This is a genomic window from Amycolatopsis iheyensis (genome assembly GCF_024703995.1).
GTDB lineage: Bacteria > Actinomycetota > Actinomycetes > Mycobacteriales > Pseudonocardiaceae > Amycolatopsis > Amycolatopsis iheyensis.
Map to the genome: position 1 here is coordinate 112,780 of NZ_JAMXQV010000020.1, position 56,428 is coordinate 169,207.

At 71.0% G+C, this 56,428-nt stretch carries 52 protein-coding genes and 1 other RNA gene (2 of these 53 running past the window's edge); 23 read left to right on the forward strand and 30 right to left on the reverse strand.

Features of this window, described 5'->3' with window-relative positions; all coding sequences use genetic code 11:
• On the reverse strand, nucleotides 1-971 hold the 5' portion of the coding sequence (locus tag M8542_RS33030) for an LLM class flavin-dependent oxidoreductase (RefSeq protein ID WP_257924221.1). It extends 115 nt beyond the left edge of the window; 971 of the gene's 1,086 nt are visible here — the first part of the coding sequence; it begins with the start codon at nucleotides 969-971; its stop codon lies off the left edge, out of view.
• Between the two features lie 108 nt (nucleotides 972-1,079).
• On the opposite strand from M8542_RS33030, the gene M8542_RS33035 reads away from it, so the two are divergent.
• From M8542_RS33035 to M8542_RS50675, 3 genes are all read left to right on the forward strand, one after another.
• A complete protein-coding gene (locus M8542_RS33035) occupies nucleotides 1,080-2,417 on the forward strand; it encodes a phospholipase D-like domain-containing protein (protein WP_257924222.1) in 1,338 nt (445 codons plus the stop codon).
• Nucleotides 2,418-2,552: 135 nt separating this feature from the next.
• Entirely contained in the window at nucleotides 2,553-4,604 is a 2,052-nt protein-coding gene (locus M8542_RS33040; RefSeq protein ID WP_257924223.1) for a DNA gyrase/topoisomerase IV subunit B, read from the forward strand.
• 29 nt (nucleotides 4,605-4,633) lie between these two features.
• A complete protein-coding gene (locus tag M8542_RS50675) occupies nucleotides 4,634-8,404 on the forward strand; it encodes a DNA gyrase subunit A (protein WP_257924224.1) in 3,771 nt (1,256 codons plus the stop codon).
• 39 nt (nucleotides 8,405-8,443) lie between these two features.
• Here the strand turns inward: M8542_RS50675 and M8542_RS33050 are convergent, their stop codons facing one another.
• From M8542_RS33050 to M8542_RS33075, 6 genes are all read right to left on the reverse strand, one after another.
• Nucleotides 8,444-9,622 carry an acyl-CoA dehydrogenase family protein gene (locus M8542_RS33050; RefSeq protein WP_257924225.1) on the reverse strand — a complete coding sequence of 393 codons (1,179 nt, stop codon included), beginning with the start codon at nucleotides 9,620-9,622 and terminating at the stop codon, nucleotides 8,444-8,446.
• Nucleotides 9,619-10,455 carry an SDR family oxidoreductase gene (locus M8542_RS33055; RefSeq protein WP_257924226.1) on the reverse strand — a complete coding sequence of 279 codons (837 nt, stop codon included), beginning with the start codon at nucleotides 10,453-10,455 and terminating at the stop codon, nucleotides 9,619-9,621. Before M8542_RS33055 ends, M8542_RS33050 begins: the two co-directional genes overlap by 4 nt.
• Nucleotides 10,455-11,279, reverse strand: a complete 825-nt coding sequence (locus tag M8542_RS33060; RefSeq protein ID WP_257924227.1) for a MaoC/PaaZ C-terminal domain-containing protein — start codon at nucleotides 11,277-11,279, stop codon at nucleotides 10,455-10,457. Before M8542_RS33060 ends, M8542_RS33055 begins: the two co-directional genes overlap by 1 nt.
• Entirely contained in the window at nucleotides 11,276-11,707 is a 432-nt protein-coding gene (locus tag M8542_RS33065; RefSeq protein WP_257924228.1) for a type II toxin-antitoxin system Rv0910 family toxin, read from the reverse strand. The genes M8542_RS33060 and M8542_RS33065 overlap by 4 nt, the downstream gene beginning before the upstream one ends.
• An 8-nt stretch (nucleotides 11,708-11,715) precedes the next feature.
• Nucleotides 11,716-12,900, reverse strand: coding sequence for a lipid-transfer protein (locus M8542_RS33070; RefSeq protein ID WP_257924229.1), 1,185 nt, complete (start codon nucleotides 12,898-12,900; stop codon nucleotides 11,716-11,718).
• Between the two features lie 123 nt (nucleotides 12,901-13,023).
• Entirely contained in the window at nucleotides 13,024-14,322 is a 1,299-nt protein-coding gene (locus M8542_RS33075) for a family 1 glycosylhydrolase (RefSeq protein ID WP_257924230.1), read from the reverse strand.
• 109 nt (nucleotides 14,323-14,431) lie between these two features.
• Here M8542_RS33075 and M8542_RS33080 point away from each other — a divergent pair, with 109 nt between their 5' ends.
• Complete coding sequence (locus M8542_RS33080) at nucleotides 14,432-15,700, forward strand: PepSY-associated TM helix domain-containing protein (protein ID WP_257924231.1); 1,269 nt, start codon at nucleotides 14,432-14,434, stop codon at nucleotides 15,698-15,700.
• Nucleotides 15,697-16,038: a hypothetical protein gene (locus M8542_RS33085; RefSeq protein WP_257924232.1), complete on the forward strand. Its 342-nt coding sequence runs from the start codon at nucleotides 15,697-15,699 to the stop codon at nucleotides 16,036-16,038. The genes M8542_RS33080 and M8542_RS33085 overlap by 4 nt, the downstream gene beginning before the upstream one ends.
• Here the strand turns inward: M8542_RS33085 and M8542_RS33090 are convergent.
• Nucleotides 16,035-17,306 (reverse strand): RICIN domain-containing protein, encoded by a 1,272-nt coding sequence (locus tag M8542_RS33090; protein ID WP_257924233.1) that lies wholly within the window; start codon nucleotides 17,304-17,306, stop codon nucleotides 16,035-16,037. The genes M8542_RS33085 and M8542_RS33090 overlap by 4 nt on opposite strands.
• A gap of 32 nt (nucleotides 17,307-17,338) precedes the next feature.
• Complete coding sequence (locus tag M8542_RS33095; RefSeq protein ID WP_257924234.1) at nucleotides 17,339-19,165, reverse strand: glycoside hydrolase family 3 protein; 1,827 nt, start codon at nucleotides 19,163-19,165, stop codon at nucleotides 17,339-17,341.
• A gap of 155 nt (nucleotides 19,166-19,320) precedes the next feature.
• On the opposite strand from M8542_RS33095, the gene M8542_RS33100 reads away from it, so the two are divergent.
• From M8542_RS33100 to M8542_RS33110, 3 genes are all read left to right on the forward strand, one after another.
• Nucleotides 19,321-19,812 carry a mycothiol transferase gene (locus tag M8542_RS33100; RefSeq protein ID WP_257924235.1) on the forward strand — a complete coding sequence of 164 codons (492 nt, stop codon included), beginning with the start codon at nucleotides 19,321-19,323 and terminating at the stop codon, nucleotides 19,810-19,812.
• A gap of 25 nt (nucleotides 19,813-19,837) precedes the next feature.
• The gene (locus M8542_RS33105; RefSeq protein WP_257924236.1) at nucleotides 19,838-20,605 is read left to right on the forward strand and encodes an AraC family transcriptional regulator; all 768 of its coding nucleotides are present in this window, start codon (nucleotides 19,838-19,840) and stop codon (nucleotides 20,603-20,605) included.
• A 72-nt stretch (nucleotides 20,606-20,677) separates the two neighbouring features.
• The gene (locus tag M8542_RS33110) at nucleotides 20,678-21,814 is read left to right on the forward strand and encodes a 4-hydroxybenzoate 3-monooxygenase (RefSeq protein WP_257924237.1); all 1,137 of its coding nucleotides are present in this window, start codon (nucleotides 20,678-20,680) and stop codon (nucleotides 21,812-21,814) included.
• On the opposite strand, the gene M8542_RS33115 is transcribed toward M8542_RS33110, so the two are convergent.
• The 6 genes from M8542_RS33115 to M8542_RS33140 all read right to left on the reverse strand — a co-directional run bounded on the left by M8542_RS33115 (nucleotide 21,811) and on the right by M8542_RS33140 (nucleotide 25,607).
• Nucleotides 21,811-22,305, reverse strand: coding sequence for a YbaB/EbfC family nucleoid-associated protein (locus M8542_RS33115; protein WP_257924238.1), 495 nt, complete (start codon nucleotides 22,303-22,305; stop codon nucleotides 21,811-21,813). The two genes, M8542_RS33110 and M8542_RS33115, sit on opposite strands and share 4 nt — an antisense overlap.
• A gap of 6 nt (nucleotides 22,306-22,311) precedes the next feature.
• Complete coding sequence (locus tag M8542_RS33120) at nucleotides 22,312-22,692, reverse strand: YbaB/EbfC family DNA-binding protein (RefSeq protein ID WP_257924239.1); 381 nt, start codon at nucleotides 22,690-22,692, stop codon at nucleotides 22,312-22,314.
• Nucleotides 22,693-22,702: 10 nt separating this feature from the next.
• Complete coding sequence (locus M8542_RS33125) at nucleotides 22,703-23,842, reverse strand: C40 family peptidase (protein ID WP_372508673.1); 1,140 nt, start codon at nucleotides 23,840-23,842, stop codon at nucleotides 22,703-22,705.
• The gene (locus tag M8542_RS33130) at nucleotides 23,839-24,177 is read right to left on the reverse strand and encodes a hypothetical protein (protein ID WP_257924240.1); all 339 of its coding nucleotides are present in this window, start codon (nucleotides 24,175-24,177) and stop codon (nucleotides 23,839-23,841) included. Before M8542_RS33130 ends, M8542_RS33125 begins: the two co-directional genes overlap by 4 nt.
• A 110-nt stretch (nucleotides 24,178-24,287) precedes the next feature.
• Nucleotides 24,288-25,028: a DsbA family protein gene (locus M8542_RS33135; RefSeq protein WP_257924241.1), complete on the reverse strand. Its 741-nt coding sequence runs from the start codon at nucleotides 25,026-25,028 to the stop codon at nucleotides 24,288-24,290.
• Nucleotides 25,029-25,100: 72 nt separating this feature from the next.
• A complete protein-coding gene (locus tag M8542_RS33140) occupies nucleotides 25,101-25,607 on the reverse strand; it encodes a MauE/DoxX family redox-associated membrane protein (RefSeq protein WP_257924302.1) in 507 nt (168 codons plus the stop codon).
• Nucleotides 25,608-25,695: 88 nt separating this feature from the next.
• Between M8542_RS33140 and M8542_RS33145 the strand changes: the two genes are divergently transcribed.
• The 4 genes from M8542_RS33145 (at nucleotide 25,696) to M8542_RS33160 (ending at nucleotide 30,656) form a co-directional block, all read left to right on the forward strand.
• Entirely contained in the window at nucleotides 25,696-26,526 is an 831-nt protein-coding gene (locus tag M8542_RS33145; protein ID WP_257924242.1) for a glutamate ABC transporter substrate-binding protein, read from the forward strand.
• Entirely contained in the window at nucleotides 26,523-28,898 is a 2,376-nt protein-coding gene (gene hrpB / locus M8542_RS33150; RefSeq protein WP_257924243.1) for an ATP-dependent helicase HrpB, read from the forward strand. The genes M8542_RS33145 and hrpB overlap by 4 nt, the downstream gene beginning before the upstream one ends.
• Before the next feature lie 70 nt (nucleotides 28,899-28,968).
• Nucleotides 28,969-29,883, forward strand: coding sequence for an ABC transporter ATP-binding protein (locus tag M8542_RS33155; RefSeq protein ID WP_257924244.1), 915 nt, complete (start codon nucleotides 28,969-28,971; stop codon nucleotides 29,881-29,883).
• Entirely contained in the window at nucleotides 29,880-30,656 is a 777-nt protein-coding gene (locus tag M8542_RS33160; protein WP_257924245.1) for an ABC transporter permease, read from the forward strand. Before M8542_RS33155 ends, M8542_RS33160 begins: the two co-directional genes overlap by 4 nt.
• A gap of 114 nt (nucleotides 30,657-30,770) precedes the next feature.
• Here M8542_RS33160 and M8542_RS33165 read toward each other — a convergent pair whose 3' ends face one another.
• The gene (locus M8542_RS33165; protein WP_257924246.1) at nucleotides 30,771-31,304 is read right to left on the reverse strand and encodes a TetR/AcrR family transcriptional regulator; all 534 of its coding nucleotides are present in this window, start codon (nucleotides 31,302-31,304) and stop codon (nucleotides 30,771-30,773) included.
• 51 nt (nucleotides 31,305-31,355) lie between these two features.
• Between M8542_RS33165 and M8542_RS33170 the strand changes: the two genes are divergently transcribed.
• A complete protein-coding gene (locus M8542_RS33170) occupies nucleotides 31,356-32,495 on the forward strand; it encodes an FAD-dependent monooxygenase (RefSeq protein WP_257924247.1) in 1,140 nt (379 codons plus the stop codon).
• On the opposite strand, the gene M8542_RS33175 is transcribed toward M8542_RS33170, so the two are convergent.
• From M8542_RS33175 to M8542_RS33185, 3 genes are read right to left on the reverse strand one after another with little or no spacing between them, the layout of a single operon-like run.
• Entirely contained in the window at nucleotides 32,440-33,114 is a 675-nt protein-coding gene (locus tag M8542_RS33175; RefSeq protein ID WP_257924248.1) for a response regulator, read from the reverse strand. The genes M8542_RS33170 and M8542_RS33175 overlap by 56 nt on opposite strands.
• Entirely contained in the window at nucleotides 33,111-34,661 is a 1,551-nt protein-coding gene (locus tag M8542_RS33180) for a sensor histidine kinase (RefSeq protein ID WP_257924249.1), read from the reverse strand. The genes M8542_RS33175 and M8542_RS33180 overlap by 4 nt, the downstream gene beginning before the upstream one ends.
• A gap of 21 nt (nucleotides 34,662-34,682) precedes the next feature.
• Entirely contained in the window at nucleotides 34,683-35,408 is a 726-nt protein-coding gene (locus M8542_RS33185; protein ID WP_257924250.1) for a dienelactone hydrolase family protein, read from the reverse strand.
• Nucleotides 35,409-35,434: 26 nt separating this feature from the next.
• On the opposite strand from M8542_RS33185, the gene M8542_RS33190 reads away from it, so the two are divergent.
• Together M8542_RS33190 and M8542_RS33195 are read left to right on the forward strand one after the other, a co-directional pair.
• Nucleotides 35,435-35,644 (forward strand): hypothetical protein, encoded by a 210-nt coding sequence (locus tag M8542_RS33190; RefSeq protein ID WP_257924251.1) that lies wholly within the window; start codon nucleotides 35,435-35,437, stop codon nucleotides 35,642-35,644.
• A complete protein-coding gene (locus tag M8542_RS33195) occupies nucleotides 35,641-36,384 on the forward strand; it encodes a hypothetical protein (RefSeq protein ID WP_257924252.1) in 744 nt (247 codons plus the stop codon). Before M8542_RS33190 ends, M8542_RS33195 begins: the two co-directional genes overlap by 4 nt.
• Here the strand turns inward: M8542_RS33195 and M8542_RS33200 are convergent.
• Both M8542_RS33200 and M8542_RS33205 read right to left on the reverse strand, forming a co-directional pair.
• Nucleotides 36,366-36,587 (reverse strand): hypothetical protein, encoded by a 222-nt coding sequence (locus M8542_RS33200; RefSeq protein ID WP_257924253.1) that lies wholly within the window; start codon nucleotides 36,585-36,587, stop codon nucleotides 36,366-36,368. The genes M8542_RS33195 and M8542_RS33200 overlap by 19 nt on opposite strands.
• Nucleotides 36,588-36,595: 8 nt before the next feature.
• Complete coding sequence (locus M8542_RS33205) at nucleotides 36,596-37,720, reverse strand: inorganic phosphate transporter (RefSeq protein ID WP_257924254.1); 1,125 nt, start codon at nucleotides 37,718-37,720, stop codon at nucleotides 36,596-36,598.
• 237 nt (nucleotides 37,721-37,957) lie between these two features.
• Between M8542_RS33205 and M8542_RS33210 the strand changes: the two genes are divergently transcribed.
• Nucleotides 37,958-39,367, forward strand: a complete 1,410-nt coding sequence (locus M8542_RS33210; RefSeq protein ID WP_257924255.1) for a carbon-nitrogen hydrolase family protein — start codon at nucleotides 37,958-37,960, stop codon at nucleotides 39,365-39,367.
• 150 nt (nucleotides 39,368-39,517) lie between these two features.
• Here the strand turns inward: M8542_RS33210 and M8542_RS33215 are convergent, their stop codons facing one another.
• Nucleotides 39,518-40,318, reverse strand: coding sequence for a poly(ethylene terephthalate) hydrolase family protein (locus M8542_RS33215; protein WP_257924256.1), 801 nt, complete (start codon nucleotides 40,316-40,318; stop codon nucleotides 39,518-39,520).
• A gap of 183 nt (nucleotides 40,319-40,501) precedes the next feature.
• Between M8542_RS33215 and M8542_RS33220 the strand changes: the two genes are divergently transcribed.
• Nucleotides 40,502-41,368: an alpha/beta hydrolase family protein gene (locus tag M8542_RS33220; protein ID WP_257924257.1), complete on the forward strand. Its 867-nt coding sequence runs from the start codon at nucleotides 40,502-40,504 to the stop codon at nucleotides 41,366-41,368.
• Here M8542_RS33220 and M8542_RS50440 read toward each other — a convergent pair.
• The 6 genes from M8542_RS50440 to hutH all read right to left on the reverse strand — a co-directional run bounded on the left by M8542_RS50440 (nucleotide 41,352) and on the right by hutH (nucleotide 49,464).
• A complete protein-coding gene (locus tag M8542_RS50440; RefSeq protein ID WP_257924258.1) occupies nucleotides 41,352-42,509 on the reverse strand; it encodes an FAD-dependent oxidoreductase in 1,158 nt (385 codons plus the stop codon). The two genes, M8542_RS33220 and M8542_RS50440, sit on opposite strands and share 17 nt — an antisense overlap.
• Before the next feature lie 107 nt (nucleotides 42,510-42,616).
• Nucleotides 42,617-43,762: an imidazolonepropionase gene (gene hutI, locus M8542_RS33230; protein WP_257924259.1), complete on the reverse strand. Its 1,146-nt coding sequence runs from the start codon at nucleotides 43,760-43,762 to the stop codon at nucleotides 42,617-42,619.
• Nucleotides 43,750-45,093 carry a formimidoylglutamate deiminase gene (locus tag M8542_RS33235; RefSeq protein ID WP_257924260.1) on the reverse strand — a complete coding sequence of 448 codons (1,344 nt, stop codon included), beginning with the start codon at nucleotides 45,091-45,093 and terminating at the stop codon, nucleotides 43,750-43,752. Before M8542_RS33235 ends, hutI begins: the two co-directional genes overlap by 13 nt.
• Nucleotides 45,090-46,286, reverse strand: coding sequence for an allantoate amidohydrolase (locus M8542_RS33240; protein ID WP_257924261.1), 1,197 nt, complete (start codon nucleotides 46,284-46,286; stop codon nucleotides 45,090-45,092). Before M8542_RS33240 ends, M8542_RS33235 begins: the two co-directional genes overlap by 4 nt.
• Nucleotides 46,283-47,935, reverse strand: coding sequence for a urocanate hydratase (hutU, locus tag M8542_RS33245; RefSeq protein ID WP_257924262.1), 1,653 nt, complete (start codon nucleotides 47,933-47,935; stop codon nucleotides 46,283-46,285). The genes M8542_RS33240 and hutU overlap by 4 nt, the downstream gene beginning before the upstream one ends.
• A gap of 2 nt (nucleotides 47,936-47,937) precedes the next feature.
• Complete coding sequence (hutH, locus tag M8542_RS33250; protein ID WP_257924263.1) at nucleotides 47,938-49,464, reverse strand: histidine ammonia-lyase; 1,527 nt, start codon at nucleotides 49,462-49,464, stop codon at nucleotides 47,938-47,940.
• A 195-nt stretch (nucleotides 49,465-49,659) separates the two neighbouring features.
• Here hutH and M8542_RS33255 point away from each other — a divergent pair, with 195 nt between their 5' ends.
• The 3 genes from M8542_RS33255 (at nucleotide 49,660) to M8542_RS33265 (ending at nucleotide 53,130) form a co-directional block, all read left to right on the forward strand.
• A complete protein-coding gene (locus tag M8542_RS33255; RefSeq protein WP_257924264.1) occupies nucleotides 49,660-50,442 on the forward strand; it encodes an IclR family transcriptional regulator in 783 nt (260 codons plus the stop codon).
• Nucleotides 50,443-50,534: 92 nt separating this feature from the next.
• Complete coding sequence (locus M8542_RS33260; protein ID WP_257924265.1) at nucleotides 50,535-51,752, forward strand: MFS transporter; 1,218 nt, start codon at nucleotides 50,535-50,537, stop codon at nucleotides 51,750-51,752.
• A gap of 139 nt (nucleotides 51,753-51,891) precedes the next feature.
• On the forward strand, nucleotides 51,892-53,130 hold the full coding sequence (locus M8542_RS33265) for a GGDEF domain-containing protein (RefSeq protein WP_372508676.1): 1,239 nt from the start codon (nucleotides 51,892-51,894) through the stop codon (nucleotides 53,128-53,130).
• A gap of 4 nt (nucleotides 53,131-53,134) precedes the next feature.
• Here M8542_RS33265 and M8542_RS33270 read toward each other — a convergent pair whose 3' ends face one another.
• Together M8542_RS33270 and ssrA are read right to left on the reverse strand one after the other, a co-directional pair.
• Complete coding sequence (locus M8542_RS33270) at nucleotides 53,135-53,344, reverse strand: hypothetical protein (protein WP_257924267.1); 210 nt, start codon at nucleotides 53,342-53,344, stop codon at nucleotides 53,135-53,137.
• Between the two features lie 634 nt (nucleotides 53,345-53,978).
• Nucleotides 53,979-54,347, reverse strand: a transfer-messenger RNA (tmRNA) gene (gene ssrA / locus M8542_RS33275).
• Nucleotides 54,348-54,511: 164 nt separating this feature from the next.
• Here ssrA and M8542_RS33280 point away from each other — a divergent pair.
• The 3 genes in view from M8542_RS33280 to M8542_RS33290 are tightly spaced (at most 39 nt apart) and all read left to right on the forward strand, a layout consistent with a single transcriptional unit that may run on beyond the window.
• Nucleotides 54,512-55,186 (forward strand): sensor domain-containing protein, encoded by a 675-nt coding sequence (locus M8542_RS33280; protein ID WP_257924268.1) that lies wholly within the window; start codon nucleotides 54,512-54,514, stop codon nucleotides 55,184-55,186.
• On the forward strand, nucleotides 55,183-56,316 hold the full coding sequence (locus tag M8542_RS33285; protein ID WP_257924269.1) for a sensor histidine kinase: 1,134 nt from the start codon (nucleotides 55,183-55,185) through the stop codon (nucleotides 56,314-56,316). Before M8542_RS33280 ends, M8542_RS33285 begins: the two co-directional genes overlap by 4 nt.
• Nucleotides 56,317-56,355: 39 nt before the next feature.
• On the forward strand, nucleotides 56,356-56,428 hold the beginning of the coding sequence (locus M8542_RS33290) for a response regulator transcription factor (protein WP_191315430.1). It continues 569 nt past the right edge of the window; only the first 73 of its 642 coding nucleotides appear in the window; it begins with the start codon at nucleotides 56,356-56,358; its stop codon lies beyond the right edge, outside the window.

Consider the following 56,428-nt stretch of genomic DNA (forward strand, 5'->3'; position numbering starts at 1 on the left):
CCGAGCAGGTCGAGCTGCTCCAGCACGGTCTTCAACGGCAGGCCCGCGTGGTCCATCAGGAACAGCTGGCGCTGGTAGTCGCCGAAGTGCTCGCGGAAGGTCAGCGTCTTGTCGATGACCTCCTGCGGGCTGCCCACGGTCAGCGGCGTCTGGTCGGTGAACTCCTCGAGCGACGGCCCGTGCCCGTACACCGGCGCGTTGTCGAAGTACGGCCGGAACTCGGTCCACGCGTCCTGCGACTTCGGGCGGATGAACGCCTGCCCGCCCAGCCCGACGATCGCCTGGTCGGCCTGGCCGTGGCCGTAGTGCTCGAAGCGCTGGCGGTAGAAGGCGATCAGCTGCTGGAAGTGCGACGTCGGCCAGAAGATGTGGTTGGCGAAGAAGCCGTCGCCGTAGTACGCGGCCTGCTCGGCGATCTCCGGACTGCGGATCGAGCCGTGCCACACGAACGGCGGCACGTCGTCCAGGGGCCGCGGCGTGGACGTGAAGCCCTGCAGCGGCGTGCGGAACTTGCCCTCCCAGTCGACGACGTCCTCGCGCCAGAGCCGGCGCAGCAGCGCGTACTTCTCGATGGCCAGCGGGATGCCCTGGCGGATGTCCTCGCCGAACCACGGGTAGACCGGGCCGGTGTTGCCGCGGCCCATCATGAGGTCGACGCGGCCGTCGGCGAGGTGCTGCAGCATCGCGTAGTCCTCGGCGATCTTCACCGGGTCGTTCGTGGTGATGAGCGTCGTCGACGTCGAGAGGACGATCTTGGACGTCTGTGCCGCGATGTGCCCCAGCAGCGTCGTCGGGGACGACGGGACGAACGGCGGGTTGTGGTGCTCGCCCGTCGCGAAGACGTCGAGCCCGACCTCCTCGGCCTTGAGCGCGATCCGGACCATCGCCTTGATCCGCTCGTGTTCCGTGGGGGTGGTGCCGTTGGTGGGATCGGTCGTGACGTCGCCCACCGTGAAGATTCCGAACTGCATGACCTGACTCCCTTCGCGAGCCCCATCTTACATGCGCGTTCAACTACTTCCAAGCAAGAGATATTCCGGCCGTCAATGCCGTAGGGGGCACCAAGTAAGGTCAGGGACATGGACGCGGAGCTCGGTCGGCTGGGTCTGGCAGAACGTTCGGTACGCCTTCTCACGGGCCGCGACATCTGGGGTTCGATCACCCCACTGCTCGCGCCCCGCCGGAACCTGGTCGCGGCTTTCGGCCACGTCGGTCCCGGGGCGGCCGCCCTGTTGCCGTTGCAGCCCGGCGACACCCTGATCACGGACGCGAGCCTGGACACCGTGCTGTCCGGCGCGACGAGCCCGCACGCCCTGCTGCACTGGGTGAAGGCGGGCGTGATCGTGCACTCGCTGCGCGGGCTGAACGCGAAGCTGGTGATCGCCGAAGACGACCCGTCGTTCGTGGTCGTCGGCTCGGCCGACGTCACCGCGGCCGGCCCGCGGCAACTGTTCGAGGCGGTCACGCTCTCCCACGAGAAGCACACCGTGGAGGAGGCCCAGGAGGCCTGGCTCGAGTGGTGCGACCTCGCGGGCCCCGCGCTGACAGCCGGCGACCTGGAGCCACTCCTGGAGCAGTACGGCGCCGGCAAGCCGGTCACCGCGCAGCGTCCCGCCGCCCCGGCGCGGACCGCGGCGCCCACCCGGCCGGTGGTGACGTCCCGCCCGGCGACCCCGGTCCGGCCCGCGGCCGCGACACCGCCGCCGTCGCCCGTGCGTCCCGCCCCGCCCGCGCCGTCCCCGGTCCGCCCGGCCGCGCCCGAACCCGCCGCCCCGGCCGAAACCACGCCGGCCGCCGAGGTCCCGGAGCCGATCACGGTCGCACCGGGCCCCGAAGACGTCCCCGAGACGACCACCGCGAACCCGGAACCGGTTGCGGCCGAGGCCGGGCCGGAGCCGGCCGAACCGACCGACGTGCCCCGGCCGAAGTGGCCGCGCCCGGCCGAGCTGTACCTCGTCAGCCTCGTCGAGGGCGGCGAGCCGTCGGCGGAAGCCGAGTACCGCCTCGAAGAGCTGGCGCGCGAGTACACCCACCCCGGCGAGAACGGCGAGCAGCCGTTCCGCGTCGAGCTGTTCTGGGCCGACGACGGCCAGGGCCAGGACCCGCCGCGCACGCTGCGCGCCGGTGTCCACGTGATCCGCGTCTACAGCCAGAAGCAGGGCCGGGCCCTGGTCGGCTCGCGGATCGAGGCCCCCGGTCTCGTGCTCGCCGCCTACGCCGACGAGTTCGCCTACCCGCGCCGCACGTACTGCTACATCCTGACCCGGGAGCCGGCCGCGCGGCCGGCGTTCGGCGACCTGCGCAAGGGCCTCGCGACCATCGGCGAGAAGCCGAACTTCCGGAACAGCTTCCAGGTCCCGCGGAAGATCGAAGCCCTGCTGGGACTGTGGCCCGACCTGGGCTACGACCCCCGGTAGACCGCGCTCCGCGCCACACCGGAGGCGGGAGCGCGCGGAAGTTGTCGGGGGTGGCGGATATCCTGCAGTACGGTGCAGGCCACGTCCGCACCACCACCAGCACTTTCGCGAGCCACGATCCGGGAGAACGACCCTGTGACTGCCGAGACCTTGTACGGGGCCGATGACCTGACCCATCTCGAGGGTCTCGAGGCCGTCCGCAAACGCCCCGGGATGTACATCGGCTCCACCGACAGCCGGGGCATCAACCACCTCTTCTCCGAGGTGGTCGACAACTCGACGGACGAGGGCGTCGCGGGCCACGCGACGAAGATCGTCGTCACGCTGCACGCCGACGGCAGCGTCCAGGTCGACGACGACGGCCGCGGCATCCCCACCGGCACCCACGCCAAGTCCGGTTTGTCCGGCGTGGAGCTGGTCCTGACCCGGCTGCACGCCGGCGGCAAGTTCGGCGGCTCCGGCTACAAGACCTCCGGCGGCCTGCACGGCGTCGGCGCTTCGGCGGTCAATGCGCTGTCGCACCGCTTCGACGTCACGGTGAAGCAGGACGGCAAGGTCCACCAGATGTCGTTCAAGCACGGCGTCCCCGGCACGTTCGACGCGCCGGGCCCGAAGGCGAAGTTCACCCGCCGCTCCGGGCTGAACCTCGCGGGCAAGATGAAGCGCGGCGAGCGCTCCGGCACGTCGATCCGCTACTGGTACGACTCGCGCTACTTCGAGTCCGGCGCGGCGCTCGACGTCGAAGGCGTCCGGACCAAGCTGCGCAACACCGCGTTCCTGGTCCCGGGCGTCACGTACGTGCTGCGCACGGCGATCGAAGACACGATCAACGAAGAGACGTTCCACTTCCCGCACGGCCTGGTCGACATGGTCGACTTCCTGACACCGTCGGGCGAGAAGCCGGTCTGCGGCACGCTGCTGATCACCGGCGAGGGCACGTACAAGGAGAACGCGGCCGACGCCGCCGGCGTCATGCAGTCCAATGTGGAGCGGCACGCCGAGATCGAGGTGGCGCTGCGCTGGGGCACCGGCTACGAGCGCACGGTCGAGTGCTTCACCAACACGATCCGCAACGTCCACGGCGGCACGCACCGCCGCGGCTTCGACCGCGCGATGGCGAAGGCGTTGCAGGACGCCATCTCCAAGACCCGCGGGCTGCTGAAGCCCAAGGAGGACATGCCGACGATCGAGGACGTCCTCGAGGGCATGACCGCGGTGATCCACGTCCGGCTGCCGGAGCCGCAGTTCACGTCGCAGACGAAGGACGAGCTGTCCACCGCGGGCATCACCCGCGTCATCCAGGGCATCGTCGACAAGCACGTCAAGGCGTGGACCGAAGAGCGCAAGACGAAGTCCGAGGCGAAGGTCGTGCTGCAGAAGGTGGTCGACGCCTCGCGCGTGCGGCTCACCCAGAAGCAGCAGAAGGACGCGGCCCGGCGCAAGACCGCGCTCGAGGGCGCGGCGATGCCGCCGAAGCTGGTCGACTGCCGCACCACCGGCGTCTCGCGCAGCGAGCTGTTCCTGGTGGAGGGCGACAGCGCGCTGGGGTCGGCGCGCATGGCGCGCGTCTCGGAGTACCAGGCGCTGCTGCCGCTGCGGGGAAAGATCCTGAACGTGCAGAAGGCGTCGCTGGGCGACACGCTGAAGAACGCCGAGATCGCGTCGATCGTGCAGGTCCTGGGCGCGGGCACCGGCCGCACGTTCGACCTGACGACGATGCGCTACGGCCGCGTCATCCTGATGGCGGACGCGGACGTCGACGGCTCGCACATCCGCACGCTGCTGATCACACTGTTCGCGAAGTACATGCGCCCGGTGATCGAAGACGGCCGGCTGTACGCGGCGATGCCGCCGTTGCACAAGCTCGTCACGAAGGGCCGCAACCCGGAGACGCACTTCACCTTCACCCAGCGCGAGATGGAGACGAAGTTCGCCGAGCTGGAGAAGGCGGGCAAGAGCATCGTCACGCCGGTGCCCCGGTTCAAGGGGCTCGGCGAGATGGACGCCGACGAGCTGTGGGAGACCACGATGAACCCGGCCAGCCGCTCGGTCCGCCGGATCACGATGGACGACGCCGAAGCCGCGGAGTCGGCACTGGAACTGTTGATGGGCGAGAAGGTCGAGCCCCGGCGCAACTGGCTGGTCGCCTCTTCCGACCGGGTCGACCGCGAAGCCATCGACGCCTGAGTTTTTCGTAGCTACCAAGGAGTTCTACCGTGGCACGCCGCAAGGGCACCACCACCAAGGTCGATCCCAGCGCGTTCGACTCCCCCGGTGCGCACGTCTTCGACAACTCGCTGAAGACCGAGATCGAAGACTCCTACCTGGAGTACGCGTACTCGGTCATCCACTCACGCGCCCTGCCGGACGCGCGTGACGGCCTGAAGCCGGTGCACCGCCGGATCCTGTACTCGATGAACGAGAACGGCTACCGCCCGACGCACGCGTACGTGAAGTCGTCGCGCGTGGTCGGCGACGTCATGGGCAAGTACCACCCGCACGGCGACGTCGCGATCTACGACGCGATGGTGCGGCTGGCCCAGGACTTCTCGCTGAACGTCCCGCTGATCGACGGGCACGGCAACTTCGGATCCCCAGACGATGGACCGGCTGCTTCGCGGTACTGCCTGGTCGGAGACACCCGGATCCGGCTGGCGGACGGTTCCAGCCCGCGCATCGCCGACGTCGTGAACCTGCCTGCCGACTCCGAGGCCGACGCCGACTTCGAGGTCCTGGACAAGGACGGCAAGGCCGTCCAGGTCGACAAGGTCTTCAACTCGGGCGTGCACCCGACGGTTCGAGTCACCACGAAGTCCGGCTTTTCGCTCCGGGGCAGCGAGAACCACCCGGTGCTGTGTCTCGAGGCGCCGATGGGTGTCCCGGTGTTCCAGTGGAAGCAACTGGACGAGATCAAGCCGGGCACGATCGTCTGCGTCGCGCGCAACGCGTGGACCAACGTCGTCCCGACCGCCCGGGAGTACGTGCTCGGCGTGCTGGCCGGCGCGTGGGCGTCCGAGGGCTTCGCCAGTGAGAACCGTGCCGGCTTCAACAACACCGACGAGCACTTCTTCGGTGAGGTCCTGCACGCCTACGACCAGGTCGTAGGCGGCAAGCGATACGTCTCCGAACGGCAGACCCGCCAGGATCGCAAGCGGATCCACGAACTCGATGTCCAGGACTACGCGGGCGGCATGGACGCCTTCCGCGCGAGCCCGCTCGCGGAGTTCATCGGCCACCAGGCACGCGACAAGGTCGTGCCCGAGTTCGTCTGGAACGGCGGACCGGGCGTCAAGCGGGCCTTCCTGATGGCGGCGTTCGAGGGTGACGGCGGCTGCCGGACCGCCAAGGACGGCTTCACGGTGCAGTACACGAGCTACAGTGAGCAGCTGACCGCCGGTCTGCAGGAACTGCTCGCGGAGTTCGGCGTAATGGCCACGCACCGGCGCTACACCCGGACCAGCGGCTCGGTCGAGCACCGGCTGGTCGTGTCGGGGCTGCGCAACGTTCGTGCGTTCGCCGAGCGCGTCGGGTTCCTCAAGACCAAGCAGACCCGGCTGCAGGAGCTTGTTCAGCGATCAGTGCTTCGCCCTCACCGGCTCAGCTCCGATCGCGTCCCGTTCGTGGCCGACTACGTGCGCGGCGCGATCGACTTCGACCATCGCGGCAGCGGGCGCAAGTGGCTGACCAAGCACAACTTCGACCGGATCGAACGCTGGGAGACCGAGCGGCTCCGCATCATCGACCGGATCAAGGACACCGAGGTCCTCGCCACGATCCTGCCGATCATGGACTCGGGTTACCGGTTCGAAGAGGTCACCGAAGCCGTGGCCGCCGAGCCGGCCGAGGTTTATTCCGTCCGGGTCAAGACCGAAGACCACTCGTTCTTGGCCGGCGGGTTCGTCAACCACAACACCGAAGCACGCATGTCCCCCGAAGCCATGCAGCTGGTCGGCGAGCTCGGCGAGGACACCGTCGACTTCCGCCCGAACTACGACGGCTCGCTCGAAGAGCCGTCCGTGCTGCCCGCGGCGTTCCCGAACCTGCTGGTCAACGGCACGTCCGGGATCGCGGTCGGGATGGCGACCAACATGATCCCGCACAACCTGGGCGAGGTCATCACCGCGGCGCGGTGGCTGATCACGCACCCGTCGGCGACGCTCGACAAGCTGATGGAGTTCGTGCCCGGCCCCGACCTGCCCACCGGCGGCAGCCTGCTGGGCCTCGACGAGGTCCGCCGCGCGTACGAGACCGGCCGCGGCGTGGTCCGGATGCGCGCGAACTGCGAGACCGGCCCCCTCGAAGGCAGCCGCGGGCGGCAGGCGATCACCGTCACCGAGCTGCCCTACGGCGTCGGCCCGGAGAAGGTGATCGAGAAGATCACCGACGAGGTCAACAAGTCCAAGCGGCTCACCGGCATCGCCGACGTCAAGGACCTCACCGACCGCGAGAACGGCACGCGGCTGGTCATCGAGTGCAAGGTGGGCGTCAACCCGCAGGCGCTGCTCGCGGACCTCTACCGGCTCACGCCGCTGGAGCAGTCGTTCGGCATCAACAACCTGGTGCTCGTCGACGGCCAGCCGCAGACGCTGGGCCTGAAGGAGCTGCTGGAAGTCTTCCTGCGGCACCGCTACGACGTCGTCACGCGGCGCACGAAGTACCGGCGCCGCAAGCGTGAAGAGCGGCTGCACCTGGTCGACGGCCTGCTGATCGCGCTGCTGAACATCGACAAGGTCATCAAGCTCATCCGCGAGAGCGAGAACGCGGCGGCCGCCAAGGACGGCTTGATGACGCGCTTCAAGCTGTCGGAGATCCAGGCGACGTACATCCTCGACACGCCGCTGCGCCGGCTCACGAAGTACGACCGGCTGGAGCTGGAGTCGGAGCAGGAGCGGCTGCGCGAGGAGATCGCGGAGCTGTCGAAGATCCTCGACGACGAGTCGGTGCTGAAGAAGCTGGTGTCGTCGGAGCTGGCGAAGATCGCGAAGGACTTCCCGACCGAGCGCCGCACGTCCCTGATCGACGGTGACCTGAAGGAGGTCCTGGCGGCGTCGAAGCCTTCGGGCCCCTTGGAAGTCACGGACGACCCGTGCCAGGTGATCCTGTCGGCGACCGGCTTGGTCGCTCGCACGGCGGCGGAGTCGGAGGAGTCGACGGAGACCCGCCGCCGCAACGGCCGCGTGAAGCACGACGCCGTCGCGGCGGTGGTCCGCACGACCGCACGCGGGCAGATCCTGCTGGTGACCAGCCGCGGCCGCGCGTTCAAGACGGACGTGTTGCCGTTGCCGGTGCTCCCGGAGCAGGCCGGCACGGTGTCGCTGCGCGGCGGCATGGCGGCCAAGGAGCTGGTCCCGCTGGAGAAGGGCGAGACGGTCGTCGGCATCGCACCGCTGGGTGAGCAGGCGGCAGGTTCCCCGGGCTTGGCCCTCGGCACCCGCGCGGGCGTGGTGAAGGTGTGTTCACCGGAGTGGCCGGTCCGCTCGGACGAGTTCGAAGTGATCTCCCTGAAGGACGGCGACGAGGTCGTCGGCGCAACGTGGTTGACGGACGGCACGGAGACGCTGGCATTCGTGTCGTCGGAGGCAGCACTGCTGAAGTACGCGGCTTCACTGGTCCGCCCGCAGGGTCTCAAGGGCGGCGGCATGGCGGGCATCAACGTGGGCGCGGGCGCGGTGGTGTTCTTCGGAGCGGTCCGCACAGACGACGACGAACACGGCGAGCCCCTAGTCATCACTTCGACGGGCGCCAGTGTGAAGGTCACGCCGTTCAGCGAGTACCCGGCGAAGGGCCGAGCCACGGGCGGCGTCCGGGCCCAGCGGTTCCTGAAGGGCGAAACGGCTCTTCGTGTGGCTTGGATCGGCCCGCGCCCGGCCGGCGCGGCTCGGAACGGTGACCCGGTGGAGCTCCCGGAGATCGACGTCCGCCGGGACGGTTCGGGGCACGCCCACCCAGGCCCGGACGTGGTGGGCCACCTCATCGAACGAGACTGACGGTCGTGGGTGGTGCGCCGGCGGGCGCACCACCCACAGTCAGGCCAGAAGCGCCTTCGCGATGTGGGTCACCTGGATTTCGTTGCTGCCGGCGTAGATCATCAGCGACTTCGCGTCCCGCGCCAGCTGCTCCACCCGGTACTCCGCCATGTACCCGTTGCCCCCGAAGAGCTGCACCGCCTCCATCGCCACCTCGGTAGCCGCTTCGGACGAGTACAGCTTCATCGCCGACGCCTCCGCCAGCGTCGGACGCTTGCCCGCGTGGAGCTTGGCCACCGTCTGGAACACCATGTTCTGGACGTTCAGCCGCGCCACTTCCATCTTCGCCAGCTTGAGCTGGATCAGCTGGAACCGCCCGATCTCCTGGCCCCACAGCTTCCGCGACTTCGCGTATTCGACGCACAGCCGCAGGCACTCGTTGATGATCCCCAGCGACAACGCCGCCACCCCGACTCGCTCGGCCGCGAAGCTCTCCCGGGCGCTCTCCGAACCCGACGACGAAAGCAGCCGGTCCTCGCCCAGCCGGACGTCATCGAAGAACAGCTCGCCCGTTGGCGATGACATCATGCCCATCTTCTTGAACGGCTTGCCCTGGACGAAGCCCGGCAGCCCGCGGTCCAGCACGAAGGTCAGCACCGGGCGGTCGCGCACCGGCGAGCCGTCGTCCAGCTTCGCGTACACCACCACGACATCCGCGTAAGGGCCGTTGGTGATGAACGTCTTCCGCCCGTTCAGCACGTATTCGCCCTCGGAAAGACGGACCGTGGTCTGCATACCGCCGAAGGCGTCGGAGCCGGAGTCCGGCTCCGTGATCGCCCAGGCGCCGATCTTCTCGAACGTCGCCAAGCCCGGCAGCCAACGTTCCTTCTGCTCCTGAGAGCCTTTCGAGAGGATCGTCGCCGCGGTCAGGCCCAGGGAGACGCCGAGGGACGCGACGATGCCCAGGCTCACCCCGGCCAGCTCGCTGATCGCGATCAGCGCGAGGGTTTCCTGGCCGCTCATCTTCGGTGTGGAAGAGCCCGAGGAACCGGAAAGCAGCTTCGAGACTGACTCTCGCGCGAGTGCGTCCAAGCCAAAGGCGGCGAACAGCTTCCGGATGATGTCGTACGGCGGCAACGCCCCGCTCTCCAGCGCGTCCAGGTGTGGCCGGATCTCTTTGTCGATGAATTCCCGGATGGAGTCGCGGATCAGGAGATCCGTCTCGGACCACTCGATCACGGCAGCCTCGCCGCGATGTCGTCGATCTGCCACGGCCCCTCGGTCTCGATCACCTTGACGTCGTGCCACCCCGCCAGTTCCGAGATCGCCCCTCCTTGGACCGCGAATACTTTCCCGGAAACCGGGCACTTCGACGAAGCCAGGTAGGCCACCAACGGCGAGATGTTCGCCGGCGAGAAGGCATCGAACTCCCCGGGAGCCACCGGCGCAGCGAAAATCGCCCCCATCCCCGGCGTAGCCAACGTCAACCGCGTCCGGGCGATCGGCGCGATCGCGTTGACCCGCACCCCATAACGCTCCAGCTCAGCCGCCGCGACCAGAGTCATCGCCGCGATGCCCGCCTTGGCCGCGCCGTAGTTCAGCTGGCCCGGGTTCGGCAAGGTCACCCCGGACGCGGACGCCGTGTTGATCACCGACGCGGCCACCGCGGAACCCGCCTTGGACAAGGACTTCCAGTACGCCGCCGCGTGGTGGAGCACCGCCGCGTGCCCCTTCAAGTGGACCGCGATCACCTCATCCCACTGCTGCTCGGTGAGGCCCGCGACGAAGCTGTCACGCAGGATGCCCGCGTTGTTGACCACCACGTCCAGCCGGCCGAACTCGGACACCGCCTGCTCGACCAGCTCCGCCGCGCCCGCCCACGACGCCACGTCCGACGTGTTCGCCACGGCCGAACCGCCGGACGAGCGGATCTCCGAGACCACTTCGGGGTCCGGCTCGATGTCGTTGACCACCACCGAAGCGCCTTCCGCGGCGAACAACAACGCATGCTCCCGCCCGATCCCCCGCCCCGCGCCGGTGATCACCGCCACGCGCCCGTCGAGTACACCCATCACAGCTCCGCCAGTCCGTCTTTGATCACGAGTGTGTCTCCCACCTTGGTTTCGAAGGCGTACGAACCCGGACCCGCCGCCCAGATCGACGTCGACAAGTCCTGTCCCGGCAGCACCGGCGCCGCGAACCGCACCGCCAGCCGCCGGAGCGACCCCGCTGGTGCCACCGACGTCAGCACCGCCCAGGACGTGAACGCCATCGTGCACAGCCCGTGCGCGATGATCCCCGGCAGTCCCGCGGCGCGCGCGACCTCGGCGTCGAGGTGGATCGGCATCGGGTCGCCGGCCGCCGGGCCGTAGCGGTACGTCTGGTCGTCGTCGACGTGCTGGCTGACCGTCGCCACCGGAGGCGTGGCCCGCAGAGCCTCGTCGAACCGGTGCGAAGGTCCGAGCGAGCCCTCCTTCGAGCCGTTGTCGAAGCCTCGCACGAAGAACGTCACATACTGCTCGTTCACCAGCTCCCCGGAGGCGAGCCGGCATTCCAGGTACACCGTCGCCCGCGTGCCCTTCGGCAGCCCTTCGAAGCCGGTCATCTTGGCCCGTGACACGAGCGAATCACCGGGGCGGATCGGGCGGTGGAACCGGAAGTCCTGCTCACCGTGCAGCACCCGGCCGAACAACGACGTCGGCACGACCTCCAAGGCCGGCTCCAGCAGCGACTGGAACACCGGCACGATCGCGAACACCGGGCTCGCGACGTCGCCGGAAGCGTGCGCCGGGATCGGGTCGTTGGTCGCCGCCGCGTACTCGACCAGCCGCGCGCGCGTGACGTCGAACGGCTCCGGCGACGTCCACTTGTCCAGCCCGGCCGGGTCGAACTTCACGCGACCAGCGCCTTGAACTTCTCGAGGGACTCGTCGAGGTTCTTCTTGCCGTCCTTCTCGACGGCCTTCCCGAGCGCCCCGACGATCATCTGCCCGGCGAACCCGGCCTCGATGCTCGCCGCCGAACCGGTGCCGGCCGCCGCCACCGACAGCGAGAACTCGATCTTGACCCCGGCCATCCCGGTGCCCGAGATGACCAACCGCGATGGCGGGTCGAACGCATCGACCGTCCAGGTGATCGTGTTCGCCATCCCGAGCATGGTGACCACTTCGGACACCTGCGAGCCCTGCGAAAACTCCGCCGGGACGTCGCCCTTCCACTTGGTGTGGATGGTCAGCCACTTCTCGAAGTTGTTGGGATTGCTGAACTCCGCCCACACCTTCTCCGGCGCGGCGGGCAGTTCGACGGACGCGCTGATCCGGCCCATGGTTTCTCCTAAGCTCGCTGGTAGGCGGTGACGACGGCGGCGCCACCGAGTCCGATGTTGTGCTGCAACGCGGCCCGCACGTCCGCGACCTGGCGCGCGTTCGCGGCACCGCGCAGCTGCCAGGTGAGCTCGGCGCACTGCGCGAGCCCGGTCGCGCCGAGCGGGTGCCCCTTCGAGATGAGCCCGCCCGACGGGTTCACGACCCATCGCCCGCCGTACGTCGTGTCGCCGGCGTCGACGAGGTGCCCGCCTTCGCCTTCGACACAGAGCCCGAGCGCCTCGTACGTCAGGAGTTCGTTGGCGGAGAAGCAGTCGTGCAGCTCGACGACCTGGAAGTCCGCGGGTCCGAGCCCGGACTCGTCATAAACGCGAAGGGCCGCCTGGCGGGTCATGTCGTAGCCGACGATGTTCTTCGCGCTGCCGTCGAAGGTGCTGCGGAAGTCGGTGGTCATCGCCTGGCCGACGATCTCGACGGCCCGCTCGGCGAGGCCGTTGGCGTCGACGAAGGCTTCACCGGCGAGCAGAGCCGCGCCGGAGCCGTCCGACGTCGGCGAGCACTGCAGCTTGGTCAGCGGGTCGTAGATCATCCGCGACGCCAGGACGTCTTCGAGCGAGTAGACGTCCTGGAACTGCGCGTACGGGTTGTTCGCCGAGTGCCGGTGGTTCTTCTCGCCGATCTTCGCGAAGTGCTCGGCGGTGGTGCCGTACTGCTTCATGTGCTCGCGCCCGGCGGCGCCGAACATCCACGGCGCGGGCGGGAACAGCACCTCCGAAATCTCGGCGAGTGCCTGCATGTGGTTGCCCATGGGCTGCTCGCGGTCGTCGAACGTCGACCCGAGCGAGCCCGGCTTCATCTTCTCGAAGCCCAGCGCCATGACGCAGTCCGCGCGCCCGCCGCGCACCGCCTCCGCCGCCAGGTACAGCGCGGTCGAGCCGGTCGAGCAGTTGTTGTTGACGTTGACCACCGGGATCCCGGTCATCCCGAGCTCGTAGACGGCCCGCTGCCCGGACGTCGACTCGCCGTAGACGTACCCGACGTACGCCTGCTGGACGGCGTCGTAGCCGAGGCCGGCGTCCCCGAGCGCGTTGGTCCCGGCTTCGCGGGCCATCTGCGGGTAGTCCCAGCCCTCACGCCGCCCGGGCTTCTCGAACTTCGTCATCCCGACGCCGACGACGTACACCTTGTTCGCCATGCAACAAACATACAGACCGGCATGTATTTATCAAGACCGAACCACAACCCCGCAGCTTTCACGTGAAAGCTCCACTTTGCGACGCAAAGCGGCACTTTCGTCATGAAAGTGCCGCTTCGGGGGCTAGGCCAGGGGGGCGAGGGGGCCTGGGTAGCGGGCCGGGTCGAGGCAGCTGCCGAGGCCGTCGACGACCGAGCAGAAGCCCGGCGGCCGCACCGGCGTGTACCCGCTCGGCACGCCGTGGCCGGCGATCAGGTCGCGGTAGGCCGCCACGGCGTCGGTCGGCCGGCGGGTCAGCGTGGCGTCGGACCGGGCGTCCACTGTGTACAGTCCGAACCGCGGCTGGTAGCTGCCCCACTCGTAGTTGTCGGTGAGGCTCCAGTAGTTGTAGCCGATGACGTTCATGCCGTCGGCCTTCGCGCGCTGCACCCAGTAGATGTGGTCACGCAGGTGATCCGAGCGGGTGTAGCCGTCGGGACGCGCGTTGCCGTTGTCGGTCGGCATCCCGTTTTCCACGACGTACAACGGCAAACCGGGGAACTTCCGCGCGTAGTACCGCAGTGCGTAGTAGATCCCGTCCGGCTGCGGCGTCACCTTCCAGAACTCGCCACTGGCCGCATGGATCGCACTGAGGTTGTCGAGGCTCGCGCCGTAATAGTAGTCGAGGCCGGCGAAGTCGAGCTTGTCGCGCACGCGGTCGAGGAAGGACGCGTCGAGCACGCCCTGGACCGCCGGGATGTACGCGGTGTTGCTGGACACGAGCGCGCCCGGGTCCAGCGAGTGGATGAGGTCGTAGGCCGCGCGGTGCACCGTCACCAGCCGCGATTGCGCCCACGGCAGCTTCCACCCGGCGAGGCCGCCGTTGGTGGTCTCGTTCTGCAGGTAGACGGTCGGCTCGTTGATCGTGATCCAGATGGCGCCGAGCCCCTTGTAGCGCTCGACGACGCGGCGGGCGTTGACGAGCCAGGCATCGACCGTGCGGTCGCTGTCCCAGCCGCCCTGGTCGGCGACCCAGCCCGGGTAGACCCAGTGGTCGAGCGTGATCATCGGCCGCATGCCGGCGTCGAGGACGTGCCGGACGACGTCGTCGTAGTACGCCAGCTCGGTCTGGTCCACCTGGCCGGGCCGAGGCTCGATCCGGGCCCACTCGACGCTGAACCGGAAGACGTTCACACCCAGCTGCTTCGCGCGGTCGATGTCCTCGGCGTAGTGGTGCCGGAAGTCGACGGACTCGCGGTAGGGCTCCTTGATCGACGACGTCTTCGCCTGCTCGTACCGGCGCCAGTTGCTGTCGGGCGCCGAGCCCTCGGCTTGATAGCCGGAGGTCGCGACACCCCAGAAGAACGGCTGGACGGCGGCCGCCGCCGGGGTCACCAGACCCGCCAGGAGCGCCAAGACCACGAAGACCGCACCGCGCCGCATGGCACCCCCGTTCGTGAAGGAACTTCATGTTAGGCCGCGGTGAGTCGGCGCACATCCCCCGATGGACGGAAGACAAATCAGCTTAAGCAAGGCTAACCTCACTTCGATCTTGACCGAGTTGGGGGACGCGATGACCGCCGAAGCACCCGTGCTGACCAGGGCCGATCCACCGAAGGCGAAGCGGCGCCGGTGGCTGCGGCGCAAGCCGGTGCGGCGGTTCCTGGTCGTCACCCACCGGTGGACGTCGCTGGTGCTCGGCCTGCTACTCATCCTGGAAACCACGTCCGGCGTGATCCTGCTGTACCGCGCCGAGTACTTCCGCGCGACGCACGCGGACTTCTACGCGCACACCGAAAGCGCCCACCCGGTCGGCCTGCAGCAGGCCCGGGACCTCGTCAAGCAGGCCCACCCGGAGTTCTCCGCGGCCTGGGTGAGCAACGACGGCGGCATCATCGCCGTCGGCGACACCGAGTACACCGAGGCGTACGCGGTCGACCCCGGCAGCGGGCGGATCACCGGGCCGCAGAAGCTGTCCGACGGGGTCATGGGCTGGCTCACGAACCTGCACGACTGCGGGTTCGGCTGCACGACCCAACCCGGTTACGTATCGTGGCTGGCCGCGCCGTCGCCGGTGCCCGAGGTGACCTGGGGCGAGCTGGTCCTCGTCGTGCTCGGGCTGCTCATGATCCTGCTCGCGATCACCGGGATCGTCGTGTGGTGGCCCGGGTTCAAGAAGTTCTCGCACGGCTTCCGGGTCCGGCTCGGCAAGGGCCGGTTCGCCCGCGACTACGACCTGCACAACGTCATCGGGATCGTGTCGGTGCCGTTCGTGCTGATGTGGGGCGTCACCGGCGCCGCGTTCTACCTGCCGCCGGTGGAAAACGCGTGGCTGGCCATCACCGGCGGCTCGGCGCCGGACGAGGCGAAGTACAGCTTCACCGCGAACCCGGCCGCGCCCGGCACGCCGGACATCGGCATCGACCGGGCCTCGGCCGCCGCGCTCGCCGCCTCCCCCGGTTCGATCCGCTACCTCGTCCCGCCGGCCGAAGGCACCGGCTACTACACGGTCTCGATCGCGGACGACGGCTACCAGCCCTACGGCGCCCGCGCGTTCTTCGGCGGCGACCGGACGGTGTACGTCGACAGCCACGACGCCACCCACGTGTCCTCCGTGGACGCTGCCCCGGAACCCACGGCCAACCGCTTCTACAGCAAGGTGTTCGAGGCCGCGCACTTCGGCTGGCTGGTCGACGGCTGGTGGCGGCTCGTCTGGGTGGTCCTCGGCCTGACGCCGCTGGCCCTGATGCTGACCGGGATTTCGACGTGGCTGTTCCGCCTGGGCACCAAACGCCGTCGCCGCAAAGCGAAAGCGGCGTGATCGAGTCCCTGGCCTTCGCGACGACGGTCGTCTGCCTGCTGTCCGGGCTCACCGCCCTGGTCCTGACGGCGGCCGGGCGTTACCACTGGCCGCGCTGGCGCCCGCTGGCCGTGCTGCTCGAACTCGCGCTGCTCGCCCAGGCGATCGCGAGCGTGGCGAGCGACCACCCGGCGGAACCCGCGACGCACGGGGCGTACCTGGTGACGTCGCTGGTGGTCCTGCCCGCCGGCACGGCATGGGGCGCCCGCGGAACCACGCGGTCCGCGGGCGCCCTCCTGGCCGTGCTCCTCCTGACGCTGGCCGTCCTGGTCGTGCGGATCAGGACGACGGCGCGCTAGGCGACCTTGAACGACTGAGCGGCGCTGCCGTCACAGGTCGACTGGACCAGCTGGACACTGTCCGCTGTGGACGCTCCCGGCACGGTCAGGCACTTGCCGCTGTGGCGGACGACGAAGTGGTAGTACCCACTGCCCTCCGAAACCGGCTGCCACTGCTGGTTGTTGCCGCCGCTGTAGGACCACAGCTGCAGGCCGGCGTTGTCGGTCGTCGCCACGTTGGTGACGTCGATGACCTCGGCCGGGTTGGTGCGGTTGTTGATCCGGTCGAAGCCGCCGCTGGTCGGGGCGAACTGGTACTGCTGGGCCGTGGTGCCGTTGCAGGAGTACTGCTGGATCACGGTGCCGTTGGTGCTGCCGGCGGCCTTCGCGTCGACGCACTTGCCGGACGCCTTGTTCGTGACGGCGTACCAGGCCGACGGGTCGATCGTGCCGTCCGGCGGCGGAGTCGTCGTGCCGCCGCCCCCGAGCCACTTCAGGCCGTCGAGCAGGAACCGGTTCTGGTCGGCGCTTTCGAACGTCGAAGACAGCGCGGTGTTCGTGTCGTAGTTCATCGCGTTGTGGCCGAAGTTCGAGTAGATCATCTTGTAGTTCTTGTTGGTCCACGAGATCGGGTAGTACCCGCTGTACCAGGTCTGGTTCGGGTCGGTGCCGATCGGGAAGGTGGAGGAGTCCATCGACGCCAGGATGGTGATGTTGCTGTTCTGGCGCAGGTCGTTCTGCCAGGCGTACCACTCGGACGTCGAGGACTTGATCGTCGCCGGCAGGTTCACCGTCGACGGGTGCGTGCGGTTCTCGATCCTCAGCGTCTCCGGCGTCGGGCCCCAGGTGTTCGAGGTGAACCGGCCGGTGCCGAGGAAGTCGTTGTGGAACCAGTTGGCGTACGACGGCGTCGAGCTGTCGTTGTACGCCGTGACGTGGAAGCCGTAGAACGCGCCGCCGGCCTGCATGTACCGCTGGAAGCCCTGGAACTGCGCCTGCGACTGCGGCTGGTCGTCGAGGAACATGACGACCTGGTACTGGCTCGGCGTGATGGTGGTCAGCTGGTTCCAGTTGGTGGTCGAGGTGTAGGTGAAGCCGTTGGCGCCCGCCTGCTGGGGGAACCAGACGTTGGCCTCCTTCTCGAAGCTGATGTGCGCGGCGTCGTAGGTGCCGCTGTAGAAGGCGAGCACCTTGAACGGCGTCGCGGCCTGCACCGCCGGCGCGCCGAGGCTCAAGCCCAGGCACGCGGCGAAGAAGGCCAGGATTCTGACCAGGTGACGGCGTGGCATGCGGATTCCTTCCGGTGGGGGCGGGGAAACGATCACCAGTGGCGCGAGTAGTGCAGGCCGTAGCCGAAGGGGAACAGCGCGGGCTTGCCGTCACCGACGTTGATCGGCTGCTGGTCGGCGCTGCGCATCCAGGTCACCGGCAGCTTCCCGGTCGGGTTGTAGTCCCCGAAGAGGACGTCGGCGACCCCCTGGCCCTCGCTGCCCGGCAGCCACGACTCGACGAGCCCGGCCCAGTCCGGCAGCTGCGCGGCGATGTCGAGCGGCCGCCCGGACACCAGCACGACGACGGTCGGCACGCCGGAGTCCTTCAGCTTCTGCAGCGTGGCGAGGTCGGTCGCGTCCAGTCCCATCCCTTGTGGACGGTCGCCCTTGCCTTCCGCGTAGGGCGTCTCCCCCACGACGGCGACGGCGACGTCGTAGCTCCGGTCGATCCCGGTGCCGTCCTTGGCGTAGGTGACCTTCGACGAAGTCTTCTGGATACCCTGGAGGATCGTGGTGCCCGGGATGACCGGGCCGCTCGTGCCCTGCCAGCCGACGGTCCAGCCGCCGGACTGGTTGCCGATGTCGTCGGCGCTCTTGCCGGCCACGAAGATCTTCTCCCGCTTGGAAAGCGGCAGCACGTGGTTGTCGTTCTTCAGCAGCACCTGGGACTCGCGGACGGCTTGGCGCGCGAGGTCGCGGTGCGGCTTGCTGCCGATGGTGTTCAGGAACCGGCGGTCGGTCAGCGGGTGCTCGAACAGGCCGAGCTCGAACTTCTTCGTCAGGATGCGCTGGTTGGCGTCGTCGATGCGGGACATCGGCACGCGGCCTTCCTGCACGAGCGTGCGCAGCGTGTCGATGAACTTCTGCCACTCGTAGGGCACCATCACCATGTCGATGCCCGCGTTGATCGACGCCTCGACCTCTTCGGGGGTGAACCCGGTCTTGCCGTCGATCTTGTCGACGCCGTTGTAGTCCGAAACGACGATGCCCTTGAAGCCCAGCTCCTTCTTGAGGACGTCGTTGACCAGGTACGAGTTCGCGTGCAGCTTGACGCTGTTCCAGCTGCTGTAGGAGATCATCACCGAGCCGACGCCGCGCTGGACGGCGGCCTTGAACGGCGGCAGGTGGATCGCGCGCAGCTCCTGCTCACTGATCTCGGTGTTGCCCTCGTTGACCCCGCCGGTGGTGCCGCCGTCACCGACGTAGTGCTTGGCGGTCGCCATCACCGAGCCGGGCCGGTCCAGCGCTTGCCCCTGCAGGCCGGTGATGATCGACGACATCTGGGTCGCCAGCTGCGGGACCTCGCCGAAGGACTCGTAGGTGCGACCCCAGCGGTCGTTGCGGGCCACGCACAGGCAGGGCGCGAAGTCCCAGTCGATGCCGGTGCCGGAGACCTCTTCCGCGGTGGCGCGGCCGATTCTCTCGGCCAGACGCGGGTCGCGAGTCGCGCCCAGGCCGATGTTGTGCGGGAAGACGGTGGCGCCGTAGAGGCCGTTGTGGCCGTGGACCGCGTCGACGCCGTAGATGAGCGGGATGCCCAGTGGCGTGGCGAGCGCGGCCTTCTGGAAGCCGTCGTACATGTCGGCCCAGGTGACGGGCGTGTTCGGCGTCGGCTGCGAGCTGCCACCGGAGAGCAGCGAGCCGAGCCGCCCGGTGGTGACGTCGGCCGGGCTTTTGACGCCGAGGCGTTCGGCCTGCATCATCTGGCCGAGTTTGTCGTCGAGGGTCATCCGGGACATCAGATCGGCGACCCGGACCTTCACCGGACGCCAGGAATCCTTGTACGCCGGGTGGTTCCCGGCGAGCGCGGGGGTTTCCGACGCCACCAGCAGCCCCAGGGCCAGCGCGCCGATGCCGAGTCTGCGGCCGAGACCCATCCGGGTCCTCCTCGTCGAGAGACCGAAATTCACGCCTTGAATTAAGACACAGGCTTTTGGTTTTGGTCCAGACCTCTGACCGAACTCGGTTTCCGCTGACCGGGACGGCGGGTTCCGGGACACGGACTGACCTAATTCGGTCCTACGGTGCCGGTATGACACGCGAACACGACGACCTCCTGGGCCTGCTGGCCGAAGTGCGGTCCCGGCTGCTGATCCCGGCCCGGGACGTTTCGGACGCGGACGCGTCCCGCCGCACGACGGTCAGCGAACTGACCCTGGGCGGCTTGATCCGCCACCTGGCCACGGGCGAGCGGATGTGGCTGCAGGTCCTGTCTTCCGCCGACGGCTCGCTGCCGGAGGGCATGCTGGACACCGCGCAGTACACGATGAGCTCGACTTTGGCGCACTGGCTCGCGGAGTACTCTTCCGCTGCTGCCGCAACGGATTCCTACGTGCGTTCGCTGCCGTCACTGGACGTTTCGGTGCAGCTGCCGACCACACCGTGGTCCCCACCGGAGCCCCAGTTCTGGACGGCGCGGCGCATCGTCCTGCACCTGATCCACGAAACGGCCCAGCACGCCGGCCACGCGGACATCATCCGCGAGTCCTTGGACGGCGCGAACTCCACGGCCCAGCTGGCGTGACGGATGCGGGGTAGGCTCGCGGCCGATGCCGGAAACCCGCCACCTCACCCCGCCGCCCGGGCCGACGCCGGAAGGGCAGGGCTGGCTGCCCTCCGGCTTCCACCTCGGCACCCACCGCCACACCGAGGGCCAGCTGGTGTACGCGGCCGCCGGCGTGTTCGCCACGACCACCGCGCTCGGGACCTGGATCGCGCCGGCCAACCGGGTCACCTGGACGCCACCCGGGTTCGACCACTCCCACCGCTGCTTCGGCCGGACCGACTTCCGGCTCGTGGTCATCCCGGCCGAGCAGTGCGGTGAGCTCGTGGCGCGCCCCGGCGTGTTCGCGGTCAGCCCGCTCCTGCGCGAGGCCCTCCTGGCGCTGACCGACCCCGCCGAGCGCCGCCCGGGCGCCCACCGGCGGCTGCGCGCGGTCGTCGTCGACGAGCTCGCCGGGCCACCCGAACAGTCCCTGCACCTGCCCGAACCACGCGACGACCGGCTGCGCGCCGTCACCACGCTCCTGCACGCCGACCCCGCGCGGCCGGAGACGCTGGGCGAACTGGGCCGGGCGGCCGGAGCGAGCGAACGCACCCTCGGCCGCCTGTTCCAGGCCGAGCTCGGCATGGGTTTCCTGCGCTGGCGCACGATCCTGCGCGTGCACCACGCCCTGGTCCACCTCACCGAAGGCCGGTCGGTCCTCGACACCGCGATGGCGTGCGGGTGGGCCAACCCGTCGAGCTTCATCGACGCCTTCACCGACGTCGTCGGCCAGACGCCGGGCCGCTATCAGGCCGGACTGGGCCGGCACTGACTTGGCGGGTTTCCGGTATGCGGTGTCGCTTCACCGGTTGGTGGCGGCCGCCGCCAGGTCCACAGTGGAGTCATGACCGAACACACCACCGTCGTCGTCATCGGGGCCGGGGTCGCCGGGCTCACCCTCGGGAACATCCTGCTGCGCAACGGAATCGACTGCGTCGTCCTCGAGAAGCACAGCCGCGTCCACGTCGAACAACGCCAACGAGCCGGGACCGTCGACAGCCGCGGCGTGCGCATGTTCCGCGCGTGGGGACTCGACGAGGTGCTGGCGAACGACACCCCGACCGACGTCGAAGCCGGCTTCTTCCTCGACGGCGAGGAGCTGCCCCTCGAGCTCGGCGACGACGACAGCGTCTTCCTGCCCCAGCAGGTCCTCGTCCGGAACCTCACGGACGTCTTCCTGCGCGGCGGCGGCGATCTCCGCTTCGAAGCCGGCGGCGTCACCCTGGAAAACCTCGACCGGCCCGTCGTGCGGTACGCGGACCAGGTCGTCACCGCCGACTTCATCGCCGGCTGCGACGGCGACCGCGGCGTCAGCCGGGCGGCCGTCCCCGCCGGCGTCCTCACCCGGTACTCCCGCGAATACGGCTACGCCTGGCTGAGCATCCTGGCCGAGGTGCCCGCGAACCCGTCCGGCATGGCGATCCATTCCCGCGGCCTGGCAGGGATGATCCCCCGCGGCGCGCACGCCAGCCGCGGCTACCTCCAGTGCGCACTCGACGACGGTCTCGAGCACTGGCCGGACGAGCGCGTGTGGAGCGAACTGGCCGCCCGGTTCGGCCGCCCGGTCACGCCCGGCCGGATCGCCGACAAGCGGCTGGTGCCACTGCGGAACGTCGTCCACAGCCCGATGCACCACGCCCGGCTGTACCTGCTCGGGGACGCGGCGCACATCGTCCCGCCGATGAGTGCCAAGGGGATCCACCTCGCCCTCTTCGACACCGAAGTCTTCGCGCGCGCCGTCATCCGGCAGGTGCGGGAGAACGACGCGAGCCTGCTCGACGCCTATTCGGAGACGTGCCTGAGCCACGTCTGGAACTACCAGGCGTTCGCGTCGTGGATCACCGACGTCATGCACGACGCCGGAGACCCGTCCCACGCGGGGGAATTCCGCAGGCGGGTCGCCCGCGCGGAGCTGGCGCGCCAGTTCACCTCACCCGCCGCGAGCCGCCTCTTCGGCGAGTTCATGGCCGGGGTGAACTAGCGGTCCGAGCGCAGCGAAGCCGGGTCGAAGGACTCCCAGTAAGCGTCCTCGTCCTCGACACTCGCGGCCGCCGGCGGCTCGGGGGCCTCGGCTCCCAGCCGCTCGGCCCGCAGCCGCTGGAACTCCTCCACCGTCATGCCCGGGTCGTCGTCCTCGGCCCGTGCGGGCGCCGGCATCCCGGTCATCTGCTCGATCATGTACGTCATGTCTTCGCCGAGCAGCAGCGCGACCTTGTTGTAGCCGTCCTGGGTCGCCTCGCGCATGGCCGCCCGCACGACCTCCACCACCCGCGGTCCCAGGCCCTCGCCCAGGTTCACCGCCGACGGCGCCAGCCACAGCCGCAGGAGCTTGCCGCGGCCGTCGACCGTCGCTTCGACCTGGCCGTCGAGGTCGTGGGCCGTGCCCGACGCCGACGCCAGCAGCTCGTCGACGCGGGACATCGCCTCTTCGCGCGCCCGGGCCTGGGAAATCAGCTCACGCGTGGTGACCACCGGCGCTCACCTTCCGTACGAGTAGGTGTCGGCGTCCGGGTCGTCGTCCGGGATCGGTTCGTAGCCCAGGGTTCCGAGCTGCTCCGCCGGGAGAACCGGCGCCAGCGCGTGGTACATCTTGTCGCCCGCTCGCCGGGTTGCACGCTGCGCCAGCTCGAAGATCTGGTCGGCGAGCACCGCCGAGCCCTGGCGCAGTGCCGAGCGGTGGATGGTGAGCCCGGTCAGCAGCCCACCCGGCGCGACCTGGACCTCGATCGTGCTGTCCGAAGACGACGCCTTGCCCACCACCGGGCCCGAGCGTGCGAACCGCGCGGAAGCGTCGGCCTCCGCCCGGTCCGCCGCTTCGGCGATCCGCGCGGCGGTCAGGTCGATGTCGATGTCAGCCACGGAGACGAACCTAGCCGGTCGGGCGGTAGAAGCCGATGAACGACTGTCCCGCGTTCGTGGTGCGGATCTTGCTGATCTGCACCGGGTCGCCGGCCTCGACCATCTGGCCGTCGCCGATCACCATCGCCACGTGACCCGACCAGACGACCAGGTCACCGGGCAGCAGCTGGTCGATCGAGGGCACCTCGGCCCCGACCGTCTGCTGCGCCGCCGTCCGCGGCAGCTGCAGCCCCGCGTCCTGGTACGACGTCATCGTCAGCCCACTGCAGTCGAGGCCCTGCCCGCGTGCGGTGCCGCCCCACACGTACGGCACGCCGAGCTGCGAAAGCGCGTTGCGCACCGCCTTCGCGGCGGTCTCGTTCGGCGCCATGACCTGCTTGCCGCCGGGCAGGTTGATCGCGACGCCGGAGCCGGGCTGCGGCGGGATCGCGACCGGCAGCCGCGGCTTGTGCACGGCGCCGCCGCCCCCACCGCCGCCGCCTCCGCCACCGCCGCCTCCCCCATCGGAACCGCCGCCGGAGTAGCCGCTGTTGCTGTTGAACGACGACCCGACCTTCGTCGAGGACGCACTCGAGGTCGACGTCGACTGCTCGCCGCCACCGAGCCGCGTGCCGATGTCGGTGAGCTGGTTGATCGTCTGCTCGCTGAAGGTAGCGGCCTGGCCGGTGAGCTGGCTGATCTTCGTCTGCAGCTTCATCAGGATGTCGCGCGACGCGGCCGCGCGGCTCTCCGGCGGCTGGATCGTCTTGACCGCGGCCAGCGCCTTCATCGACGCCGAGATCTCCTTGATGATCTGGTCGCGGACCTGGTCGTTCTTGATCTCGCCGACGTGCAGCGACTCGGCCGCCTCGGCGACGGCCTTCTCGATTTCGGCGCTCTCGTCGAGCAGGTCCTGGACCTCCTTCTCCAGGCTCTGCGACGTCGCGGTGGCGCGGTCGGTCGTCGAGCCGGAGCTGGCGGAAGCCAGGTTGACGCGCTGGTCGGCCGCGGTGTCACGGGTGCGGCCCACCGACGTCTGCAGCGCGACGTGCGCGTCCCGCGCGCCGCCGATCGCGGCCGGGTCGTGGCGCAGCTTGTCGGCGAACCGGTTCGTGGTGTCCAGGCCGTGCCGGACGAGCTGGTCGGCGTGGTGCTCGGTCACCTCGGTCACGCGAGGTCCTGCCCGAGCCGCCGCACGACGTCACCGTGCTCGCCTTCGACCGCCGCGTAGTTGCGGTCGGTCTGGCGGGCGGCTTCGCCGACCTGGCGCCAGCCGCCGCCGACGCGGTGCATCTTCTCCTGCAGCGCGCGCATGCGGCCGCTGTAGGCGCCGGAGAAGCCGGATTCGCCACCCATCTCGGAGAAGCCGTGGCCGCCGAGCGTCACGTGCGGGCCGACGTGCTTGTCGGCCGCGCCCTTGACGTCGTCACCGAGCGGGTCGACTTCGCGCGCGTACCGCGTGTACGCGCCGTCGTCGACATGAAACCCCTGATGCGAACCGTCCACTGGCCCTCCCTGTCACCGGAGGTGCGACGTGCGCGTGCGACCCCCGGTTCCCCTGCTGCGGGATTCAGCCTAGACCACGGTCCGTACCCGAGTGGGCGAATTGCCCGGACTCAGCCGGTGACCTTCGCGAGCCAGCTCGGGTCCTGCCAGGACACGATCGTGCCGTTCGAAGCGACCGTCGGCGTGCCGAAGCCGCTCTGCCCGTTCCCGAAGTCCTGCACCAGCTTCGGGTCGTTCTCGATCTGCTGGAACGCCGCGTTGATCTGCTGGTCGTAGGTGCCGGCGTTGACCGTCTGGGAGAACTTCGGGTCGGTGATGCCGACGTCGCCGCCGAGCTTGACCAGCTGCGCCTTGTCATAGCCGCGCTTGCCCTCTTCGGGCTGGTTGGCGAACAGCGCGTCGTGGAACTGGACGAACTTGCCGGCGTCGGCCGCCGCGAGCGCCGCGTTCGCCGAGTCCAGCGAGTAGCCCGGCGGGTCGGAACGGTCGTTGAGCAGCGGCACCATGTGGTAGCGCACCTGCAGCTTGCCGTCGTTGACCGCCTGCTCGATCTGGGTCTTGTAGGTCTTCTCGAACTGCCCGCAGATCGGGCAGAGGAAGTCCGCGTAGACGTCGATCGAGGCCTTCGCGCCCGGCTTGCCGACGGTGACGACCACGCCGTCGCGCTTCTGCACGACGTCCGTCGCGAGCGACGTGCCGCCGCCGGGGGTGATCGTCTGCCCCTCGGTCTTGTTCTTGTCCGAGATCGTCCAGATCACGCCGCCGATGACCAGCGCGGCCACCACGACCACGGCCGCGATCCCGATGACCCACTTCCGCGTGTCCGTCGAGGCGCCCCTGGCCTGGGCCACCGCCTTGGCTCCCCCGGCCTGCGCCGCCTGACGACGCTTCCGAGCGGTCCGCTCAGCTCCACCCACTGTGAATCAGTTCCCTTCCGCGATACCCGAGTAGTCGGCCTCGGGCTCGGTGGAGTTCCCGCGACCTCGCGCCAGCCAGCCGTCGAGCGACAGCCAAGTGCGCGGACGCGCCAGCAGCCACACGGCCAGCAGCGCGAACCCCGAGTCGCGAAGGATCTCCTGCGGGTACTCCGTCTGTCCCGCCGCCACCTGGCCACCGCCGCCGAAGCACCCGCAGTCGATGCTCAGCCCGCGCGCCCACGACTGGGCGATCCCGGCGATGAGCACGAGCAACAGCACCAGCGCGGCGCCCGCGACCCACCGGGTCGCCAGGCCCGCGAGCAGGAACAGCCCGAGCACGAGTTCGACGAGCGGCAGCGCGATGGCCACCACGTTGGCGAGTGCGTCCGGCAGCACGTCGTAGGCCTTGACGGCGATCAACGTCTGGCCCGGGTCCGCCAGCTTCAGCGCACCGGAAACGAGCCAGACGGCCGCCAGCCCGAGCCGGGCGAGCGTGCCGACGGCGTCCAGCACGGGTTGGGACGGTCGCACCACGCACTTAGGCTAACGGGAGGACCTGAGAACTTCGTGAGGGCACGGCGGTGGTGGAGGGAGGGGCGGGATGCGGTGGCGCGGACTCCTGATCCCGGCGTTGCTCCTGGTCACGGCGTCGGCGTGCGGCCCGGCCCAGGTTTCGCCGACCGACTCGCTGGTGACCAGGGCCAGTGCCACGGATCACCTGACCATCGGCATCCGGTTCGACGCGCCGGGACTTTCCGAGCACACCGTCGACGGCCGGTTCGTCGGGTTCGACGTCGATGTCGCGACTTTCGTCGCATCGGAGCTGGGTGTCGCGGCGAAGGACATCACGTGGCGCGAGACGACGTCGGCGACGCGGGAAACGGACCTCACCTCGGGGGCGGTCGACCTGGTCGTGGCGACGTACTCGATCACCGACAAGCGCAAGCAGGTGGTGTCGTTCGCCGGGCCGTACTTCACCACCGGCCAGGACCTGCTGGTGCGGCGCACCTCCCCCGACATCACCGGGCCGGAGGCGCTGAACGGGCGGCGGCTGTGCTCGGTCACCGGCTCGACGCCGGCGCAGCAGGTCAAGGACCGGTTCGCCCAGGCCGTGCAGCTGGTGGAGTACCCGCGGTACCCGGACTGCGTGACGGCGCTGCTCGCCGGGCAGATCGACGCGGTGACGACCGACGGGGTGATCCTCGCCGGGTACGTCGCGCGTGACCCGGAGCTGCTGAAGGTGGTCGGGAAGCCGTTTTCGAAGGAGAGCTACGGCGTCGGCCTGCGCAAGGGCGACGGCCAGGGCGTGAACGCGGTCGACGACGCGATCCGCAAGATGATCTCCTCCGGCGAGTGGCTGCGCTCGCTCAACGCGAACATCGGGCCGTCCGGCTACCAGCTGCCCGCCCCACCCGAGGTCACCGCGAAGTGAAGCTGCCCGACCTGCCCGTTCGCGCCGTCCTGCCCGAAGTTCTTTCGGCGCTGGACGACCACGGCACCGCGGTGCTCGTCGCGCCGCCCGGCACGGGGAAGACGACGCTGGTGCCGCTGGCGCTGGCTTCGGCGGGGTCCGGCCGGATCGTCGTCGCCGAACCCCGGCGGCTGGCGGCGCGGGCCGCGGCGGCGCGGATGGCCGCGATCCTGGGCGAGCCGGTCGGCGAGACGGTGGGGTACGCCGTTCGCGGCGACCGGAAGGTGTCGGCGCGGACCCGCGTCGAGGTCGTGACGTCGGGGCTGCTGGTGCGGCGCGTCCAGGGCGACCCGGAGCTGCCCGGCGTGTCGACGGTGCTGCTCGACGAGTGCCACGAGCGGCACCTGGACGCGGACCTGCTGCTGGCGCTGCTGCTGGACGTTCGCGCGGGCCTGCGTGACGACCTGCGGCTGCTGGCGACGTCGGCGACGGTGGCGTCCGGCCGTCTTTCCACACTTTTGGGTGACGCTCCGGTGCTCACCGCCACGGCGCCGACCTACCCCGTTTCGTTCTCCTACCTGCCACCCGCGCGAGGCGAGCGCATCGAGGCGTGCGTCGCGCGGGCGGTGCGGACGGCGTTGTCTTCCGGCGAAGGCGACGTGCTCGCCTTCCTCCCGGGCGCGGGTGAAATCGCGCGGACCGCGGGCTTGCTTTCGCTGTCCGATGTAGACGTCCTGCCGCTGCACGGCCGGCTGTCGGCGGCGCACCAGGACGACGCGCTGCGGCCGCGTTCCCGGCGTCGGGTCGTGCTGGCGACGGCGGTGGCCGAGTCGAGCCTGACCGTGCCGGGCGTGCGGGCCGTGGTCGATTCGGGCCTGGCGCGGGTGCCGCGCGTCGACCACCGGCGTGGGCTGCCCGGCCTGGCGACGGTGCGGGTGTCGGCCGCGGTGGCGACGCAGCGGTCCGGCCGCGCGGGCCGCGAGGGGCCCGGACGGGCGTACCGCTGCTGGGCTTCGCACGAGCAGGCGTTGCTGCCGGCGTACCCGGAGCCGGAGATCCGCACAGCGGAACTGGCCCGGCTGGCGCTCGAGCTGGCGTGCTGGGCCACACCGGACGGGAGCGGGCTGGCCTGGTGGGACCCGCCGGGTGAGGGCGCGCTGGCGGCGGGCCGGGCGTTGCTCGAGACGCTGGGCGCGACGGCGGACGGCGTGGTGACCGAGCGCGGGCGCCGGATGGCCGGCCTGGGCCTGCACCCCCGGCTGGCGCGGGCGTTGCTCGACGGCGCTTCGGAGGTCGGCGCCCGGAACGCGGCGGAGGTGGTGGCCCTGCTGGACGCGGGCGCCAAGCTGACCGACGTCGAGGCGGAGCTGCGCCGGTTGCGGTCGGCGGGTGACAAACCCGCGCGGCGGTGGAAGCGTGAAGTGCAGCGTCTTTCGAAGCTCGTTGCCGGTGCAGGCAAGCAGGATCCCGCGCTGGTCGTCGCGCTCGCGCACCCCGAGCGGCTCGCGCGACGGCGTCCCGGCGGTGCGCCCGTGTACCTCATGGCCGGCGGCACCGCGGCGGAGCTCCCGCCGGGCAGCGGGCTCGACGCCGAATGGCTGGCCGTCGCCGAAGCCACCCGGGATCCCGGCCGGGTCCACGGCACCATCCGCCTCGCCGCGGCCGCCGACGAACGGCTCGCCACCCGCGTCGCCGGAGTGTCCGAAGTGGACGAGGTCAGCTGGGACGGCGATGTGGTGGCCCAGCGCGTCCGGAAGCTCGGCGCGATCACACTGTCTTCGAAACCGTTGCCGGACGCCGATGTCCACGACGCCCTCGTGACCGGCCTCCGCGAAAACGGCCTCGGCCTGCTGAAGTGGAGCCAGGACGCGACCCGGCTCCGCGAGCGCATGGCTTTCCTCCACCGCGTCGTGGGCGCCCCGTGGCCCGCGGTGGACGACACCACCTTGCTGTCCGATGTGGACAGGTGGCTCGACCTCTCGGGTGCCCGCCGCAAGGCCGACCTCGCGAACCTCAACGCGGGGACGGCGTTGAAGGCGCTGTTGCCGTGGCCGGAGGCGGCGAAGCTCGACGACCTCGCCCCGGACCGCCTGGAAGTCCCGTCGGGGTCGCACATCCGCGTCGACTACCGCGGTGACCAGCCGGTGCTCGCCGTCAAGCTGCAGGAGACCTTCGGCTGGACCGAGACGCCCACGCTGGCCGGCGTCCCGGTCGTGCTGCACCTGCTCTCCCCCGCCGGCCGGCCCGCCGCGATCACCGCCGACCTCGCGGGCTTCTGGGCCGGCGGTTACCAGGCCGTCCGCGCCGACCTGCGCGGCCGCTACCCGAAGCACCCGTGGCCGGAGGACCCGGCCACGGCCGCCCCGACCCGGCACACCCGCCGCCGCACCTGACGAAAGTCGGGGGCGGCCCACGACCGTCGTCCGATGTCCGCGCACCCCCGCGCGCCGCAGACTCCTTCCCATGATCACACTCAGGGGACTGACGAAACGCTACGGGGAGAAGACCGTCGTCGACGCGCTGACCTGCGACGTCGAACCCGGTCAGGTGACCGGGTTCCTCGGGCCGAACGGCGCCGGGAAGTCGACGACCATGCGGATGACGGTCGGGCTCGACCATCCGCAGGCGGGCGAGGTGCTCGTCGGCGGGAAGCGGTACGCCGAGCTGCGGCACCCGCTGCGCGAGGTCGGCGCGCTGCTCGACGCCAAGGCACTGCACCCCGGCCGCAGCGCCGGGAAGCACCTGAAGGCGATGGCGCAGAGCAACGGGATCCCGTCGAGCCGCGTCGAGGAGGTGCTGGCGACCGTCGGGCTTTCGGACGTCGCGGGCAAGCGGGCCGGGCAGTTCTCGCTCGGCATGGGCCAGCGGCTCGGCATCGCGGGGGCGCTGCTGGGCGACCCCGGCGTCCTGATGTTCGACGAGCCGGTCAACGGCCTGGACCCGGACGGCGTCCGCTGGGTGCGGCAGCTGATGCGTTCGCTGGCGGCCGAGGGGCGCACGGTGTTCGTGTCGAGCCACCTGATGAGCGAGATGCAGCTGACGGCCGACCACCTGGTGGTGATCGGCAAGGGAAAGCTGCTCGCCGACGCACCGGTGGCGGAGTTCATCGCGGGCAACTCCCGCACGACGGTCGCGGTCCGCGTCCCGGCCGCGGGGGAACGCGCCGCGCTGGAGGCGCGGTTGCGCGCCGAAGGCGGGTCGACGCACCCCGGCGAGCCGGACGAGCTGGTGGTCGACGGGGTCGACGTCACGCGGGTCGGCGATCTGGTGCACGAGCTGGGGGTCCGGGTGCACGGGCTCGCCGAGCGGACGGCGTCGCTCGAGCAGGCGTACATGGAGCTGACTGCTTCTTCGGTGGAATACGGGGTGTCGGCATGACTGCGGTGCGCACGGGTGGCGTGTCCGGCGCGGTGGCGGCGGAGTGGACGAAGTTCTGGTCGGTCCGGGCGACGTGGTGGTGCCTGATCACGGGGGCGGCGTTGATGCTGGGCTACAGCACGCTGTCGGGCATAGCCCAGCGTTTCGACGACAACCCCGAGGCGGCGAACACCATCGCCCTGGGCGGCGGGTTCTATTTGACGCAGTTCGCGGTGATCGCGGCGGCGACGCTGTTCGTGACGAGCGAGTACGCGAGCGGCGGAATCCGCTCGACGCTGCTGTGGACGCCGGTCCGCTCTCGGGTGGTCCTCGCGAAGTCTTCGGTGCTGCTGCCGGTGTTCTTCGTTTACGGCGTGGTCGTTTCCTGCGCGGGCATGGCTTTGGGATCCGCGGTGAAATCCGGCCACGGCCTCCCGGCGAGTTTCTCGGCGGCTTTTACCACGGCGTCGGGCATGGGAGGGTACTTCGCGTTGCTGGGACTGCTGTGCACGGGAGTCGGCTGGGCACTGCGGAGTGCGGCGGGGACGCTGGTGACGGTGATCGTGCTGCTGGTGCCGCTGCCGCTGATCGTGGCTTCGCTGGGGCTGCCGGAGCTGGTGCCGTACTTCCCGGGCATCGCGGGGGTGAACGCGATGGTCGAGGCGGGCCAGCCGAACCCGATCACGATGGCGCCGGCGCCGTATGTGCCTTGGGTGGGGCTGGCGATCTGCGCGGCTTGGGCCGGAGTGGCGCTGGTGGCCGGTGCGGCGGTGTTGCGCCGCCGGGACGCCTGAGCGCGGGTTCCCAAGCGCCCCAATGTGGCCTTGGTTGCGTCTGACGCACCCAATGTGGCCTTCGGTGCGTCAGACGCACCGAAGGCCACATTGGGGCGCTTGGCCAGGTGAGGCTCAGGCCAACCCGATCCCGGCCAAGATCTCCCGCGCACTGATCACCAGCGAAGCCCGCGAAGGCGGAGCCGAAGCACCAGCCAGCGCACCGAAGATCGTCCCGTCCATCCAATCCACGACCAAAGCCGCATGCCGCTCCGGCGACGAAGACCCAGCCGCCGCCAGCACCTCCGCGGCCAACCGCCGGATCATCGCCCCACCCGAGTCGTACTGCGCGCGCAGCTCAGGACGCCGGGTCGCCTCCAACGCCAGCTCGTACCGCGCCAGCATCCGGGTCCGGCCGGGCCCCAGCGCGTCGGCCACGTACCCCGCGATCGACTCCGCCAGCCCACCCGGCCGCGGCGAAACCTGGTCCAGCTCGAGAATCCGCGCGAAAGTCAACGACACCAGCGCCGCCCGCGTACGCGCGTAGTACGACGTCGACCCCAACGGCAGCCCCGCCGAACGGTCCACCGCCCGGTGCGTCAGCCCGCGCAGGCCCGACGCCGCGATCACCTCGATCGCCGCGTCGCCGATCACAGCCAGACGGTCCACGGAAAAGCACTCTACAGGTGTAGAGTCCTCTACAGATGTAGAGGAGGAGTCATGCGAGCAGTAGTGGTCGGCGGGGGCATCGGTGGCCTGGGGGCCGCGATCGGGCTGCACCGGGCCGGCTGGACGGTCACCGTCCTCGAACAAGCGCCCGAGTTCGGCGCCGTCGGCGCCGGGATCTCGCTCTGGCCGAACGCCCTGCGCTGCCTCGACGAGCTCGGCGTCGACCTCGGCGACCACCTCGCCGCCCAGGAGCAGGGCGGCCTCCGTGACCGCCGCGGCCGGTGGGTCGCCCACTGGGACGCCGATGGCTTCCGGCGGCTCCACGGGCGGCCGCTCACCGGCATCCACCGCGCCGACCTCATCGCCGGCCTGCTCGACGCCCTCCCCGCGGACGCCCTCCGCACCGGCACCGAGGTCACCGAAGTGACCGAAGACGGCGTTGTGAACGGCGAACTCCAGGCCGACCTCGTCGTCGCCGCCGACGGCATTCGCAGCCCGATCCGGCGCCGGCTCTTCCCGCACCACCCCGAACCGGTCTACAGCGGCAGCGCGGCCTTCCGCGGCGTCGCGAAGCACCCCGGCCTCGGGCTGAGCACCACCTTCGCACCCGGCACCGAGGTCGGCGTGCTCCCGCTGACCGGCGACGACGTCTACTGGTGGGTCTCCTTCGTCACGAAGCCCGACACCCGGCCGGCCGACCTCAAGGCGTACCTGAAGGAGCACTTCGGCGACTGGCACGACCCGATCCCGGCGCTCATCGACGCGACCCCGCCCGAAGCCGTGCTCTACCACGACCTCTTCCACCTCGCGACGCCGCTGGAGACCTACGTCCGCGGCCGGGTCGCCTTCCTCGGCGACGCCGCGCACGCCATGCCGCCGTTCCTGGGGCAGGGCGGCTGCCAGGCCCTCGAGGACGCCGTCGTGCTCGCCCACAGCGTGTCCACAGTGGACGACGTCGACCAGGCGCTGGCCCGTTACGACGCCGAACGGCGCCCCCGCAGCCAGCGGGTCGCGCGGGCGTCGGTCCGGGCGGGCAAGGCCGGGCCGCAGGTCACCAGCCCGCTTCTGACGGCCGCGAGAATGAACCTGCTGCGGCTCGTGCCGACGAAGCTGACCGCGCGCGCCGGCCGGAGCATCAGCGGCTGGCAGCCTCCGCGTCTCCCCCGACCAGCCCCGCCTCGTACGCCGTGATCGCCGCCTGCACCCGGTTCTTCGCGCCGAGCCGGGTCAGGATCGTGCTCACGTGCGCCTTCACCGTGCCCTCGACGACGAACATCTTCGCCGCGATGTCCGCATTGGACAGTCCGGAACCCAGCAGCGTCAGCACTTCCCGTTCACGCGGGGTCAGCAGGTCGACCTTCGCCCTGGCCGCCGCGGCCCGCGAGAGCTGCCCGCCCGAGAGCCGCGCGATCACCCGCTGCGCCACCTTCGGCGAGAGGAACGCGGCGCCGTCGGCGACGGCGTGGATGCCGGCCAGCAGCTCGCGCGGGTCGCCCGACTTCAGCAGGAAGCCGCCCGCGCCGAGCCCCAACGCGCGCTCGATGTACTCGTCCTCGCCGAAAGTGGTCAGCATGATGACGCCGGTGGCGGGCAGCAGCCGGCGAATCTCCGCCGCCGCGCCGAGGCCGTCCAGCCCCGGCATCCGGATGTCCAGCAGCACGACGTCCGGGTGCGTCGCGAGCGCCTGGGAAACCGCCGAACGCCCGTCGGCGGCCTCGGCGACGACCTCGATGCCCGCGTCCGCACCGAGGATCGCCGCCACCCCCGCGCGCATCATCGCCTCGTCGTCGGCCAGCACGACCCTGATCACTTCGCCCCCTCGCTGAACCAGTCCTTCGAAACCAGCTTCCCGTCGACGAAGCAAAGCCGATAGGCGGCGTAGTCGTCGTTCAGCCACGATCTTCCGGCACCGTAGTACTCACACGCGGCGCCGGGCGGTGGCGGCGGCTCGCCCCGCGTCGGGCGCGCGGCGCGCTGGTGCTCCGGCAGCTGCGGCGCCAGGTCGGCGCGCGCCTGCCCGGTGCGCATCCGGTCGTACGCCGCGGCGGGCAGCTCGGAGGAGTTCCACTGGTAGAGGAACGCGATCCCGCTGACCGCGAGGAGCACGCCGAAGAGCGCGAGCGGGATGGTCACGGCGTAGATCAGGCTCCGCCGCACGTCCCGTCGCGCCAGCTCCAGCGCCCGCGCGGACGTCGAGTCTTCGGCGGCCTCCGGCGTCTCCTCGGCCGGCGCGGCGTCGTGCGGCAGCGTCGCGGTGACGGCGAACCCGCCGGCCCGCGGCCCGGTCCGCAGCGTCCCGCCGACGAGCCGGACCCGCTCGCGCAGCCCGATCAGCCCCACCTTCCCGGACGCGGCCCCCGGCAGCGGCCCGGCGGGCGGCGCCACGTTCACGACGCTGACCCGGGTTTCCGAGTCCGTGCTCGTGACGCGCACGGTCGCCGCGGCGCCCGGCGCGTGCTTCGCCACGTTCGTCAGCGATTCCTGCACCACGCGGTAAGCGGCGCGCGCGACCATCGGCGGCGCCAGCGAGCTGTCCACGCCCGCGTCGATGAGCAGCCCGGACGCCCGCGCCCGCGAGATCAGCTCGTCGAGGTCGCCCTGCACCGGCTCGACCGGCGCGGCGTCCTCGCGCAGGACGCCGATGATCTCGCGCAGCCGCTCGGTGGCGGTCGCCGCGCTGGTCCGCAGCTGCGCGGCCGCGTCGCGCTGGGCGTCGTCGAGACCGCCCGCGACCTCCAGGGCGGCGGCGCGGACGGCGATCAGGCTCAGTTCGTGGCCCAGCGAGTCGTGCATGTCGCTGGCGATCCGCGCGCGCTCGCGCAGCCGCGCCCGGTCGCCGACCAGCCGTTGCCGGCTTTCCATCTCCTCGGCGCGCCGCCAGCCCGAGCGGGCCAGCTCACCACGCATCCGGACGTACCGGCCGAGCAGCCACGGCGACAGCCCGGCGAACACCAGGATCGCCATCATCGACGCCCAGTCGCCGAGGCCGTCGGGCGCGACGAGCAGCGACACCGGCACACCCACCAGCGCGACGGCCCCGCCGATCAGCAGGCCGGGCCGGGCCCGCGGCATCCGCAGCGCGGCCTGGTAGCTCATCGCGACCAGCACGAACACCGTCCACACCGGCACGCGGTCGCCGTAGGGGAACGGGACGGCGAGCGTCCCGACCAGGGCGATGCCCAGCGACACGGTGGGGTGGCGGCGGGCCGTCGCGACCGATCCCGCGACGACGACGAGCCCGGCGACCAGCTCCCAGGTCCGCTCGCCCACCGCGTCGGTCACGACGATGAACGCCAGGAACAGCCCGAGGGCGACGTCCAGCACCACGCGCCACCGGCGCTTCGTCACCTCTCGCACGGGTTCGAAGCTACAAGCAGGTCAACGCGCCGGACCACTGCCGAAAGTCAAGGTGTCGACGAACGCCAGCGTCTGCGGCCAGGACAGCGCGAACGCCTCGGCGTTGACCGCCGTGCCGTGCCGCGCCGAGTCGCTGAAGCCGTGCTCGGCGCCCGGGAAGTGCTGGGTGAACGTCGCGCCCCGCGCCCGGGACTGCAGCGCCGATTGGAGGCGGCCGAACGTCTCGTGCGAGACGACGGAGTCGGCCTCCGGGTAGGCGACGAGCACCGGCGCCGTGATCCGGGTCGACAAATCGACCGTGTCCAGCTCGTGGTTCGGCGGCGCCGGGTCGCGGACCGTCGGGTGATAGGCGACGACCCCGGAAAGTCGCTGGTCACGGGCCCCGAGCAGCAACGCGAACCGGCCGCCGAGGCACCAGCCCATGACCCCCGCCGACGTGCAGCCGAGGTCGCCGAGCAGATGGTCGAGCAACGCCGTCTGCTCCGCCAGCGCGGGCTCGTCCCGCAGCTCGCCGAGCTTCGCGCCGAGGTCTTCGCGCGAGGTGTTGTCGGTGCTGGCGCCGTGGAAGACGTCCCAGGTCAACGCGGTGATCCCGCGCTCGGCCAGCTCGTCGGCCCAGGCCCGGACCTGGGCGCCGATGCCGGTGATCATCGGCAGGAGCAGCATCCCCGACCGCGACCCGCCGGCCGGGCGGGCCAGGTACGCGGAGAGTTCGCCGACACGGATCGTGGACGTCTCGATGCTCATGTCCGCATGATGCATGATGATCCACCATGGCCGAGCGCACACTCGCCGATCAGTTGGGCGGCACCCTCCCCGAGGGCATCGAGGCTCTCGAAGAGCACGAACGACAGGACCTCGCCGACGCGCTTCGCGACGCGCGCCGGAGGCAGGCGAAAGCGCTCGCCGAAGCCGGCGAAGAGGGCCTGAAGTACGTCCCGGCGTTGCTGCGCGGCGCGGTCCGGAAGGCCGTGGGCCTGTGACGAACTACGAGGCCGAAGCCGAGATCCTCAAGCTCGCCCGCGTGCTCGGCGTCGAGCCCGGGCGGCTCGAGTACCTCGCCCGCGTCGACGCCGGCGAGCTGCAGGCGTTCCGCGAGCAGGTCACGAACACGCTGTTCGACGCGAACATCGCCGTGCTGCAGCGGATGGCGCTGGCCGCGCGGCTGCTGCCCGGCGGGGTGCTCGCCAAGATCGCGGAGAAGGTGTTCGGCCCGCTGCTGTGCGCGCGGATCGCCGGGGTGGTCGACGTCGCGCGCGGCGTCGACGTCGCCAAGCGGCTGCACCCGCGGTTCCTCGCCGAGGTCGCGGCCGAGCTCGACCCGCGGCGGGCGAGCGCGATCATCTCGCGCATCCCGCTGGACACCGTTCTCGCGGTGGCGAACGAGCTGGCGCGCAAGGCGGACTGGATCACCCTGGGCCGGTTCGTCGGGCACCTGCCGGACCCGACCGTGCGCCGGGCCCTGCAGGAGATCGACGACGCCGGGCTGCTGCGGATCGCGTTCGTGCTCGACGACAAGAGCCGCGTCGACCACGTCGTCGGCCTGCTCCCGGCGCACCGGCTCGGCCGGGTGATCACCGCCGCCGGGGCCGAGGAAGACCTCTGGACCCCGGCGCTGGACCTGCTGAACCACCTGAGCGCCGAGCGCCGGGGCACGCTGGCCCCGATGCTCGGCGGGCTCCCGGACGGGCTCCGGGAGCGGGCTCAGGCGACGATCAAGTAGATCCCGTAGCCGACGATCACCGCGCACAGCGCGAAGCAGATGACCGCCCCGGCCAGCGGGCCGGTGCCGGACGCGCCCGACTCGCGGGCCGACTCGCGCTGCGAGAGCCCGACGACCCCGAAGGAGAACAGGCTCGTCAGCACGACCACCGAAGCGAGCGCGACGACGAAGACGAGACCGAGGGAACCCCAATCGATGTGCACGGCGCTCCTCAGGCGTTGGCCGGCTGCGTGGCCGGTTCGGGCTCGTTGATGGTCTTGGCGCTGATCGGGTTCCGCTTCGACGCGAGGTAGATGCCCACCGCGACGACGACCCCGGCGATGCCGATCAGGACTGTGCCCCAGCTGCCGAGCGTCGAGACCTCGGCGGCGATGGCGCCGACGATCGCGGCGGCGGGCAGCGTCAGCGCCCAGGCCACGACCATCTTCCCGGCGACGCCCCAGCGGACTTCGGCGAGCCGGCGGCCCAGGCCCGAGCCGATGATGCCGCCCGAGCAGACGTGCGTCGTCGAGAGGGCGAACCCGAGGTGCGCCGAGGTCAGGATGACCGCCGCGGCGCTGGTCTCGGCCGCGAACCCCTGCGGCGTCTGGATTTCCGTGAGCTTCTTGCCCATCGTCTGGATGATCCGCCAGCCGCCGAGGTAGGTGCCCAGCGCGATCGCCGCGCCCGCGGTGAGGATGACCCAGATCGGCGGGTTCGAGCCCGGCGCGAGCGAGCCCGACGCGATCAGCGTCAGCGTGATGACACCCATGGTCTTCTGCGCGTCGTTGGTGCCGTGCGCGAGCGAGACCAGCGACGCCGAGGCGATCTGGCCGGCCTTGAACGTCCTGCCGACGGTGCCTTCCTTGGCGCGGGCGGTGATCCGGTAGACGAGGAAGGTGCCCAGCGTCGCGACGATCCCGGCGACGATCGGCGAGGCCAGCGCGGGGATCAGGACCTTTTCGACGACCTTCCCGAAGTGGACGGCGTCCGAGCCCGAGGCGATCCAGGTGGCGCCGATCAGCCCGCCGAACAGCGCGTGCGACGAGCTCGACGGCAGCCCGATCAGCCACGTCACCAGGTTCCAGACGATCGCCCCCACCAGACCGGCGAAGATGATCACCGGCGTCACCTTGGTGTCGTCGACGATCCCGCCCGAAATCGTCTTCGCGACCTCCACCGAGAGGAACGCGCCGACGAGGTTCAGCACCGCGGACACCGCGACCGCGATTCTCGGCTTGAGAGCACCGGTCGCGATCGACGTGGCCATCGCGTTGGCCGTGTCGTGGAAGCCGTTGGTGAAGTCGAAGGCCAGTGCCGCGACGATCACCACCAGCACGATCAGTGAGAAGTCCATGCCTGGCTCTCCCGTCCCGAAGTCACTGCGCGAAAAAACGCTACCCAGCGGGTGCCCGGCGACCGATCCCGAAGGCGTGACAGCTGGCTGAACTCTCAATGAACCGGTAAGCGCTTTCCTCGCATATACGGCAATTCCGGCACGGTAGGGCTGACCCGACCTCCGAACCGGGGGCCTGGCCCAGTGCCGCCACCCCCGGCCGCCTGCGACCGTCGAGGCCGGGCGAAAGGGGCAGCGATGCACAAGCTGGGGTGGGCGGTCGTCGCGACGACGGCGTCGGCGGTGTTGTTCTTCTTCGGCACTGGTCTGGACCCCGTGCCCGAGCTCGCCTGGCTCGCGCCGCTGCCGGTCCTGCTGCTGGCGCCCCGGGTGCCCGGCGCGGCCGCGCTCGGCTGCGCGTTCGCCGCCTACCTCGCCGGCAGCTGCGGCAGCTGGAGCTACTTCTGGCACTCGCAGGCGGTGCCGCGGCCGGCGGCGATCGCCATCCTCGGCGGCAGCGCGCTGCTGTTCGCGCTGGCCACCGGCCTGTTCCGGCTGCTGGTCCGCCGGCACCACGGGTTCCTGGCCGCGCTCGCCGCGCCGGCGTTGTGGACCGTCGCGCTGTACGTCGTCTCGCTGCTCAACCCGACCGGCCTGATGGGCACGCTGATGACCACCCAGGCCGACCGGCCGTCGGTGCTGCGGCTCGCGGCGGTCACCGGCGGCTGGGGTGTGGAGTTCCTGGTGCTGTTCGTCGCGGCCGCGGTGGCCGCGGCGCTCGCCCCCGGGGTCCGCGCCCGATCGCGGCTGACCGGGCTGGTGGCCGTGGCCGCCGTGCTGGGCGGGCTCGTCTTCTGGAGCCTCCCGGCGCCCGCCGGGCCGTCGACGCGGATCGCCCTGGTCGCGCCGGGCCAGAGCCGCTGGGCGGTCGACGTCGCCACCCCGGACGGCCAGGCGCTGGTCCAGTCCTATGTGGACCAGATCCGGCGGCTGCCGGACGGCGTCCGGGCCGTGGTGCTCCCGGAGGCGGCGTTCGCGGTGGACCCGGCCAGCCGACCGAAGCTCGTCGACGCCTTCGCGGACGTCGCCCGGGTCCGCGACCTCGACGTCGTCACCGGCGTCCTCGACACCACCGCCGAAGGCCGGTTCAACGCCGCGCTCGCCGTGCCGCCGTCCGGCGCGCCGGTCGAATACCGCAAGTGGCACAACGGGGATTCGAAGAACATCGCCTCCGGCACGGAGCTCGCCCGCGTGGCCGGGATCGGGCTGATGGTGTGCATGGACGTCAACTTCGCGAACCCGAGCGGCGACTACGGCGACGCCGGCACGGGCCTGGTGCTGATCCCGGCGTCCGACGAGGACGTCGACGGCTGGGAACACAGCCGCACGGCGCTGATCCGCGGCGTCGAGAACGGCTTCTCGGTGGCGTGGAGCGCGGCCCGGGGCACGCCGATGCTGGCGGACGCCCAGGGCCACGTCCTGGCCGACGCGCACACCGGCGGCCGGCCGTTCACCGTCGTCGTCGCCGACGTCCCGCTCGGACCGGGCCACACGTTCTACGCCCGCTTCGGCGACTGGTTCGCGTGGCTGTGCGGGCTGATCGCGGCGGCCGGGATCGCGGCGGGCGCGCGGAAGTCGTCAGACTTCGAGCGCCTTGGCGTTGCGTAGCACCTTCGACCACGCCGGGTCCGCACACAACATGCAGGCAGGCCCGAAGAAGACGCCGCGCGCCTGCTGGTCGCCCGCGAGCCAGTAGCGGAACCACGCGGTGAGCGCGGCGTCGTTACAGCCGGGATCGCGGCGGGCGCGCGGAAGTCGTCAGACTTCGAGCGCCTTGGCGTTGCGTAGCACCTTCGACCACGCCGGGTCCGCACACAACATGCAGGCAGGCCCGAAGAAGACGCCGCGCGCCTGCGAGTCGCCCGCGAGCCAGTAGCGGAACCACGCGGTGAGCGCGCCGCGGAAGCCGCCGCCGTCGCCGGCCGGGGTGAAGTGAGTGGCCCCGGCGAGCTCGGCGTAGACGGCGGGCACGTGCAACGCCGCGTAGTAGCGCGGGATCACCAGCAACCCCGGCAGGACGACGACATCGAACTGGCCGCCGAAGAAGAGCACCGGGCCGTGCAGGGCGCCGACGGACCCCTGCGGTCCCGGCTCGATCGGGACGGTGGTCGTGACGAGCGGATCGGCGCCCGCGGCGATGGCCCCGCCGCCGCCCTGGGAGTGCCCGGTGGCGCCGACGTGCGCGGTGTCGATCCGGCCGAAGTACGCGCTGCCCGGCCGGGCGTTCTCCGCGATGAGCGTGCGGGCGCCGTCGAGCATCTCCCGGCCGGTGCCGGAGTTCGTCGTGTCGGCGGCCGCGACGACGAAGCCGTAGGACGCGAGGTGGCGCAGCAGCCCCGCGTAGACCGCCGGCACCGCGCCGGTGCCGTTGCCCCAGACGATCACCGGGTGCGTGCCGGTGCCGAGGTCGGCCGGGCGGAAGACGGTGTGGGTCGCGTCGAGGGCCTCGCTGACGACGGCGTACGGGCCCGGCTCGGCCCAGTCCACCGGCGCCGCCTGCGCGGGTTGGGGCACCACGAAAAGAGCCGTCAAGAGCGCCACGAGCCACAGCCGTCGCATGTCTTCTCCCTGTCACGTCGTCGGAACAGTCAAGAACATGATCGGACGGCGAGCCGGGCGGCCTGATTGTGATCCGACACAAAGAACCGCCGTCATCTCTGAGCGTTCTCCCAGGTCGTCTCCCCCGACCTGTGACGCACCATGACCTGCATCACTTACTGACGGGTAACTGGAGGAGTCGGAATGCGGGTCACCAACGGCGGTGTCAAGCGAACCCTGGCCGTGCTCGCCGCGGCGCTCACCTTCGGCGCGGTCGCGCCGGCGGTCGCGGACGCGGCGCCGAGCAACGGCTGGAACGACTGGGGCTGCCGGCCGGGCGCCGCCCATCCGGAGCCGGTCGTGCTCGTGCACGGCCTCGGCGCGAACGACACCGTCAACTGGTTCTTCCACGCGCCGAAGATCGCCGCCCAGGGGTACTGCGTCTTCTGGCTGACCTACGGCACCGGGATCCTCGGCCCCGGCGTCGGCGGGCTCGCGTCCATGCGGGACAGCGCCGCGCAGCTCGGCCGGTTCGTCGATCGCGTGCGATCCACGACCGGGGCGGCGAAGGTCGACATCGTCGGGCACTCCGAGGGCAGCACCATGCCGGCGTACTACCTGAAGTACAACGGCGGCGCGGCGAAGGTCGCGCACTTCGTCGGCTTCGGCGCGAACTACCGCGGCACCACGCTCGGCGGCCTCGACAAGCTGGCGAAGGCGCTGCTGACCACCGTCCCCGGCCTCGACCTGGTCCTGCGGACCGCGTGCGGCTCGTGCAAGGAGTACCTGGCGCCGTCGGCCTTCCTGGACGACCTCGGCCGCGGCGGGGTGCACGTCGCCGGGCCGACGTACACGAACATCGTCAGCAAGTACGACGAAGTCGTGACGCCCTACACGAGCGGGATCATGAACGAGCCGGGCGCGACGGACATCGTGCTGCAGGACTTCTGCTCCTCCGATGCTTCGGGGCACCTGAGCCAGGCGGTCGACCCGAACGTCACCGGCTTGATCCTGCACGCGCTCGACGCGTCCTACACGCCGAAGTGCACGCCGTTCACGCTTCCGCTGTGAGCGGGTTCTGGCCGAGGTACCGCCGCCCGTTCTCGGCGGACTCCCGCACGGCGTCGAACCCGTACGCCACCATCGCGGACTCGTAGGCCGCCACGGCGTCGAGCGGCGGGGATCCGGCCAGCGCGGAAGCCAGCACCGCACCGTCACGCAACGCGGTGTTGGCACCCGCGCCGCCGGCCGGGCTCATCGCGTGGATCGCGTCGCCGACGAGTGTCACGCGCGAGGGCTCCCACTGCTCGATCGGGATGCTGGTGCGGATCGGCTGCGGGAACGTCGCCGGGACGTCCCAGTGCTCGACCATCGCCCGCGCCAGCGGGTGCCAGCCGTCGACCAGTCCCAGCGCGACCTTCCGCAGGTCGCCGGGGGTCATCGCGGCGAGCTCCGCCTCGGTGTGGCCGACGACTTCCCAGCGCGCCCCGACCGAGCACGTCATGTACGGCTCGTCGTCGCGCAGCCGCAGGTCCGGCGCGAGCCGCGCGCACGCCTGGGCGACCGGCTCCGGGTAGTCGACCGGCGCGAACCCGGCCATCGTGCGATCCGGGCCGACCATCATCGAGAACACCGCGAACATCTCCGGCTCGAACAGCGCCCGCGCTTCCGCGGTGAGCGGGATCCGGCCGTAGAGGTGCACGAGGCCGGCGTCGACCACCTGGGCGTGCGGGAGATAGTGCCGCCGCACCGCGGAGTTGATGCCGTCCGCGCCGACCAGCAGGCTGCCGCGGGCGGAAGTCCCGTCGGCGAAGAACGCGGTCACGCCGTCTTCGTCGGTCTCGTAGTGCGTGAACCGCTTGCCGTAGGCGACTGCCTGGCCGTGTAGCAGGATCTGCCGCAGGGTGAAGCGGTTGATGTTGAGGTGCGTGCCCTCGTCTTCCAGGCGGGCACGCAGCCGCAGCCGGTCGTCGTAGACGTTGGTGTGCGGCAGCGCGCGTCCCGCGGTGGCGCGGAACAGTTCGTGCAGCTCGGGCGGCAGCACGTCGTGCAACGCCGAGTCGCCGACGCCGCTGATGTGCAGCCGGTACCCCTGCTTGCGCGCACCGGGCGACTCGTCCCGTTCGTATACCTGGCACGGGATTGCGGCTCGCCGCAGACCGCGCGCCAAGCTCAGGCCACCCAGACCGGCGCCGATGATGATCACGGACACAGCTGTCCCTTCGTCGCTTCCGAGGAAGGGACGCACAGGTGAGCCTGCTGGTGCTGCCCGGACTAACCCATACCGGACTGTGTCTTCGCGCGTCCTCGCTTCCGACGTTAGCGCACCCGATCTCCGGCGCGCCACACCGAGTACGTGAGCGGCACACCCGGCCGGTAAGCCAGGTGTGTCACCGACGGCGCGTCGAGGACATGGACGTCGGCTCGCGCACCGGGCCGCAGGAAGCCCACGTCCTCACGGCGCAACGCCTTCGCGCCGCCCGCGGTGGCCGACCAGACCGCCTCTTCGATCGTCATCCGCATCTGCAGCACCGCCGTCGCGACGCAGAACGCCATCGACGTCGTGTACGAGCTGCCCGGGTTCGCGTTGCTGGCCAGCGCAACGGTCGCGCCCGCGTCCAGCAGCCGCCGCGCCGGGGCCAGGGGCTGCCGGGTCGACAGGTCGCACGCGGGCAGAAGCGTCGCCACGGTGTCCGAGGCCGCGAGGGCTTCGACGTCGGCATCGCTCAGGTAGGTGCAGTGGTCGACGCTCGCCGCGTCCAGCTCCACCGCGAGCCGCACGCCCGGGCCTTCGCCGAGCTGGTTGCCGTGCACGCGCAAGCCGAGCCCGCGTTCGGCGGCGGCCTTCAGGACCCGTGCCGACTGGGCCTCGTCGAACGCGCCCGTCTCGCAGAAGACGTCCGCCCAGCGCACGGCTCCGGCCACCGCGTCGAGCATCTCGCCACAGACGAGGTCCACATAGGACTCCGCGTCGGCGCCCGGCGGCACCAGGTGCGCGCCGAGGAACGTGACCTCGTCGGCCACCTCGCCGGCGATCCGCGCACTCCGCGCCTCGTCTTCGACCGTGAGGCCGTAGCCGGTTTTCGTCTCCAGGCAGGTCGTCCCCTGCCGCGCCGCCTCGTCGACGTGCCGGCGCAGGTTCGCCGCCAGCTGCTCGTCGGACGCCTCGCGCGTCGCGCCGACGGTGATGGCGATTCCACCCGCCGTGTAAGGCTTTCCGGCCATCCGCGCTTCGAACTCGGCCGTGCGGTCGCCCGCGAAGACGAGGTGCGTGTGGCTGTCGACCCACCCGGGCAGCACCGCGCGGCCTTCGACGTCGACGCGCTCGTCGGCGTCCGGCGCTCGACCGGCCGGGCCCACCCAGGCGATCTCCCCGTCGGCCATGACCAGCGCCGCGTCGGTCAGCCGGCCCAGCTCGGGGTCGTTCGTCGTCAGCTCGCCGATACCCGTGATCAGGACTGCCACAGTGCCTCGATCTCCTTCGCCAGGACGGTTTCCGGTCGCTCGATCAGCTGGTGCGCACCCTCTCGCACCACTTCGCGGCCCGCCACCACGACGTGCCGGACGTCGGCGCCGGCGGCCGCGAACACCACGCCGGACGGCTCGATCCCGGCCGTCCGGACGGAGCCCAGCCCGACGGTGACCAGGTCGGCGCCCGCGCCTTCCGCGAGCCGCCCGACCTCGGGCCAGCCGACGGCGGTGTGATCGGTGCCGGCTTCGAGGAGCTCCTCGGCGGTGAACCGGCCCCGTTCCTCGCTGGCCAGCCGGTCGTCCAGCTCCAGCGCGCGGGTCTCCTCGAAGGCGTCGACGACGGCGTTGCTGTCGCTGCCGATGCCCAGGCGGACCCCGGCGTCCCGCAGCTCGCGCGCGGGGCCGATGCCGTCGCCGAGGTCGCGCTCGGTGGTCGGGCAGAAGCACGCGCGAGCCCGGGCGGCGCCGAGCCGGTCGATGTCCTGCCCGGTGAGGTGGGTGGCGTGCACGGCGACGAGCCGGTCGGTCAGCACTCCGCGCTGGTAAAGGAGTTCCGTGGGGGTGCAGCCGTAGGCGACCTGGCACTGCTCGTTCTCGGCGCGCTGCTCGGAGAGGTGGATGTGCACGACCCGCGCACTGTCCACAAGCGACAACTCGGCGGCCGGCACCGCCCGCACCGAGTGGATCGCCGCGCCGACGCGGAACAGCTCGTCCTCCGCCAGTTCGGCCCCCCGGGCAGCCCACGCCGTCGCCGAGCCGTCGGAGAACCGGCGCTGGACCTCGTCCGGTTCGACGCCGATGCCGCCCGCGAGGTAGCAGGTGTCCAGGAGGGTCAATCGGATCCCGGCGTCCGCCGCGGCCTGCCGCAGCGCCGCACCCATCGCGTTCGGGTCGGCGTAGGGCTTCCCGCCCGGCGCGTGGTGCAGGTAGTGGAACTCGCCGACGCTCGTGTAGCCGGCCAGGACCATCTCGGCGTAGACCCCGCGGGCCAGCCGGTAGTACGTGTCCGGGTCGAGCCGGGACGCCAGGGAGTACATCCGCTCGCGCCACGTCCAGAACGTGCCGCGTTCGTGGTGCGTCCGGCCCCGCAACGCGCGGTGGAAGGCGTGCGAGTGCCCGTTCGCGAAGCCGGGCAACGTCAGTCCTTCCAGCACGGTCCCGGCGCGCGGCGAACCGGGCGTCACGCTCGTGATCCGGCCGTCCGCGACGTCGATCCGGACCCCGGACGCGATCCCGCCGGGCAGCCAGGCCTGTTCGCACCAGAAAACTGTCGGTGCCGGGCGATAGGCTGGAAACGGGGGGCGCCCCCGCGGGCTGAAGGTCATCGCGCCAGCCGCTCCAGGACCGTGGCCAGCGCCGCGGCGCCGGCCTCGACGTCGTCGGACTCGGCGAACTCCTCCGGCGAGTGGCTGATCCCGGTCGGGTTGCGCACGTAGAGCATCCCGGCCGGGACGAACCCGGCGAGGATGGCCGCGTCGTGCCCGGCCCCGGTCGGCAGCTCCGGCGGCGTGCCGAGCCAGCCGCCGAGGTCGCGCCGGAGCGTGTCGTCGAACACGACGTCGTCCGAATAGGACTCACGGGTGACGGTGACCCGGCAGCCCTCTTCCTTAGCGGCGGCCTCCGCGACGCGGGTGATGTCCTCGACCAGCGCCGGAGTGGCGGTGCCGGGCACCCGCGCGTCGAGCCAGAGGTCCACAGTGGACGCGATGACGTTGGTGCCGCCGGGGGTCGGGACCAGCCGGCCGACGGTCGCCCGCGCGTCCGGGACGCCCGCCGCCAGCCGCCGGACCGCGGTGACCGTCGCGGCGGCGGGCAGCATCGGGTCGGCGCGGTCGGCCAGCAGCGTCGCGCCGGCGTGGTTCCCCTGCCCCTCGAAGGAGAACCGCCACCGCCCGTGCGCGATCACCGTGCTGCCGACGGCCACCGGCGCGCCGAGGTCGATGAGCCCGCGGCCCTGCTCGACGTGCAGCTCCAGGAACTTCCCGACCAGGCCGAGCCGCTCGGGATCGGGGCCGATCAGCGCCGGGTCGAAGCCGGAGCGCGCGGCCGCCTCGGCGAACGTCACGCCGTCGGCGTCCCGCAGCCCACGCGCCTTGTCCGCGTCGATCGTGCCGGTGAGCAGCCGCGAGCCGAGGCACGGGACACCGAACCGGCCGCCCTCCTCTTCGGCGAACACGACGACGGCGAACGGCTTGGCCGGCCGGAACCCCTTGTCCCGCAGGTTTTCCACCGCGGCCAGCGCGCTGACGACGCCGAGTGGCCCGTCGAAGGCGCCGCCGCCGGGAACGGAGTCGAGGTGGCTGCCGGTGACGACGGCGTCCGGGCCCGGCGGGCCCCACCAGGCCCAGATGTTGCCGTTGTGGTCGGTGTCGACGTCCAGCCCGAGGCCGAGCGCGCGCTCGCTGAACCACGCGCGCAGGTCGTTCTCGGGTGCGTCGAAGGCGTGGCGCGAGTAGCCGCCGCGCTTCGGGTCGCGCCCGACGTCGCCGATCTCGGCCAACAGCCCCGAAGCCGTCACGCCTGGTCCCGCATCGGGATCCGCACACCGCGTTCGTCGGCGACGTCGTTCGCGCGCTCGTAGCCGGCGTCGACGTGCCGGATGACGCCCATGCCCGGGTCGTTGGTGAGCACGCGCTCGAGCTTCCGCGCGGCCAGCTCGGTGCCGTCGGCGACGCTGACCTGGCCGGCGTGGATCGAGCGGCCCATGCCGACGCCGCCACCGTGGTGGATCGACACCCAGCTGGCGCCCGACGAGGTGTTGACCAGCGCGTTGAGCAGCGGCCAGTCGGCGATCGCGTCGGAGCCGTCGGCCATGCCCTCGGTCTCGCGGTACGGCGAGGCGACGCTGCCGGAGTCGAGGTGGTCACGCCCGATGACGACCGGGGCCTTCAGCTCGCCGCTGGCGACCATCTCGTTGAACCGCAGGCCGGCCAGGTGCCGTTCGCCGTAGCCGAGCCAGCAGATCCGCGCCGGCAGGCCTTGGAAGGCAACGCGTTCGCCGGCCAGCTTGATCCAGCGCGCGAGGGATTCGTTCTCCGGGAACAGTTCCAGCATCGCGCGGTCGGTGGCCGCGATGTCCTCGGGGTCACCCGAGAGCGCCGCCCAGCGGAACGGGCCGTTGCCCTCGCAGAACAGCGGGCGGATGTAGGCGGGCACGAAGCCTGGGAAGTCGAACGCGCGCTCGCAGCCGCCGAGCTTGGCCTCGCCGCGCAGGGAGTTGCCGTAGTCGAAGACCTCGGCGCCCTTGTCCATGAACCCGAGCATGGCCTCGACGTGCTCGGCCATCGACTCGCGAGCGCGGTCGGTGAACTCGTCGGGCTTCTTGGCCGCGTAGTCGTGCCAGTCTTCGACGCTGATGCCCTTGGGCAGGTAGGAAAGCGGGTCGTGCGCGGACGTCTGGTCGGTGACGATGTCGACCTCGACGCCGCGGCGCAGCAGCTCCGGCAGGATCTCGGCGGCGTTGCCGACGACGCCGACCGACAGCGGCCGCTTCTCCCGCTTCGCGCGGGTGACGCGCTCGATGGCGTTGTCGAGGTCGCCGGAGACCTCGTCGAGGTAGCGGTGCTCGACGCGGCGTTGCGCGCGCTGGGCGTCGCACTCGATGACCAGCGCGACGCCGTCGTTCATGGTCACGGCGAGCGGCTGCGCGCCACCCATGCCGCCGAGGCCGGCGGTCACGGTGAGCGTGCCGCGCAGGGTGCCGCCGAACTTCTTCTTCGCGACCGCGGCGAACGTCTCGTAGGTGCCCTGGAGGATGCCCTGGGTGCCGATGTAGATCCACGAACCCGCGGTCATCTGGCCGTACATGGTCAGGCCCTGCTGCTCGAGGCGGCGGAACTCCGGCCAGGTCGCCCAGTCGCCGACGAGGTTCGAGTTGGCGAGCAGGACGCGCGGCGCCCACTCGTGCGTGCGGAACACGCCGACCGGCTTGCCGGACTGGACGAGCAGCGTCTCGTCGTCGTCCAAAGTGGTCAGTTCGCGGGTGATGGCGTCGAAGCTGGCCCAGTTGCGGGCGGCCTTGCCGGTGCCGCCGTAGACGACGAGGTCCTCGGGGCGCTCGGCGACCTCGGGGTCGAGGTTGTTGTGGAACATGCGCAGCGCGGCTTCGGTCTGCCACGACTTGGCGGTGAGCTGGGTGCCGCGGGCGGCACGGACGACGCGGGACATTCTCAGACCTCCAGACGGGCGGCGTCGAGGACGGCGCCGGAGCGGACGAGTTCTTCGGCGGCCGCGATCTCGGGCGCCAGGTGCCGGTCGGGGCCGGGGCCCGCGACCTTGGTGCGGAGCAGGTCCCGGACGCGGCCGGTGACCGGCGACGGCTCCAGCGGCGCCCGGAAGTCGAGCGCGCGGGCCGCCGTCAGCAGCTCGATGGCGAGCACGGTCGTCAGGCCGTCGACGGCCTTGCGCAGCTTCCGCGCGGCCGACCAGCCCATGGAGACGTGGTCTTCCTGCATGGCGCTGCTCGGGATGGAGTCGACGGACGCTGGCACGGCGAGCCGCTTGAGCTCGCTGACCACCGCGGCCTGCGTGTACTGGGCGATCATGTGGCCGGAGTCGACGCCGGGGTCGTCGGCGAGGAACGGCGGCAGGCCGTGCGAGCGGGCCTTGTCGAGCATCCGGTCGGTGCGGCGCTCGGCGATGCTGGCGACGTCGGCGACCGGGATGGCCAGGAAGTCCAGCACGTAGGCGACGGGCGCGCCGTGGAAGTTGCCGTTGGACTCGACGCGGCCGTCGGCCAGCACGACCGGGTTGTCCACAGCGGACATCAGTTCCCGGTCGCCCACCAGCTCGGCGTGCGTGAGGCTGTCGCGCGCGGCGCCGTGGACCTGCGGGGCGCAGCGCAGCGAGTAGGCGTCCTGGACGCGGTTGCAGTCCGGGCCGCGGTGGCTCTCGACGATCTTCGAGCCCTGCAGGGCCTGCCACATCCGCGCCGCGGACGTCGCCTGGCCGGGGTGCGGGCGCAGGGCCTGCAGGTCGGCGGCGAAGGCGCGGTCGGTGCCGAGCAGCGCCTCGACGCTCATCGCCGCGGTGATGTCGGCGACGTCGAACAGCCGGTGCAGGTCGGCGGCGGCGAGCAGGAGCATGCCGAGCATGCCGTCGGTGCCGTTGGTGAGGGCGAGCCCCTCCTTCTCGGCGAGGACGACCGGCTCGATGCCGGCCTGCTTCAGCGCTTCTCCGGCTTTTTGGATCTCTCCGCGGTACGTCACTTCGCCCTCGCCCATGAGCGCGAGTGCGACGGCGGCCAGCGGCGCGAGGTCGCCGGAGCAGCCGAGCGAGCCGTACTCGTGGACGATCGGCGTGATACCGGCGTTGAGCAGGGCCGCAAGCGCTTGCGCGGTCCCCGGCCGGACGCCGGTGTAGCCGCTGGCGAGGGTCCGCAGCCGCAGCAGCATCAGCCCGCGGACGACCTCGGTCTCGACGGCCGGCCCGGCACCCGCGGCGTGCGAGCGGATCAGGCTGCGCTGCAGCGCGGTCCGGCTCTCGACGGGGATGTGACGGGTGGCGAGCGCGCCGAAGCCGGTCGAGACGCCGTACGTCGGGGTGACGGCGTGAGCGAGGTCTTCGATGTGCTGGCGGGTCGCGGCGAGGTTCTTCTCGGCCGCGTCCGAGAGCCCGACCGGCGCGTGGCCGCGGACGACGTCGACGACCTGGGCGGCGGTCAAGGGTTCGGAGCCCAGGAGCACTGTTTCCGGCATGGGCCCATTGGACAACGTCCTTCCCGCTGGTGGGATAGCCCATGGAGTGGTTCTGTCTGGCATCCCAGACACCCGGACTACCCTGGCCCCAAGCGCCCCAATGTGGCGTTGGGTGCATCCAGCGCACCCAATGTGGCGTTCGGTGCGTCCAACGCACCCAACGCCACATTGGGGCGCATTCGGCTGGGAGGTTCGGTGGGTGACAGCAGTGAGGTGCCGGCGCTGCGTCGCGGGCTCGCGGTCCTGAGGCTCCTCGCCACGCGGCCCGGCCCGGTGACCGCTGCGGCGATCGCGCGTGAGGCCGGCCTCCCCCGGTCGACCACCTATCACCTGCTCAACGAGCTGGAAGCCGCCGGCTTCGTCGTGCACCTGCCCGCGGAACGCCGTTACGGCCTGGGCATCGCCGCGTTCGAGCTCGGCTCGGCCTACCTGCGGCACGACCCGCTCGAACGGCTGGCCGGGCCGTTGCTGCGCAAGCTCGTCGACCGGGTCGGGCACACCGCGCACCTGGGCGTGCTGCACGGCAACGAGTCGCTCTACCTGATCAAGGAGCGCCCCGCGCGACCGGAAACCCTGGTGACCGAGGTGGGTGTCCGGCTGCCGGGTCAGCTCACCGCGTCCGGCCGGGCGATCCTGCGGCACCTGCCGGCCCCGCACGTGCGGGCGTTGTTCCCCGCGGCGTCGGCGTTCGTGCTCCGCACCGGCCGCGGCCCCGCCACTCTGGCCGAGCTGCGCCGCACGTTGACGGCCGAGCGCCGCCTGGGCTGGTCGGTCGAGGACGGCCACGTAACGGCCGGCTTCGCCTCGGTGGCCAGCGCCGTCTTCGACCACGGCGCCCGCCCGATGGCCGCGATCAGCGTGACCCTTCGCCACCACTGCGCGGCGGAACCGTGCACGGAAACCTGGCCCGAGCTGGCGTCCGAGGTGGCGGCCACGGCGGCCGAGCTGACCAGCCGGATCGGCGGCCACCCGGGCTGACGCGCTGGTGCGATCGGGGCAACTGTCACCGAACGGCTCGATTCCACTCCGCTGGGTTATTACCGTTGCTGAACAGCGGAGGGGCGCCGGCCATGGATGACGCACGGGTGACGAGGGCCGGGTTCGGCGCGGTGCTCGCCGTCGCCGAGTTCCGGGCCATGTGGGCCGCCGAGCTGCTGTCCGTCTGCGGCGACCAGCTCGCCCGCGTCGCGCTCGCGGTCCTCGTCTACCAGCGCACGTCGTCGGCCGCCCTGACCGGCCTGACCTACGCCCTGACGTACGTGCCCTCGCTGCTCGGCGGGGTGCTGCTGGCCGGCGCGGGTGACCGGTGGCCACGCCGGGACGTCATGGTCGCGGCCGACCTGGCGCGGGCCGCGCTGGTCGCCGTCATCGCGATCCCCGGCGTCCCGCTCTGGGTGTTGTGCGTGCTGGTCGCGGCGCTGACCGCGCTGGGCGGGCCGTTCAAGGCGGCGCAGCAGGCGTTGCTGCCGACGGTGCTCGCGGGCGAGCGGTACCTGGTCGGGATGGCCCTGCGGAACGTGACGATCCAGGGCGCGCAGCTGGCCGGCTTCGCCGGTGGCGGGCTGCTGATCGCCGCGCTCGCGCCGTCGGCCGCGCTGGCGCTGGACGCGGTGACGTTCGTGCTCTCGGCGGTGTTCCTGCTGGCCGGTGTCCGGCGGCGGTCGGCGGTCGCGGCGGCGGTGCGCCCGGCCTGGCTGTCGACGACCGGCGCCGGCATCCGGCTGATCTGGCGCGATCCGGCCCTGCGGACGCTGGTGGCGCTCAACTGGCTGGCCGGGTTCTACATCGTGCCGGAGGCGCTGGCCGCGCCGTACGCGGCCGGGATCGGCGCGGGCGCGACGCTGGTGGGCCTGCTCATGGCGGCGGACCCGGCGGGCAGCGTGCTCGGCGGGATCGTGTTCGGGAAGTGGGTCCCGGAGCGCGTGCAGGTCCGCCTGCTCGGCTGGCTCGGAATCGCCGCGGGGCTACCGCTGGTGGTGTTCGTCTTCCGGCCGGGGCTGGTGCCGGCGGTGCTGCTGCTGGCGGTGTCCGGGCTGCTGGCCACGGGCTACAACATCCAGGGCACGGTGTCGTTCATGCGGCGGGTGCCGGACGAGCACCGCGCGCAGTGCGCCGGCGTGAACTCGGCGGGGCTGATCACGGTGCAGGGGGTGGGCGCGGCCGCGGCGGGCGCGCTGGCCGACGTGCTGAGCCCGGCGCACACCATCGCCGTGGCCGGGGCGGCGGGTGCCGCGGTGGCCGTGCCGATCGCGAGGGCGTGGCGCCGGGTCGGGCGGGAGGATCCATGACCTCAGTTGTCGCGTCCGCACATGGCGCGCCTCCCTTCGCCACCTCGAGCCGGACCGGCTCCGTCACCGGCCGGACACCATGAGTATGCGGATCGGCGGCGGCCACTCGCGCGCTGTACCACGCTTTCGTGACGTCCTCGTGGCTCCACGTCACTGGACCCTGTGGTCACAGGGGCCGCGAGTGATTGTCTACTGCCTGCTCACCGAGGTGACGGCGGTGGTGCTGACGCTGCGGCCGTACCCCGTCGCGGTGGACCGGCGGACCGCGTTGATCCTGGTGGCGCTGCTGGTCCTCGGGGTGCTCCAGTCGGAGACGGGCCGCCGCGTGGAGCGCATCCGCCGCCGGGTGTCGGGCACGCCGCACATCAACATGACGTCGGTCTGGACGTTCGCCGGTGTGCTGTTGCTGCCGCCGTTGCTGCTGTGGGTCCTGGTCTGCGGCCTGTACGCGCACCTGGCGATCCGCAGCTGGTACCGCCTGCAGCGCGTCCCGGCGTCGAGGACGATCAGCAACGCGGCGATCATCCTGCTGTCGTGTTACGCGGCACAGGCGGTGCTGCGGGTGTCAGGGTTGTCGGACATCCGCTCGACGCTGGGCCACAGCTGGGCCGGCACGTTCGCGGTGGCGGCGGCGGGCGCGACGTTCTTCGTGGTCAACGCGCTGCTGGTGCTCCCGGCCCGCCGCGAGATCGGCCGCACCCCGGAGGCGCTGTTCGGCACCTGGTCGGACAACGGCCTGGAGGTGGCGACGCTCTGCCTGGGTGCGTTGAACGCGCTGGCGCTGGCGACGCTGCCGGGCCTGGTGGTGCTGGTGCTCCCTCCGTTGCTGCTGCTGCACCGGACGGTGCTGGTGAAGCAGCTGGAGGTGGCGGCCCACCGGGACGAGAAGACGGGCCTGTACAACACGAACGGCTGGCATTCCCTGGCGGAGCGGACACTGGCGACGGCGTCCCGCCAGCACTCGACGTTCGGCTTGCTGATGCTGGACTTGGACCACTTCAAGCAGGTCAACGACACCTACGGCCACCTGCCGGGCGACGCGGTGCTGCGCGCGGTGGCGGAGGCGATCATCGCGGCGGTCCGCGGCCGAGGCGACGCGGTCGGCCGGTTCGGCGGCGAAGAGTTCGTGGTGCTGCTCCCGGGCATCGCCCACCCGGACATCGGCGCGGCGGCAGAGCGCATCCGCCGCGCGATCAGCGCACTGACGGTCCCGGTGGGCCAGCTGTCGATCACCGGCCTGTCGGTGTCGATCGGCATGGCGATCTACCCGACGGCGGGAACATCACTGCAGCGCCTGCTGGACGCGGCGGACACCGCGCTCTACCACGCGAAAGCAACGGGGCGGAACAAGGTGGTCCACGTAGCGGACCTGGTGTGAGAGGTCAGACGGCCCGCTGCCGCCGCCCGGCGTCGAGCCCGAGCATGGCAAGAAGCTCGGCACACTCCCGAACATCGGAGGAGTGCCCGGCAACGGTCATGACGGCCCGGGCATTCTGCTCGGCAATCCGTTCGGCCTCCTCGGCCCGTATGACACCCATACGGCTGTCTTCATCACTGGCGGTAGAGCTACCACTGTGCCGGGCCCAGGTCATCTGGCCACCTACTTCCGGCTCCGCGGGTGCGGAGCCATGGTCGGGGCTCAAGCATGACACTTACACAAATTTCACTCGCACGTGGGCCCCATCACAGGGTTTATATTGCTGAGGGTAGTTGTGCTGATACGGGTTCCCCGGCCTTCGCCGCGGCTTGGAATGTTGGCGCCGGAAAAGCCCTCCGGCACCCCGAAGCTTTGATTGTGACTACGGCTTCGGATCGGGGTGCGGGGGGTCTGGATCCTCGTCGGTGTGGGTTTGCGAGGTACCCGCAGCTCGCGTAGCTGAGCCAGACCGCCGAGGGTGCGAGGCGAGCCTGCGAGCGGAAGCCGAGCCTCGTCAGTGCTGGTTGCGAAGTGCCTGCGGCTCGCGTGGCCGGAGGGACTGCCGAGCCAGCCCTACCAGAAGCGAAGCGAGCCCCAGCGGAGCGACAGCGAAGCAAGCCAACCCAGCGAAGCGACAGCGAAGCAAGCCACCCAGGGGCGAAGCCCCGAAAGGGGGCTAGGGGGCGAAGCCCCCAGCGGGGGTCCAGGGGGCGGAGCCCGCCTGGCGGGGGTCTGGGGGTTCGACCCCCAGAAAACATGGACGAAACCGAAGAGAAGGCCCAGCCCCGAAGGGGCGTAGGCCTTCTCGAAGGTGGAGGTGCCGGGAATTGAACCCGGGTCCTCTGGCGTATCAGCAGGGCTTCTCCGTGCGCAGTCCGCTACGTCTCTACTTGACTCCCTCGGTCACGCGAACAAGCCGAGGTGACGAGCCCAGCCACTGTTTGCTTCACGACCAGTCCCCGTGGCCGGGATGGTCGCTGAGCCTCCTAGCTGATGCCGGTACCCGGGCCGGAGGCGAACCCGGGCCGACAGAGACGCACTCGCTCAGGCGGCGAGGGCGTACTCGCGCTGACTGGAGTCGGCGCTTATTTGGTTGCGATGACGCTTAACGGTGGTCTCTCGCCTGCACCGGCACGCTTCTCCTGAATCAACGTCCAAAGTCGAAACCGTTCACCCCCTTGGTGGGACACAACCTGTCCATCATAACGCGTGGCGCCACCTCAATAGTCCGGCGGCCGGGGTAGGGCCAGCCCTACCGGGAGGATGCCCGTGCGCACCATGTCGGCGAGCCCTCGGCAAAGCCACGATGGAAGTCATCGTGGGAGCTGAAGGGAGCCTGGTCATGGGTGGCGAGAGGCGGGATCCGCCGTTCGGCGGTTCGGTGGCGTTCTTGCTGATGAACCTGCCGCTGGGGGTGGTGGCGTTCGCGGTGCTGACGTCGTTCACCGCGGCCGGGCTGGGGACCGCCGTGGTGTGGGTCGGGGTGGGGTTGCTCGCCGTGCTGGTGCTGGCCGTGCGGGGGGCCGCGCGGCTCGAACGGGCGCGGGTTTACGCCCTTCTCGACCGGTACGTCGATCTGCCGTACCTGCCCTTGCCGGCCGGTGGGCAGAAGGAGCGGTGGAAGGGGCGGCTGAAGGATCCGTCGACGTGGCGGGACCTGGCCTATTTCTTCCTGCTGTTCCCGCTGGGGATCATCGAATTTGTGCTGGTGACGACGTTCTGGTCGACCAGCCTGGCGTTGGCGGGGCTGCCGATCTACTTCCGGTGGCTGCCGGAGGGCGCGTACTACTTCCCCTCCTACGACGTGCGGTGGCTGACCGTGGATTCGACCGTCGAGGCGCTACCGTGGGCAGCGCTGGGGGTGCTGTTCATCGCGTTGTCCGTCGCGCTGACGAAGGCGCTGGCGGGGATGCACGCCCGGCTGGCGAACGCGCTGCTGGGCACGACCGTGGCCCAGCGCCGCCGGATGGAGCGCTGGTGGGCGGAAGCGGAAGAGAAGAACCTGGTGGCGGGATGAGCGAGACGCAGCAGCTGGAGCACCCGCGGCCGCACCCGGCTCGCACGATCGTCTACATGATCACCGGCTTCGTCTTCCGGCTCGTGCAGTTCGTGCTGGTCGTGACCGGGATCGCGGTCGGGGTCGGCACGGCGGTGGTGTGGGTCGGGTTCCCGATCCTGCTGGCGACGACGAGTTTCATCCGCTGGTCGGGCGACCGGGAGCGGAGCTGGCTGAAGACGATGCTGCGCGTGCCGCTGCCGCCTGTCGAACGGCGTCCCTATGAAGAGGGGCAGCCGCTGCTGCGCCGGTGGATGGTCCGGCTGAGCGACCCGACCACGTGGCGTGACCTGGCGTACCTGATGGCCGCGTTCCCGCTGGCCTGCGTGGAGCTCGCGGTCGGGATCGCGTCGATCGTGCTGCTGCCGATGGCGATCTGGGTGACGCCGTGGCTGGGCTGGCTGCACGGCGAGCTCGGGGTCGCGTTGCTGGGCCCGAACCGCACCCAGCGGCTGGAGCAGAAGGCCGAGCGGCTGCAGGCGTCCCGCGCGAGGGGCGTCGACGCCGCGGAGGCCGAACGCCGGCGCATCGAGCGTGACCTGCACGACGGCGCGCAGCAGCGGCTGGTGGCCGTCGCGATGAGCTTGGGGCGGGCGAAGTCGAAGTTCGACCAGGATCCCGACGCGGTGCGGGAGCTGATCGACGAGGCGCACTCGGACGCAAAGCTCGCCGTGTCGGAGCTGCGGGACCTGGCGCGTGGCATCTACCCCGCGGTGCTCGGTGACCGGGGGCTCGACGCGGCGTTGTCGGCGCAGACGGCGAAGTCGCCGATCCCGGTGGACGTCTCGGTGGACGTCGAGCCGCGGCCGCCGGCGGCGGTGGAGACGACGGCCTACTTCATCGTTGGCGAGACGCTGACGAACATCGCGAAGCACTCCGGAGCGTCCGAAGCGGGTGTGAAGGTGTGGCGGACCGACGACCACGTGGTCGTCGAGATCACCGACAACGGTCACGGCGGCGCCGAGGTGCGCCCCGGCGGGGGGCTGGCCGGGCTGGCCGACCGCGCCGCGACCATCGACGGTGTGATCACGGTCGTCAGCCCGGTGGGCGGGCCGACGGTGATCCGGGCTGACCTGCCCTGCCAATGGTGAATAAGCTGGCTCCCGTTCATCCACGAACCTGGGGGCCGGATGCGGGTAGTCATCGCCGAGGACGCCGTCCTGTTGCGGGCCGGGGTGACCCGCCTGCTCGCCGACGAGGGCA

Excerpts from the sequence above, each read along its gene's own strand:
- M8542_RS33185 (WP_257924250.1), bottom strand. The coding sequence starts at position 35,408 with ATGAGCATCGAGACGTCCACGATCCGTGTCGGCGAACTCTCCGCGTAC.
- hutU (WP_257924262.1), bottom strand. The coding sequence starts at position 47,935 with ATGTCCCGCGTCGTCCGTGCCGCCCGCGGCACCCAGCTCACCGCCAAG.
- M8542_RS33170 (WP_257924247.1), top strand. The coding sequence starts at position 31,356 with ATGCGAGCAGTAGTGGTCGGCGGGGGCATCGGTGGCCTGGGGGCCGCG.
- M8542_RS33105 (WP_257924236.1), top strand. The coding sequence starts at position 19,838 with ATGCCGGAAACCCGCCACCTCACCCCGCCGCCCGGGCCGACGCCGGAA.
- M8542_RS33215 (WP_257924256.1), bottom strand. The coding sequence starts at position 40,318 with ATGCGACGGCTGTGGCTCGTGGCGCTCTTGACGGCTCTTTTCGTGGTG.
- M8542_RS33090 (WP_257924233.1), bottom strand. The coding sequence starts at position 17,306 with ATGCCACGCCGTCACCTGGTCAGAATCCTGGCCTTCTTCGCCGCGTGC.
- M8542_RS33095 (WP_257924234.1), bottom strand. The coding sequence starts at position 19,165 with ATGGGTCTCGGCCGCAGACTCGGCATCGGCGCGCTGGCCCTGGGGCTG.
- M8542_RS33285 (WP_257924269.1), top strand. The coding sequence starts at position 55,183 with ATGAGCGAGACGCAGCAGCTGGAGCACCCGCGGCCGCACCCGGCTCGC.
- M8542_RS33055 (WP_257924226.1), bottom strand. The coding sequence starts at position 10,455 with ATGGGTGTACTCGACGGGCGCGTGGCGGTGATCACCGGCGCGGGGCGG.
- hutH (WP_257924263.1), bottom strand. The coding sequence starts at position 49,464 with ATGCCGGAAACAGTGCTCCTGGGCTCCGAACCCTTGACCGCCGCCCAG.
- M8542_RS33260 (WP_257924265.1), top strand. The coding sequence starts at position 50,535 with ATGGATGACGCACGGGTGACGAGGGCCGGGTTCGGCGCGGTGCTCGCC.
- M8542_RS33205 (WP_257924254.1), bottom strand. The coding sequence starts at position 37,720 with ATGGACTTCTCACTGATCGTGCTGGTGGTGATCGTCGCGGCACTGGCC.
- M8542_RS33160 (WP_257924245.1), top strand. The coding sequence starts at position 29,880 with ATGACTGCGGTGCGCACGGGTGGCGTGTCCGGCGCGGTGGCGGCGGAG.
- M8542_RS33220 (WP_257924257.1), top strand. The coding sequence starts at position 40,502 with ATGCGGGTCACCAACGGCGGTGTCAAGCGAACCCTGGCCGTGCTCGCC.
- M8542_RS33270 (WP_257924267.1), bottom strand. The coding sequence starts at position 53,344 with ATGACCTGGGCCCGGCACAGTGGTAGCTCTACCGCCAGTGATGAAGAC.
- M8542_RS33155 (WP_257924244.1), top strand. The coding sequence starts at position 28,969 with ATGATCACACTCAGGGGACTGACGAAACGCTACGGGGAGAAGACCGTC.
- M8542_RS33210 (WP_257924255.1), top strand. The coding sequence starts at position 37,958 with ATGCACAAGCTGGGGTGGGCGGTCGTCGCGACGACGGCGTCGGCGGTG.
- M8542_RS33280 (WP_257924268.1), top strand. The coding sequence starts at position 54,512 with ATGGGTGGCGAGAGGCGGGATCCGCCGTTCGGCGGTTCGGTGGCGTTC.
- M8542_RS33100 (WP_257924235.1), top strand. The coding sequence starts at position 19,321 with ATGACACGCGAACACGACGACCTCCTGGGCCTGCTGGCCGAAGTGCGG.
- M8542_RS33235 (WP_257924260.1), bottom strand. The coding sequence starts at position 45,093 with ATGACCTTCAGCCCGCGGGGGCGCCCCCCGTTTCCAGCCTATCGCCCG.
- M8542_RS33190 (WP_257924251.1), top strand. The coding sequence starts at position 35,435 with ATGGCCGAGCGCACACTCGCCGATCAGTTGGGCGGCACCCTCCCCGAG.
- M8542_RS33145 (WP_257924242.1), top strand. The coding sequence starts at position 25,696 with ATGCGGTGGCGCGGACTCCTGATCCCGGCGTTGCTCCTGGTCACGGCG.
- M8542_RS33035 (WP_257924222.1), top strand. The coding sequence starts at position 1,080 with ATGGACGCGGAGCTCGGTCGGCTGGGTCTGGCAGAACGTTCGGTACGC.
- M8542_RS33110 (WP_257924237.1), top strand. The coding sequence starts at position 20,678 with ATGACCGAACACACCACCGTCGTCGTCATCGGGGCCGGGGTCGCCGGG.
- M8542_RS33070 (WP_257924229.1), bottom strand. The coding sequence starts at position 12,900 with ATGGCGAACAAGGTGTACGTCGTCGGCGTCGGGATGACGAAGTTCGAG.
- M8542_RS33065 (WP_257924228.1), bottom strand. The coding sequence starts at position 11,707 with ATGGGCCGGATCAGCGCGTCCGTCGAACTGCCCGCCGCGCCGGAGAAG.
- M8542_RS33075 (WP_257924230.1), bottom strand. The coding sequence starts at position 14,322 with ATGCGGCGCGGTGCGGTCTTCGTGGTCTTGGCGCTCCTGGCGGGTCTG.